This window comes from Agrobacterium sp. Azo12 (assembly GCF_029193765.2).
In the GTDB taxonomy this organism is placed as follows: domain Bacteria; phylum Pseudomonadota; class Alphaproteobacteria; order Rhizobiales; family Rhizobiaceae; genus Agrobacterium.
The window spans coordinates 173,015-230,685 of sequence record NZ_JARFYO020000001.1 but is presented as its reverse complement, the minus strand read 5'-3'; the positions used below and the strand labels follow the sequence as shown (position 1 = coordinate 230,685).

The 57,671-nt window shown below is 55.3% G+C and carries 41 protein-coding genes (1 of these 41 cut by a window edge); 17 read left to right on the top strand and 24 right to left on the bottom strand.

All coding sequences use genetic code 11. The annotated features are described in order from the left end of the window. Window positions 1-211: the beginning of a monofunctional biosynthetic peptidoglycan transglycosylase gene (gene mtgA / locus PYL13_RS00950; RefSeq protein WP_275643469.1), read on the bottom strand. 473 nt of this gene lie to the left of the window's left edge; only the first 211 of its 684 coding nucleotides appear in the window; its start codon is at window positions 209-211; its stop codon lies beyond the left edge, outside the window. 200 nt (window positions 212-411) lie between these two features. On the opposite strand from mtgA, the gene PYL13_RS00945 reads away from it, so the two are divergent. Further along, a complete protein-coding gene (locus PYL13_RS00945; protein ID WP_275643388.1) occupies window positions 412-1,326 on the top strand; it encodes a polyprenyl synthetase family protein in 915 nt (304 codons plus the stop codon). A gap of 1 nt (window position 1,327) precedes the next feature. Further along, the gene (gene hisC, locus PYL13_RS00940) at window positions 1,328-2,392 is read left to right on the top strand and encodes a histidinol-phosphate transaminase (RefSeq protein WP_275643387.1); all 1,065 of its coding nucleotides are present in this window, start codon (window positions 1,328-1,330) and stop codon (window positions 2,390-2,392) included. Window positions 2,393-2,446: 54 nt separating this feature from the next. Here the strand turns inward: hisC and PYL13_RS00935 are convergent, their stop codons facing one another. From PYL13_RS00935 to PYL13_RS00910, 6 genes are all read right to left on the bottom strand, one after another. Then, window positions 2,447-3,115: an OmpA family protein gene (locus PYL13_RS00935; protein WP_259149014.1), complete on the bottom strand. Its 669-nt coding sequence runs from the start codon at window positions 3,113-3,115 to the stop codon at window positions 2,447-2,449. A gap of 68 nt (window positions 3,116-3,183) precedes the next feature. Beyond that, window positions 3,184-4,434 (bottom strand): flavodoxin-dependent (E)-4-hydroxy-3-methylbut-2-enyl-diphosphate synthase, encoded by a 1,251-nt coding sequence (gene ispG / locus PYL13_RS00930; RefSeq protein ID WP_192490512.1) that lies wholly within the window; start codon window positions 4,432-4,434, stop codon window positions 3,184-3,186. A gap of 315 nt (window positions 4,435-4,749) precedes the next feature. Continuing rightward, on the bottom strand, window positions 4,750-5,940 hold the full coding sequence (locus PYL13_RS00925; protein WP_275643386.1) for an MFS transporter: 1,191 nt from the start codon (window positions 5,938-5,940) through the stop codon (window positions 4,750-4,752). 11 nt (window positions 5,941-5,951) lie between these two features. After that, a complete protein-coding gene (locus tag PYL13_RS00920) occupies window positions 5,952-6,758 on the bottom strand; it encodes a DeoR/GlpR family DNA-binding transcription regulator (protein WP_275643385.1) in 807 nt (268 codons plus the stop codon). A gap of 122 nt (window positions 6,759-6,880) precedes the next feature. Next, window positions 6,881-10,342: a pyruvate carboxylase gene (gene pyc / locus PYL13_RS00915; protein WP_275643384.1), complete on the bottom strand. Its 3,462-nt coding sequence runs from the start codon at window positions 10,340-10,342 to the stop codon at window positions 6,881-6,883. A 126-nt stretch (window positions 10,343-10,468) separates the two neighbouring features. After that, window positions 10,469-11,206: a helix-turn-helix transcriptional regulator gene (locus tag PYL13_RS00910; protein ID WP_275643383.1), complete on the bottom strand. Its 738-nt coding sequence runs from the start codon at window positions 11,204-11,206 to the stop codon at window positions 10,469-10,471. A 324-nt stretch (window positions 11,207-11,530) separates the two neighbouring features. On the opposite strand from PYL13_RS00910, the gene PYL13_RS00905 reads away from it, so the two are divergent. Further along, the gene (locus tag PYL13_RS00905) at window positions 11,531-13,291 is read left to right on the top strand and encodes a glucan ABC transporter ATP-binding protein/ permease (protein ID WP_275643382.1); all 1,761 of its coding nucleotides are present in this window, start codon (window positions 11,531-11,533) and stop codon (window positions 13,289-13,291) included. Window positions 13,292-13,540: 249 nt separating this feature from the next. Here the strand turns inward: PYL13_RS00905 and PYL13_RS00900 are convergent, their stop codons facing one another. Next, window positions 13,541-22,024: a GH36-type glycosyl hydrolase domain-containing protein gene (locus tag PYL13_RS00900; protein WP_275643381.1), complete on the bottom strand. Its 8,484-nt coding sequence runs from the start codon at window positions 22,022-22,024 to the stop codon at window positions 13,541-13,543. Between the two features lie 620 nt (window positions 22,025-22,644). On the opposite strand from PYL13_RS00900, the gene PYL13_RS00895 reads away from it, so the two are divergent. After that, complete coding sequence (locus PYL13_RS00895) at window positions 22,645-23,823, top strand: M20 aminoacylase family protein (protein ID WP_275643380.1); 1,179 nt, start codon at window positions 22,645-22,647, stop codon at window positions 23,821-23,823. 79 nt (window positions 23,824-23,902) lie between these two features. Here PYL13_RS00895 and PYL13_RS00890 read toward each other — a convergent pair whose 3' ends face one another. The 6 genes from PYL13_RS00890 to denD all read right to left on the bottom strand — a co-directional run bounded on the left by PYL13_RS00890 (window position 23,903) and on the right by denD (window position 30,558). Then, window positions 23,903-24,046 carry a hypothetical protein gene (locus PYL13_RS00890; protein WP_250984215.1) on the bottom strand — a complete coding sequence of 48 codons (144 nt, stop codon included), beginning with the start codon at window positions 24,044-24,046 and terminating at the stop codon, window positions 23,903-23,905. A gap of 227 nt (window positions 24,047-24,273) precedes the next feature. Then, window positions 24,274-25,248 (bottom strand): threonine ammonia-lyase, encoded by a 975-nt coding sequence (locus PYL13_RS00885; RefSeq protein ID WP_275643379.1) that lies wholly within the window; start codon window positions 25,246-25,248, stop codon window positions 24,274-24,276. A gap of 165 nt (window positions 25,249-25,413) precedes the next feature. After that, window positions 25,414-26,847, bottom strand: a complete 1,434-nt coding sequence (locus PYL13_RS00880; RefSeq protein ID WP_192490503.1) for an aldehyde dehydrogenase family protein — start codon at window positions 26,845-26,847, stop codon at window positions 25,414-25,416. 38 nt (window positions 26,848-26,885) lie between these two features. Further along, complete coding sequence (locus tag PYL13_RS00875; RefSeq protein WP_275643378.1) at window positions 26,886-28,670, bottom strand: IlvD/Edd family dehydratase; 1,785 nt, start codon at window positions 28,668-28,670, stop codon at window positions 26,886-26,888. A gap of 8 nt (window positions 28,671-28,678) precedes the next feature. Further along, entirely contained in the window at window positions 28,679-29,575 is an 897-nt protein-coding gene (locus PYL13_RS00870; protein ID WP_275643377.1) for an NAD(P)-dependent oxidoreductase, read from the bottom strand. Then, window positions 29,575-30,558: a D-erythronate dehydrogenase gene (denD, locus tag PYL13_RS00865; protein WP_275643376.1), complete on the bottom strand. Its 984-nt coding sequence runs from the start codon at window positions 30,556-30,558 to the stop codon at window positions 29,575-29,577. Before denD ends, PYL13_RS00870 begins: the two co-directional genes overlap by 1 nt. Window positions 30,559-30,766: 208 nt before the next feature. Here denD and PYL13_RS00860 point away from each other — a divergent pair, with 208 nt between their 5' ends. From PYL13_RS00860 to PYL13_RS00835, 6 genes are all read left to right on the top strand, one after another. Continuing rightward, on the top strand, window positions 30,767-32,209 hold the full coding sequence (locus PYL13_RS00860; RefSeq protein ID WP_275643375.1) for an FAD-binding oxidoreductase: 1,443 nt from the start codon (window positions 30,767-30,769) through the stop codon (window positions 32,207-32,209). Between the two features lie 130 nt (window positions 32,210-32,339). Beyond that, window positions 32,340-33,056 (top strand): FadR/GntR family transcriptional regulator, encoded by a 717-nt coding sequence (locus PYL13_RS00855; protein ID WP_192490498.1) that lies wholly within the window; start codon window positions 32,340-32,342, stop codon window positions 33,054-33,056. Window positions 33,057-33,314: 258 nt separating this feature from the next. Next, the gene (locus PYL13_RS00850) at window positions 33,315-34,475 is read left to right on the top strand and encodes a fumarylacetoacetate hydrolase family protein (RefSeq protein WP_275643374.1); all 1,161 of its coding nucleotides are present in this window, start codon (window positions 33,315-33,317) and stop codon (window positions 34,473-34,475) included. Window positions 34,476-34,591: 116 nt separating this feature from the next. Further along, window positions 34,592-35,122 carry a TRAP transporter small permease gene (locus tag PYL13_RS00845; protein ID WP_259149032.1) on the top strand — a complete coding sequence of 177 codons (531 nt, stop codon included), beginning with the start codon at window positions 34,592-34,594 and terminating at the stop codon, window positions 35,120-35,122. Between the two features lie 3 nt (window positions 35,123-35,125). Next, complete coding sequence (locus PYL13_RS00840; protein ID WP_259149033.1) at window positions 35,126-36,403, top strand: TRAP transporter large permease; 1,278 nt, start codon at window positions 35,126-35,128, stop codon at window positions 36,401-36,403. A gap of 42 nt (window positions 36,404-36,445) precedes the next feature. Beyond that, window positions 36,446-37,453, top strand: coding sequence for a TRAP transporter substrate-binding protein (locus PYL13_RS00835; protein ID WP_259149035.1), 1,008 nt, complete (start codon window positions 36,446-36,448; stop codon window positions 37,451-37,453). Window positions 37,454-37,523: 70 nt separating this feature from the next. Here the strand turns inward: PYL13_RS00835 and acs are convergent, their stop codons facing one another. After that, on the bottom strand, window positions 37,524-39,482 hold the full coding sequence (gene acs / locus PYL13_RS00830) for an acetate--CoA ligase (RefSeq protein ID WP_192490493.1): 1,959 nt from the start codon (window positions 39,480-39,482) through the stop codon (window positions 37,524-37,526). A gap of 229 nt (window positions 39,483-39,711) precedes the next feature. On the opposite strand from acs, the gene PYL13_RS00825 reads away from it, so the two are divergent. Then, window positions 39,712-40,416, top strand: a complete 705-nt coding sequence (locus tag PYL13_RS00825; RefSeq protein ID WP_275643373.1) for a DUF1013 domain-containing protein — start codon at window positions 39,712-39,714, stop codon at window positions 40,414-40,416. Between the two features lie 163 nt (window positions 40,417-40,579). Here PYL13_RS00825 and PYL13_RS00820 read toward each other — a convergent pair whose 3' ends face one another. The 3 genes from PYL13_RS00820 to tesB form a co-directional block, all read right to left on the bottom strand. Then, window positions 40,580-41,935 (bottom strand): ammonium transporter, encoded by a 1,356-nt coding sequence (locus PYL13_RS00820; protein WP_192490491.1) that lies wholly within the window; start codon window positions 41,933-41,935, stop codon window positions 40,580-40,582. 25 nt (window positions 41,936-41,960) lie between these two features. Further along, entirely contained in the window at window positions 41,961-42,311 is a 351-nt protein-coding gene (locus PYL13_RS00815) for a P-II family nitrogen regulator (RefSeq protein ID WP_192490490.1), read from the bottom strand. Between the two features lie 214 nt (window positions 42,312-42,525). After that, on the bottom strand, window positions 42,526-43,416 hold the full coding sequence (gene tesB / locus PYL13_RS00810) for an acyl-CoA thioesterase II (RefSeq protein WP_250984224.1): 891 nt from the start codon (window positions 43,414-43,416) through the stop codon (window positions 42,526-42,528). An 84-nt stretch (window positions 43,417-43,500) separates the two neighbouring features. On the opposite strand from tesB, the gene PYL13_RS00805 reads away from it, so the two are divergent. The 4 genes from PYL13_RS00805 to fdxA all read left to right on the top strand — a co-directional run bounded on the left by PYL13_RS00805 (window position 43,501) and on the right by fdxA (window position 49,399). Then, window positions 43,501-44,715 carry a ubiquinone biosynthesis hydroxylase gene (locus PYL13_RS00805; RefSeq protein WP_275643372.1) on the top strand — a complete coding sequence of 405 codons (1,215 nt, stop codon included), beginning with the start codon at window positions 43,501-43,503 and terminating at the stop codon, window positions 44,713-44,715. A gap of 743 nt (window positions 44,716-45,458) precedes the next feature. Further along, entirely contained in the window at window positions 45,459-48,485 is a 3,027-nt protein-coding gene (locus PYL13_RS00800; protein WP_275643468.1) for a helicase-related protein, read from the top strand. A 4-nt stretch (window positions 48,486-48,489) separates the two neighbouring features. Continuing rightward, complete coding sequence (locus PYL13_RS00795) at window positions 48,490-48,903, top strand: RNA-binding S4 domain-containing protein (RefSeq protein ID WP_250984226.1); 414 nt, start codon at window positions 48,490-48,492, stop codon at window positions 48,901-48,903. 157 nt (window positions 48,904-49,060) lie between these two features. After that, a complete protein-coding gene (gene fdxA / locus PYL13_RS00790) occupies window positions 49,061-49,399 on the top strand; it encodes a ferredoxin FdxA (protein ID WP_275643371.1) in 339 nt (112 codons plus the stop codon). Window positions 49,400-49,467: 68 nt separating this feature from the next. Here fdxA and holA read toward each other — a convergent pair whose 3' ends face one another. Genes holA through leuS form a run of 3 tightly spaced genes read right to left on the bottom strand, consistent with a single transcriptional unit; the run spans window position 49,468 to window position 53,686 of the window. Then, window positions 49,468-50,505, bottom strand: coding sequence for a DNA polymerase III subunit delta (holA, locus tag PYL13_RS00785; protein ID WP_275643370.1), 1,038 nt, complete (start codon window positions 50,503-50,505; stop codon window positions 49,468-49,470). Window positions 50,506-50,514: 9 nt separating this feature from the next. After that, window positions 50,515-51,066 (bottom strand): LPS assembly lipoprotein LptE, encoded by a 552-nt coding sequence (locus tag PYL13_RS00780; protein WP_250984228.1) that lies wholly within the window; start codon window positions 51,064-51,066, stop codon window positions 50,515-50,517. Next, a complete protein-coding gene (leuS, locus tag PYL13_RS00775) occupies window positions 51,056-53,686 on the bottom strand; it encodes a leucine--tRNA ligase (RefSeq protein ID WP_275643369.1) in 2,631 nt (876 codons plus the stop codon). The genes PYL13_RS00780 and leuS overlap by 11 nt, the downstream gene beginning before the upstream one ends. Window positions 53,687-53,874: 188 nt before the next feature. Here leuS and PYL13_RS00770 point away from each other — a divergent pair, with 188 nt between their 5' ends. Then, window positions 53,875-54,534, top strand: coding sequence for a YggS family pyridoxal phosphate-dependent enzyme (locus PYL13_RS00770; RefSeq protein ID WP_259149042.1), 660 nt, complete (start codon window positions 53,875-53,877; stop codon window positions 54,532-54,534). Between the two features lie 87 nt (window positions 54,535-54,621). Here PYL13_RS00770 and bfr read toward each other — a convergent pair whose 3' ends face one another. The 3 genes from bfr to PYL13_RS00755 form a co-directional block, all read right to left on the bottom strand. Further along, complete coding sequence (gene bfr, locus PYL13_RS00765; RefSeq protein ID WP_192490482.1) at window positions 54,622-55,107, bottom strand: bacterioferritin; 486 nt, start codon at window positions 55,105-55,107, stop codon at window positions 54,622-54,624. Further along, a complete protein-coding gene (locus tag PYL13_RS00760; RefSeq protein WP_192490481.1) occupies window positions 55,073-55,384 on the bottom strand; it encodes a (2Fe-2S)-binding protein in 312 nt (103 codons plus the stop codon). The genes bfr and PYL13_RS00760 overlap by 35 nt, the downstream gene beginning before the upstream one ends. A gap of 285 nt (window positions 55,385-55,669) precedes the next feature. Beyond that, complete coding sequence (locus tag PYL13_RS00755) at window positions 55,670-56,851, bottom strand: acetyl-CoA C-acetyltransferase (RefSeq protein ID WP_259149043.1); 1,182 nt, start codon at window positions 56,849-56,851, stop codon at window positions 55,670-55,672. Between the two features lie 223 nt (window positions 56,852-57,074). Between PYL13_RS00755 and phaR the strand changes: the two genes are divergently transcribed. After that, window positions 57,075-57,656 (top strand): polyhydroxyalkanoate synthesis repressor PhaR, encoded by a 582-nt coding sequence (phaR, locus tag PYL13_RS00750; RefSeq protein WP_192490479.1) that lies wholly within the window; start codon window positions 57,075-57,077, stop codon window positions 57,654-57,656. The last annotated feature ends 15 nt before the right edge of the window (window positions 57,657-57,671 follow it).

Below are 57,671 nucleotides of genomic sequence, written 5' to 3'. Positions count from 1 at the left end.
TCATGACGGACCGAACAACATTTGGTGAAATGTCATCGATCGATACCCATTGCCGGTCATAGCCCTGTAACGCCACCAGATCGGCAAGCATCAGCGTAGAGACGGGCCGCATGAATGGCAGTGCGTAGACCAGAATGAGAAAATAGGGCAGGGCAAGGAAGATTAAGATTGCCATGACCAGACGCTGCCAGAGGCTGCGTCCCTTCAGCATGGAGGTATCCTGCGCATCGTCATCCTGCGACAGTACAACATCATCATTCTGGTTTTCAGGTGCGACTGCCAATCTTTCAAACCTGTGCCTTTTTGTTTGCCGAACCGTTTCACATTGGCAAGATGCGATCAAGCCTTGCAGATGCTGCAAAAAGCCTGATTTTCATTGCCTGTGTTAACTTCTCATGGCAAAGAGCGCCCATGAAGCCAGAAACAACCTTATTCGAACGCGCATTGCGTGAAAACGCGCAGCAGGTGGAAAATCTGCTGGATAACGTTCTTTCCCCAGCCCATCGCAGCGATGAAATCACCAGACCGGATAACCTGCTGGAAGCGATGCGTTATGGCGTACTGAATGGTGGCAAACGTTTGCGGCCGTTTCTGGTGATCGAGAGCAGCAAAATGCTGGGTGGCAACGCGCTGGCGGCCTTGCGTGTCGGCTCGGCGCTGGAATGCCTGCATTGTTATTCTCTTGTCCATGACGACCTTCCGGCGATGGATGATGATGATCTGCGCCGCGGCCAGCCAACAGTGCATCGCAAGTTTGATGAGGCGACCGCCATTCTGGCTGGCGACAGCCTGCTGACAATCGCATTCGACATTATTGCAGCACCAGAAACTCCGCTGCCGGACGCTTCCAAAACGGCTCTTATCCTGGCGCTTGCACGAGCAGCCGGTATCGGTGGCATGGCCGGTGGGCAGGCGTTTGATCTGGCGGCTGAAAAACAGGCGCCGGACGAGCAGGGTATCATCACCCTGCAGGCCATGAAAACCGGAGCATTGTTGCGTTTTGCCTGTGAGGCCGGTGCGATCATTGCTGGCGCTGATGCCAAGACGCGTCAGCGGCTCAGAACCTTCGGCGAGCGCGTTGGACTTGCGTTCCAGTTGGCTGACGATCTTCTCGACCTGACGGCCGATGCCGCAACCATGGGCAAGGCAACTGGCAAGGACGCGGCACGTGGCAAGGGCACATTGGTTGCCTTGCGTGGGCAGGCGTGGGCTGAACAGCGTCTGGGTGAACTGGTTGAGGAGGCCTCGCAGCTTCTGGAGCCTTACGGCGAACGTGCCGATATTCTAACCGCCGCGGCGTGGTTTATTGCGGAAAGAAAGAGTTGAGATGAGCAAATTCTGGTCTCCTATTGTTGCATCGCTTCATCCGTATGTGGCGGGAGAGCAGCCAGTCATCGCCAATCTTGTCAAACTCAACACCAATGAAAACCCCTGGGGTCCTTCTCCGCGTGTCGTGGAAGCCATCAAGGATGCTGCGACGGATGATTTGCGGCTCTATCCTGATCCTTCAGCCAAAAAGCTGAGAGAGACGATTGCCGCCTATCATGGTGTGTCGCCGGATGAAGTTTTTGTCGGCAACGGCTCGGATGAGGTTCTGGCCTTTATCTTTGCAGGCCTTCTGAAACATGACAAGCCGCTGCTTTACCCTGACATCACCTACAGCTTTTATCCAACCTACAGCCGGTTTTTCGACGTTAAAACTACAACCGTGCCGCTGGACGACAACTTCCAGATCCGTCTGGAGGATTACGAAGGTGAATGTGGTGCGATCATTCTGCCAAACCCCAATGCGCCGACCGGTATCGGATTGCCGCTTGCCGATATCAAAAAACTGGTCAGCGCCCATGGCGATCAGGTGGTGGCGATTGACGAAGCCTATATTGATTTTGGCGGTGAAACGGCCGTTCCGCTTGTCCGCGACCATGACAATCTGATCGTCATCAGGACCTTTTCCAAGTCTCGTTCGCTGGCTGGGATGCGGGTCGGTTATGCAATTGCGCAGCGCCCGCTTATCGAAGCATTGGAACGCTTGAAAGATAGCTTCAATTCCTATCCGCTCGACCGGCTGGCGCAGGTCGCGGCTGTTGCCTCGATCGAGGACGATGTCTGGTTCATGGACCACCGCCAGAAGCTGATCGACAATCGCCAGAGGCTGGAACAGGCACTGCGTGAACGTGGCTTCGATATTTTGCCATCGCAGGCCAATTTCATCTTTGCCCGCAAACCTGGCTGGACCGGCAAGGATCTTTCCCTGGCATTGCGTGAGCGCGCCATTCTGGTGCGTCATTTCGACAAGCCGCGTATTTCGGATTTCCTGCGCATTTCCATTGGCACGGAAGAACAGTGCCAGTCACTAATCACTGCGCTGGATCAGGTTTTCGCATCTGCATGACATAAAAAACGCCGCATAAAGCGGCGTTTTTCAATTGGTGTCTGTGTTAATTTATCAGCTCTGGGTAAGCGGAGAGATCAGCACTTCAACGCGGCGGTTCTGCGCGCGGCCTTCCGGCGATGCATTCGATGCCACCGGCTGCGATGGGCCGTAACCCAGCGTCGAAATGCGGCGCTGGTCTACGCCACGGGCGCCGATGTAGTTGGCGACGGAGGCGGCACGGCGCTCAGACAGACCCTGGTTATGGGCAAGGCTACCGGTGGAATCGGTATGGCCATTGATATCGATCAGCGTGCGGTTGAACTTGTTCAGAACAATGGCGACCGAGTTCAGTGTGTCGTAGAACGGTGGGATCACCTGATCTTGATCGGTTGCGAAAGTGATGTTGGATGGCATATTGAGAACGATGCTGTCACCACGACGGGTCACTGAAACGCCGGTGCCCTGAAGCTGCTGACGCAGTTCTGCCTCCTGGTTGTCCATGTAGTTGCCGACCATACCGCCAGCCAGCGCGCCAATACCTGCGCCCAGCAGGATGGCATTACGGCCGGACTTGCCAGATCCGCCGCCCACAGCCAGACCGCCAAGCGCACCTGCAACAGCACCGATACCGGCGCCGCCTGCCATGTTGGACATCTTCTGTTCGCCAGTATAGGGGTCCGTCGTGGTGCAGGCTGAAAGGAATGTTGCGGCAAGCGCGAGGATTGCAAACTTTTTGATCATCGAATCATGGCTCCTTGATTGATGGACCTGAAATACCACGAATCCGGCAAAATCTCGGCGGGTGTTGATTATTCTGCTGCGTGTTTGTGTCCAAACCGCTTTTCAATGTAGTCGATGACCAGCGCTTCGAAATCTGCTGCAATATCTGGACCACGCAAGGTCAAGGCTTTCTGACCATCGATGAAGACCGGAGCGGCCGGAGTTTCACCTGTGCCAGGCAGGGAAATTCCGATATCAGCATGTTTGCTTTCGCCGGGGCCGTTTACGATGCAGCCCATGACGGCAACGTTGAGACCCTCGACGCCAGGATATTTTTCCTTCCAGATAGGCATGTTCTTGCGGATGTCGTTCTGGATGTTCTGCGCCAGTTCCTGGAACACCGTCGAGGTCGTGCGACCACAGCCGGGACACGCCGCAACAACAGGAATGAACTGACGGAAGCCCATGACCTGCAGAAGTTCCTGCGCAACCTGCACTTCACGGGTACGGTCGCCATTGGGTTCCGGCGTCAGAGAAACGCGGATCGTGTCACCAATGCCGTGTTGCAGCACATAACCCATGGCCGCAGACGACGCGACAATGCCCTTGGAGCCCATGCCCGCTTCGGTCAGGCCGAGATGCAGGGCGTGGTCAGAACGCTCTGACAGCATGGAATAGACAGCAATCAGGTCCTGCACTTGGCTGACCTTGGCCGACAGGATGATGCGGTTGCGTGGCAGGCCAATATCTTCGGCCAGCTCAGCGGAAATCAATGCCGATTGAACGATAGCTTCGCGGGTGACCTGACGGGCAGACAGAGGAAAACCTTCAGCCTGGTTCTTGTCCATCAATGTGGTCAGCAGTTCCTGATCGAGAGACCCCCAGTTGACGCCGATTCGAACCGGCTTGTCATAACGGATCGCCATTTCGACGATATCGCCGAACTGCTTGTCCTTTTTGTCTTTGAAGCCGACATTGCCGGGATTGATGCGGTATTTTGCCAGGGCCTCCGCACAGGCGGGATGATCCGCCAGCAGTTTGTGGCCAATGTAATGGAAGTCGCCAACCAGCGGTACATCAAGACCAAGGCGCAACAGCCGGTCGCGTACTTTCGGTACAGCGGCAGCGCTTTCATCACGGTCAACGGTGATGCGAACGATTTCAGAGCCAGCGCGATAAAGCGCGGCAACCTGCGCAACAGTTGCGTCAATGTCGGCCGTGTCGGTGTTGGTCATCGACTGCACAACAACAGGCGCTCCGCCACCGACGATGACGCCCCCCACATCGACGGCAACCGAGGCACGGCGTGGCTTGGGATCAAAATCAGTGGGTGATGACATCGTTATCTCTACGCTTGCGACAAATGCGCCTATTCAGGTGGATCAAGGCGCGTGCCTTGTCAATATTATACCTATCACGTTTTGCTTTGACTGACATCACAAGCCGCCAGGAAGTGCTGATTTGTCGCCTTATTTCAGGCGCTTTGATGATCATTGTCAGGAATTATCATCAATCACAAAAAATGAAATACATAAAGGCTGCAGATTTTCCTGCGATGCAATCTTTGATTGAGGTCATGATAACAAAGGCGTCTTAAACGATGTCGATATGTCCGCCAGTTGATGTGGCGGACATTTTTCTGCGGTTGAAACCGGTCAGTGGCCGCTGGCACCATCTGCGTGGCGGGCCAGCCTCGAGAGAAGCAGGACGATAACGTGCAGTACCGGCAGGCCGATGAATACTGTTCCAAGCCCGATATGCTCGGCTATGAAGCCGATCGCAGATGGGGCAACCAGAATACCGGAATACCCCATGGTTGTTACAACCGAGAGGCCAATGCCCGGTGCGAGGCCCGGCATGTTGCCAGCCGCCGAGAAGGCAATTGGCACCATGTTGGAAATACCGATACCGGCGATAGCAAAGCCGGCGATAGCGACAACCGGGTTGGTGGCGATGCCGGCAATCAACAGGCCGATAATCGAGATCACCGAGCACACACGCAAGGTGTTTACGGCACCAAACCGGTCACGCACCAGATCGCCTGCGAAACGCATGATGGCCATTGTCATAGAGAATGCGGCGAAGGCAAAACCCGAGGCGGTGACCGAAGCGCCAAGTTCATTGCGCAGATAAAGTGCACCCCAGTCAAGGATCGCGCCTTCCGGCACCATGGAAAACAGCGCCATGATACCAATGATCCAAGGTAGTGGTGTCATCGGCAGGCGAAGCTTTTCGTGGTATTGTTCAGGATGCGGAGGATCGGCAAGAACACGTGGCCATGCGATTGTCAGCAGGATTGCGGCGACCACCGTCAGGGTTATAGCATGGCCATAAACGCCGATCTGTTTGATGAGCAAGCCGCCAAGACCAGCACCGAGCAAGCCGCCAAGGCTCCAGAAGGCATGGCAAGACGACATGATCGAGCGGCGCATGCTGCGCTCTGTTGCGACAGCGTTGGCATTCATCGCCACGTCCATGGCACCTGTAAGACCACCGAACAATACCACTGCAGCCACACCGCTCCAGATGTTGTTGGTGAGAGTGATCAGCAGAAGGGTCGGCAGAAACGCAACGGCGGCTGTCAGTGACACTTTTCTGGAGCCGTAACGGGCGATTTTTGCGCCTGCCACTGGCATCATCAGCAGTGATCCGACGCCGAACATCAAGATGACAAGACCGAGCTGGCTTTCACTCAAGGAAAGCCGGTGGGCAAATTCCGGGATCATTGGTGCCCAGGAACCCATCATGAAACCGTTCATCAGGAACAGCAGAGAAATGGCCAGTCGGGTTCTCGTCATATAGGGCGTGCGGACGGGCAAGGTGGTGTTCATGGCAGAGCCAGACATTGGAGTTATCCTCAGGAATTGGGGATTACGGGTTGTAATGAAGCGGATGCGGCCATGTGAATTTCAATGCCGCGAGCGATCAACGCATCGCTGAAGACCGGATTTGCCTGATGTTCGAGAATGAGCGACAGCGGATCACCGAGATCACACACATTGAAGGCGGCCTTGTGGCCAAGTTTTTCACGGGTAATGGCGGCCAATATTTTTGCACTTGCCTGGCATGCCAGGCGCTTGAAAACCGCATCCTCGTAAATGTCTGCAGCAAGGCCATGTTCCAGAGTCATGCCGCAGGCGCCGAGAATACACAGATCAGGACGTACCTGTTCCAGCTGCCGCAGGGCCGTGGCGTCAATGGAGGCGCCGACATTAGCGTCGACTTTGCCGCCAATCACAATAAGATCAACACCAGATTTACTTGCAAGTTCTGCGGCAATGATGGGTGTGTTGGTAATCGCCGTCAGACGCAAATCCTGCGGTATCTGACGTGCGACCGCGAGATTTGTCGAGCCGGCATCGATAAAAACAACCATTCCCTCGCTGAGCAGAGAGACGACCTTTTGTGCGAGAAGCGCTTTGCGATCGGTTTTTTCGGTCAGCCGCGTCTGTAGTGGCGTTGTGATGCCTGTTGTCTTTAATGCACCACCATAAACGCGTTCACATTCACCGCGGGCGGCCATCTCGCGCAGGTCACGGCGGATGGTATCCTCCGACGTGCTGAAGATCTGGGCGAGTTCCTGCGCAATGACACGACCCTTCGTCTCGAGTTCCGAGAGAATGAAGGCCTGTCTTTCGCTTACAAAATGCTCTGTTTTGGACATTGACTATCAATCGTGAATAAACGTGCAAAAACACGCATAAATCGGTTGAGTTAAAACAGCAAGAACAAAAATGCCCGCCTTTCAGCGGGCATGATGTTGAAGGGCCATGAGTGGCAATTCTGTTACTCGCCGTAGATGACCAGCAGGTCCTTGGCGTCGATCTGATCGCCTGCGCGCACCAGAACTTCAGCGATTGTGCCGTCCTTTTCTGCGTGCAGTGCTGTTTCCATCTTCATGGCTTCGATCGACAGCAATACATCACCTGCCTTGATCGTCTGGCCTTGGTTGACGAAGACGCGAGAGATGACGCCTGGCATTGGTGCGCCGAGATGTGCGCCATTGGCTGGCTCAGCCTTGCGACGAACAGCAGAGCCGGATGCGCCATGGGCACGATCTGGCACCTTGATGCGGCGTGGCTGACCGTTGATTTCGAAGAACACGGTGACCATGCCCTTGTCGTCGGTGCCGCTCATCGCCTGATTGACGATGACCAGTGTCTTGCCGCGTTCGATATCGGCAAACAGTTCCTCGCCATCTGCCATGCCGTAGAAATAGGCGTGGGTGGGAAGAACTGACACAGGCCCATATTGCTCGGATGCCAAAGCAAAGTCCGTAAACACCTTCGGATACATCAGATAGGATGCGAATTCGAAGTCATTGACGGTACGACCGATCTTCGCGTCGATGGTTTTGCGTTCTGCATCCAGATCAGCATCTTCCAGCAGTGAACCGGGACGTACTGTGTAGGGCTTGTCGCCCTTCAGAGCCTTCTTCTGCAGGCCTTCCGGCCAGCCGGCTGGTGATTGTCCGAGATCGCCCTTCAGCATGGAGACAACAGATTCAGGGAACGCGATATCCTTGTCAGGGTTTTCGACATCCGCAACCGTTAGATCCTGGCTGACCATCATCAAGGCCATATCACCAACAACCTTGGACGAAGGCGTTACCTTGACGATGTCACCGAACATGCGGTTGGCGTCAGCATAAGCCTGCGCCACTTCGTGCCAACGGCTTTCAAGGCCAAGCGAACGGGCCTGTTCCTTGAGGTTTGTGAACTGTCCACCGGGCATTTCATGCAAGTAAACTTCTGAAGCTGGTCCCTTAAGGTCGCTTTCAAAGGCTGCGTACTGCCCGCGTACCGCTTCCCAATAGAAGGAAATACGTCTGATCCATTCCGGATCAAGGCCAGTATCACGCTCGGTGCCGGAGAGGGCTTCGACAATCGAGCCCAGGCAAGGCTGGGATGTATTGCCGGAAAGCGCATCCATGGCTGCATCCACCGCGTCCACGCCTGCATCGACGGCGGCAAGAACGGTCGCAGCCGAAATGCCTGACGTGTCATGGGTGTGGAAGTGAATTGGCAGGGATGTCGCTTCACGCAGCGCGGTAAACAGAACCTTTGCGGCTGCTGGCTTCAGCAGGCCGGCCATGTCCTTGACGGCGATAATATGGGCGCCAGCCTTTTCGAGTTCGCCTGCAAGGTTGGTATAATATTTCAGGTCATATTTCGGGCGCGCCGAATTCAGAATATCGCCCGTGTAGCAGATGGTTGCTTCACACAGCTTGTTTTCTTCGGCTATGGCATCCATCGAGACGCGCATGTTCTCAACCCAGTTGAGGCAGTCGAACACACGGAACAGGTCTACGCCACCCTTGGCAGCCTGACGCACGAAATATTTGACGACATTGTCCGGGTAATTCTTGTAACCAACGCCATTGGCACCGCGCAGCAGCATTTGAAGCAAGAGGTTCGGTGCGCCCTCACGGATCAGCGACAGGCGTTCCCAAGGATCTTCCGTCAGGAAGCGCATCGATACGTCAAATGTCGCGCCGCCCCAGCATTCCAGAGACAGCAGTTGCGGCAGTGCCTTGGCGTAAACATTGGCAACGCTGGCAATGTCATGGGTGCGCACACGGGTGGCCAGCAGCGACTGGTGGCCATCGCGCATGGTGGTGTCAGTGACGAGAACGCGCTTTTCATTGCGCATCCACTCGGCAAAACCTTTCGGCCCTAGCTTGTCCAGCAGTTGCTTCGTGCCGTCGGGAATGGCCTTGTCGATGTAAGGTACAATCGGCTTGGCAGCTTTGTCCGATGGTGTGGCGCGACCCTTGGTTTCCGGGTGGCCGTTGACGGTCACATCAGCCAGATAGGTCAACAGTTTGGTGGCACGGTCCTGCCGTTTGACCTGTTGGAACAGCTCTGGTGTCGAGTCGATGAAACGTGTCGTGTAGGTGTTGTTGCGGAACTTTTCATGGCCGATGATGGCTTCAAGGAAGGTCAGGTTGGTTGCAACGCCGCGAATACGGAACTCGCGCAGCGCGCGGTCCATGCGGCTGATGGCTTCCTGTGGTGTTCCGCCTGATGCTGTTACCTTGACCAGCAGCGGGTCGTAATAACGGGTGATGATAGCGCCGGTGTAAGCCGTGCCGCCATCCAGACGAATGCCGAAGCCGGCTGCCGAACGATAGGCGGTGATACGGCCGTAGTCAGGAATGAAGTTGTGTTCCGGATCTTCGGTGGTGATACGGCACTGCAGTGCGTGACCATTGAGACGAATGTCAGCCTGCTTTGGTACGCCGGATTCGGGCGTGCCGATCGCTTCACCTTCGAGAATATGAATCTGCGCCTTGACGATATCGATACCGGTCACAACTTCGGTAACCGTGTGTTCCACCTGAATGCGCGGGTTAACTTCGATGAAGTAGAATTTTCCGGTGTCGGAATCCATCAGGTACTCGACGGTGCCCGCGCCGATGTAATTGGTGGCAGCGGCAATTTTCAGCGAGTAATTGGCCAGTTCCTGACGTTGTTCTTCCGAAAGGTAAGGGGCAGGCGCGCGTTCGACGACCTTTTGGTTACGGCGCTGAATGGAACAATCACGCTCAAATAGATGCACGACATTGCCGTGCGTATCGCCAAGCACCTGGCTTTCAACGTGGCGTGCACGCTCGACCAGCTTCTCCAGATAAACTTCATCCTTGCCAAAGGCAGCCTTGGCTTCGCGCTTGGCTTCCATAACCTCACGCGCCAGATCTTCCTTTTTGCGGATGGCGCGCATGCCGCGTCCGCCCCCGCCCCAAGAGGCTTTCAGCATTACCGGATAACCGATCTGTTCGGCCATACGCTCGACCTCGGCCATGTCTTCAGGCAGCGGGTCGGTTGCCGGTACGACGGGTACGCCAACAGAAATTGCCAGATTACGGGCTGCTACCTTGTTGCCAAGCTGGCGCATCGTGTCGGCGGTAGGACCGATAAAAATGATACCTGCAACGTTACAGGCCTCTACAAACTCTGGACTTTCGGACAGGAGGCCATAGCCTGGATGGATGGCATCGGCGCCGGAAAGTTTGGCAACGCGAATAATTTCCTCAATCGACAGGTAGCTTTCGATTGGTCCCATGTCCTTGGCCAGATGGGGGCCGCGACCAACCTGATAGCTTTCATCCGCCTTGAACCTGTGCAGCGAAAGTTTGTCTTCCTCAGCCCAGATCGCCACCGTTTTTATTCCCAGCTCGTTGGCTGCACGGAATACACGGATCGCTATCTCGGATCGGTTCGCTACAAGAATTTTCGATATCTTCAAGACGGTCTCCCAAAATCGTCGCGGATGCATATATGTTGCAGCGCGAAATTAAGCAGCAAAACCCTGTCTTGGGAAGGGCTATTCAGCGCCAAAGCGTTCGCTCGACAGAAGACCAATCGGTTGAGATCAGGAAATAAGTCCGTAGCGGAATGCCAGAGCGATGGCATGTTGGCGATTGCGGGCATGGAGCTTCCGCTGAATGCCGTTGATATACCAGTCGACCGTATGGCTGGAGATTGACAGCTCTTTGCCCATTTCTGGGGACGTCATGCCCTTTGACAGCAAAATCAGAATATCCATCTCTCTCTGGGTGAGACGAATTTCCGGTGGCAGCGGCATGTCCAGCTTTGCAGCATCGTCCTGTGAGAGTTCCAGAAGGCGCCAGAAGGTGGCGCGGGCAGCGGCATCAAAAAGTGCCAATTCCGAAGGCGCCATGTCGCCCGGTTCGCCTGCAATCCAGACGCTGCCCAACAAGCCGCCACGGCCGTGGATCGGGAAGACATATCCGTCTGTCATGCCGTAACGGGCACTATCTTGAAACAATCTGGCAATACGCTTGCGATATGCGGTTGGCTTGAACGGGCCAACGCTATTCTGCCATCTGAACGGACGATGGGAAGAGGCCAGCATTTTGCGTGTCGGATCGATCAGCGGGTATTTGCGGCTGTGATAATAATCGCGCCAGCCCTCCGGCAATTTTTCGCCGAGAGGAGTGCCAAGATCGTCCACATCGTCCTGCGAACGCTTGAAAAATATGAAAAACTTGAAGTTATACTGTTCCAGAAGGCGTCCGAAACCAGTCAGAAGTTCTTCTCTCGTGTCGGCTTCCGAGCAGATGAAAAGAAACTCATTTATATGACGCATGACGATGCACGTCCCGAAATTGGCATAAATCCTACATAACTATGGACCCGAACCGTTTTTTGGTGACGTCATGTTACGCAGGTTAGACCGCGGTCAGGTTTCACCCCATTTGGTTATCAATACCTAAAACACAACGGCTAAATCTTGCCATGCTCTCCAGGAAATACAAACCATTGAACCATCAAATGCTATGAGTTGTGCGGTTTATTTGATAGTTCAGCACAGGGACTTTTTTTGAACTTCGCGTGCGATTTGCGCGTGCACCCGAAGGCGAAAAATGAATACCGGAGTTTGAAGCCGGCTTCATGAGGATTGGATACGAAATTGACACTGTTTCAGGTTTACGCAAGAGCCCTTCGTTATCTCGCAGAAAACCGTTTGCGCGTCGGGATCGTTGTGATCGCCAACGTCATCCTGGCGGCAATCAGCATTGCCGAGCCTATTCTGTTCGGTCGCATTATTGATGCGATTTCGAGCGGCAGTGATGCAACCGGCATCCTGATGATCTGGGCGGCCTTTGGTGTTTTCAACACCATTGCCTATGTGCTTGTGGCGCGTGAGGCCGATCGGCTGGCGCATGGACGGCGCGCTACCCTGCTGACAGAAGCCTTCGGGCGCATCATTTCCATGCCGCTTTCCTGGCATCAGCAACGTGGTACTTCCAATGCGCTGCATACGCTCCTGCGCGCCAGTGAAACCCTGTTTGGCCTGTGGCTGGAATTCATGCGCACGCACCTGGCAACGGCCGTTGCCCTTCTGCTGCTTATCCCGACAGCCATTTCCATGGATCTGCGTCTTAGCTTCGTGCTGATTGCGCTGGGTGTGGTTTACTGGATCATCGGCAGAATGGTCATGCAGCGGACGAAGAATGGTCAGGCTGCTGTGGAAAAACACTACCACACGGTTTTTTCGCATGTCAGCGATTCGATCAGCAACGTCTCCGTGCTGCACAGCTATAACCGGATTGAAGCAGAGACAAAGGCACTGAAGGGCTTTACCGAGCGCCTGTTGAGCGCACAGTATCCTGTTCTAGACTGGTGGGCGCTGGCTAGTGCGTTGAACCGCACGGCATCCACCGTATCGATGATGATCATCCTGATTATCGGCACACTTCTGGTTCGCAGCGGCGAACTGCGCGTTGGCGATGTCATTGCCTTTATCGGTTTTGCCAACCTGCTGATTGGTCGTCTTGATCAAATGCGTGCCTTTGCGACACAGATTTTCGAAGCCCGCTCCAAGCTCGAAGACTTCTTCACGCTGGAGGACAGCGTAAAGGACCGTGAAGAACCACTGGATGCCAAGGATCTTGGCCATGCGGCAGGCACGGTGGAATTCCGCGATGTGTCCTTTGATTTTGTCAATACCACGCAGGGCGTTCGCAACGTCTCCTTCATTGCGCAAGCGGGGCAGACAATTGCCATTGTCGGGCCAACCGGTGCCGGTAAAACCACGCTCATCAACCTGTTGCAGCGTGTATATGATCCCGGTCAGGGCAAAATCCTCATCGATAATATCGACATCTCGACGGTGACGCGCAAATCCTTGCGCAACAACATTGCCACTGTTTTCCAGGATGCCGGTCTTCTCAACCGCAGTATCCGTGACAATATTGGTCTTGGCCGCATGGATGCAACGGATGCCGAGATTGCTGAAGCGGCGACAGCGGCTGCGGCGACCGATTTTATCGTTGGTCGTTCGGAGGGATATGACACCCATGTTGGTGAGCGCGGTAACCGTCTGTCGGGTGGTGAACGCCAACGTGTTGCGATCGCACGTGCCATCTTGAAGAATGCGCCTATTCTGGTTCTTGACGAGGCGACCAGTGCGCTAGACGTTGAAACAGAAGCGCGCGTCAAGGCGGCGGTCGATACGCTGCGCAAGAACCGCACCACCTTCATTATTGCCCACCGTCTTTCGACCGTGCGGGACGCTGACCTCGTGCTGTTCCTAGATCACGGACGCATCATTGAAATGGGTACGTTTGATGAGCTGAGTGCCCGTGACGGCCGCTTTGCATCGCTTCTGCGCACCAGTGGCATCTTGTCGGAAGAGGGCAATCGCCAAACGGCTCCTGCCTTGACCTGATGGGTTGAACCTCAGTCATCTGTCGATTGTCATTAATCTGAAAACCTCCGTTTGCGAACGGAGGTTTTTTTGTGCCGTCCATCGTAGGCTGTCTGGTCGGCCAGAACCTCCGTATTGCTGGCTGGTATTGAGCGCCCCTCATTTGAAATACGCAGACTGCAGACAAAAAAGAACCGCCACCCTTGCAGGTGGCGGTTATCGTCTGAGGTTCGTCCTCATCCCGAACCGGTGTCGGTTCGGGGAAGAGACTTAGCCGAGCTTGATTGTACGCTTTGCGGCGTCCAGTGGCTTGCCATCCACCGAGACAGTCACAGTATCGCCGGAGCGCTTAACCGTGATTTTGCGGACCTTGCCATCGACGTTGATGTCGGCAGAGAAGCCATCCCATTCCTGCGGAATAGCAGGATTGATGTGAAGCTCGCCATTTTCACGTTTCAGGCCAAGAATGCTCTCGACGGCTGCGCGGTAGAGCCAACCGGCAGAGCCAGTGTACCAGCTCCAGCCACCACGACCGGCAAGAGCGCCTTCGCCGTACACGTCAGCTGCTACGACATAAGGCTCAACGCGATAGTGTTCCGCCGAGGTGGCATCGGTCGCATGGTTGACCGGATTCAGCAGCGAGAAGCATTTCCATGCATCCTGCGTGCGACCAAGTTTGGCCAGCGCCATCACAACCCAGGTGGCTGCGTGGGTATACTGGCCACCATTCTCACGCACACCGGCCGGATAGGCCTTGATATAACCGGGATCCTGATCGGTTTTGGAAAGCGGTGGTGTGAACAGGCGAATGATGCCTTTTTCACTATCCACCAGCTGCTCAAGCACGGCATTCATGGCTTGCTGCGAACGGGCATCTTCACCTTCACCGGACAGAACACTCCAGCTCTGTCCAAGAGAATCGATACGGCATTCGTCGCTTTCAGAGGAGCCGAGTGGCGTACCGTCGTCGTAATATCCACGACGGTAGTAGCTACCGTCCCAACCGGCTGTTTCGAGTGCTGAACGCAGTCGATCGCGATGGGTTTTCCACGCTTTGGCGCGTTTATGGTCGCCGCGCTGTTCGGCAACACCGATGAAGTCACGCAACGTACCGGCCAGGAACCAGCCAAGCCACACGCTGGTGCCGCGTCCGCTGGTGCCAACACGGTTCATGCCATCGTTCCAGTCGCCGCCCAAAATGAGTGGCAGACCGTTTTCGCCGGTGCGGGCAATTGCCAGATCAAGCGCCAGCGCCGCGTGTTCATAGAGGCTTACCGTTTCGCTCGAAACTTCAGGCTCAAAGAATGCGTCGTGCTGACCCGGCAGAAGCTGCTGGCCTTTCAAGAACGGGATCTGTTCCTCAAGGATAGCGGTGTCGCCCGTTGCCGCCAGATACTGATTGATGGCGAAGCCAAGCCAGACAACGTCGTCCGAGATCAGTGTCCGTACACCCGCGCCGCTGTTTGGCAGCCACCAGTGTTGAACGTCGCCTTCCGCGAACTGGCGGCCAGCTGCACGAATGATCTGGCCTCTGGCCAGTTCCGGCTGCTGGATGAGGAAGGCAAGTGTATCCTGCAGCTGGTCACGGAAACCAAATGCGCCGCTCGACTGGTAAAAGGCGGTGCGTGCCATCAGACGGCAAGACAGGGCCTGATAGGGCAGCCAGCGATTGACCATGTGGTTAAACGCCTTGTCTGGCGTTTCAACCTGCAGGCGGCCGGTAAAGTCATTCCAGAAATCGCGGTTTGCTTTGACGGTTGCGTCAAAATCCGTCGCGCGAATATCCTTGACCAGTGCCTTGGCAGCGTCAGCACTGTCGGCGTCGCCAAGATAGAACAGGACACTCTTTTCTTCGCCCGGCGCCAGTGTCAGATCCTGGCTCAGTGCTGCGCACGGATCACCGTCCTGCTCGATGCTGCCGGACAGGCTTGCACCTGTTGCCGCACTCTTTGGTTTGACAACACTGCCATGGCGACCGATGAACTCGCGTCTGCTGGTCGAGTAGCCGGCTTTGCTGCTGTCTGACGCAAAGACGGCGAAGTTGCCGCTATAGTCAATGCTGTAGGCATTGGTTGCCAGCAGTGCACCGGTTTCTTCGTCATGCGAACTGAGGATGAACGGTGCGGTTTTCTGGCGATTATTGCCAAGCACCCATTCAACATAACCATAGGTCCGCAGGCGGCGGGTTTCGCAGCTGGTGTTCTTGATGGTCAAGCGTGACAGCTTGACCGGATGATTGCGGTCTACCGTCTGCGTCAGGCCAAGCGCCAGACCATTGTCTTCAACCGTGAAGCTTGAAACGCCAAAGCCGTGGCGGGCTTCAAAGACAAGCTCCGGATTGCGTGACAGCGTGGCGAGCGGGCTGTGCAGTTTGCCACTGTCCAGATCAGTCACATAAAATGCTTCGCCAGGACGGTTGCTGACCGGATCATTCGACCATGGTGTCAGCTGATAGTCGCGCGAATTGCGGCTCCAGCTAAATCCTGCGCCTTCCGCTGAAATGTGGAAACCGAAGTTTTCATTGGAGATCACATTGATCCACGGCTGCGGCGTCGACTGACCGCCGCGCAGACGCACGATGTATTCGTCACCAACCTTGTTGAAGCCGCCAAAGCCGTTCCAGAAATCCAGATCGCCCGCGTTGTCCACGGCTTGGGCTGCCGGGAACTGCTCGGCGGGCAGTGGAACAATACTGTCGCTGCCATCTGGTGTGCGGTGCGCTGCAAATAGCGACACTGCACGGTTGACCTGATCGACAATCTTGCCATTGCGGGCGTGCAGGACAACGCGTGACGCAGCCAGCAAGGCTGCCCATGTTTCCTCATCCGTCAAATCCTTGCGGACGGAGAAGACATGCGGTTTGCCGCCATCTGCCGGGTTGATACGGCGCTGTCCTTCGGAAATGACATCCAGCGCGTGCTGCATGTCCTGCGCGTAAGAGGTGGCGCGTTCATTAACGATTACCAGATCGAACAGTACACCGCGCGAACGTAGATATTCATGGGCACTGAGCGCCTCACGCGCAATTTCCATGTCCATGTCGTCATTGATGCGCAGGCTGAAGATCGGATAATCGCCCGAAATGGACAATGGCCAGAGCTTGCGTTGTGATGCGAGCGTGTTTTGGACAGTCGCCGCATCGATGCGCATGTGCATGTCCGGATAGACCAGATAACGGCCGAGATGCTGGAAAGCGGCAGCCTGCTGCGAGGTAACGCCAACGTGGCGCATCTGCACCTGGGTTCTTGTCCAGGCATGAACAAGCTCGTGGGCAAACGCATCCGGGTGACGGTAGCGGTCAATCGCCTTATCGACTTCTTCGCGGCTTGGTCCAGCAATCGTCCAGAAGATGATGCTGACTTTCTTGCCGGCCGGAACGCGGACAACACGGCGCAGAGACAGGATTGGATCGAGCGTAACGCCGTCCGAACCTGAAAGGCTTGCGCCGGAATCAAAGGCTGCTGCTTCCGCAAGCGTGCGGCCGCGGCCGATGAAGCGTCTGCGATCGGTTTCGAATTCTGTCGGACGCGATGTACCGGTGGTGTCGGCTGTCAGGTGCGCGATAACGGTGCCCGGTTCATTCGGGGTGCGTTTATTTCGCCATGCCCGAATGACGTCGCCACGACGGCCGATTTCGGTTTGCAGGAACATGCGTGAGAAGACAGGGTGTGCGTTGTCATCGTCTTCTGCACCAATGACCGGCTCCATATAGGACGTCACTTCGATGTAACGGTCTTCCGAACCAACGTTCAGCAATGTTACACGACGCCCTTCGGCATCATGCTCGGTGGCGACAATGCATTCGACGGTGCTGGTCAGGTCGCCTGTGGTCTTATGGAACTCGGCCTTGTCATCGCTGAACACGACCTTTGTCTTTTCTCCCTCGGCTACTCTTGGTTCCGTGGTTGCGCTCCACCATTCACCTGTCGTCGTGTCGCGTAGGAAGATGAAGGTGCCCCAACGGTCTTCGGTCGGATCTGCTTTCCAGCGGGATATGCCAAGGCCGTTCCAGCGGGAGTAACCCGAACCGGTGGCGGTTAGCATGGTCGAATAGTGACCGTTAGACAGGAACACGACTTCGCGGTCCTTGATGGCCGGGTCTGTCACGGTGCGCACTTCCGAGCGCAACAGATCTGCCTGTTCCTTGCCGGGTGTTTCCGGCTCGTATTTGGCGCTCATGACCGGTATTTCGCGCGGTGCCTTTTCCTGCAACAGCAGTTCCGCGGCTTCGATAACCGGATCGGAATGGAAAAGTTCACGCAGACGGCCGTCGAACACCACGTTGGCAATGGCTGCAATCGACATGCCGTGGTGGTGGGCATAGTAGTTGTAAACCACGGCGCATGTCTTGCCATCCGGCACGCGGGTTGGCGTGAAGTCCACGGCGTCGTGGAAACCATATTGGCCAAGTGCGCCGAGTTTACGCAGCTTCTCGAGGTTTTCGAGGGCTGCTTCCGGATTGTACTGGCTGGCGAGGATCGACGCATAAGGTGCGATCACTGCGTTCTGGCCAAGGCCACGTTTGAGACCGAGGCTCGGCACACCAAAGTTAGTGTACTGGTAGTTCATCTGGTGGTCGCGGGCGTTAAAGGCCGCTTCAGAAATGCCCCACGGCGTGCCGAGGCGACGACCGTGGTTCATCTGTTCAACAACCACAAGATTGTTGGTCTGGTTGAGAATACCACCCTGACGCTCCTGCATGACCAGTGGCGGCATCAGATATTCGAACATGGAGCCGGACCATGATACCAGCGCACCCTGCGCACCAACCGGCACGACCTGGCGGCCAAGACGATACCAGTGTTCGGTTGGCAGATCGCCCTTGGCAATGGCGAAAAGGCTGGTCAGACGGCACTCGGATGCCAGAAGGTCGTAGCAGGCTTCGTCCAATTCCTTGCTATCTGCGCGGTAACCAATTGAAAGTAGACGACGATCCTTGCGATAAAGGAAGGTAAAGTCCATCGAGAAGGCGAGGGAGCGCGCGCGGTCACGCAGAGCGGCGAGTCGCTGACGCACCGGTTCAATATTGGTCAGGTCGAAAGCGCTGTCAGAGATATGTGCTTCACAGACATTGACCAGAAGTGCCGCCCAATGGGTGACTTCGGCGCTCTGTGTGGAATCGACCTCGTGATCAAGGTTGAAAGCGAGTTTCTGGATGTCACGTGCCAGCACAGCAAGATTGATGACGCGGATCGATGCAAACTCGTGTTCGCGCTTGACCGATGCTAAGGCATTGGCAAAGCCGGTGATGCGCTCTTCGAGACGACGGTGCAGCGGTCGCAGGTTCTTGCGATCGTCCGGCAGGGACTTGAGGCATTCCTGAAGAATACCGGCGACGTCGCCAATACCATTGAGGTTGCCCTGAAGGTGAGCGGATGGCGCTTCACACCATTCACGGCACGCAGACGACACCGCAATCAAATGACCCGCAAGGTTACCGCTGTCCACCGCCGAAATATAGTGCGGGCCAAGAGGCGCCAGCGTATCGGTGTGGTACCAGTTGAGCAGGTGGCCGCGGTATTTCTCCATGCTCTCGACGGTGGTGATGGTTTTTTCCATCCGGTCGATGGTGTCTGCAAAGCTGATCCAACCGAAATGGCGGGCCGAAATCACCGACAGCAGATAAACGCCGATATTGGTCGGAGACGTTCTCTCGGCAACAAGCGGCTGCGGTGTTTCCTGGAAGTTGTCCGGCGGCAGGTGGTTCTGCTCGGGCGTGACAAACTCTTCGTAATAACGCCATGTCCGACGCGCGATCTTGCGCAATTCGTCAGAGACGTGATCGGCCACAAACAGACGGTCTTCGGTTTCAGCCGACTGGCTGACATACCAGGCGACGACTGGAGACAATACCCACAGCACAGCAAATGGAATCCCGACCAGGAAGGCATTGTCGCCTGGAAGTGCCGCAAACAGCAGACCCAAAAGCGCGATAACCGGTGCATGCCACATGGTGCGGTAATAGTCGGTAATACTGCCCTGCGCGCTGGATTGCACGCTTGCCGCCGTTTTCCATTCCAGCATCAGCTTGTGGCTGACAAACAGGCGGTAAAGCGAGCGACCAATCGCGTCGGTCATCATGCAGGCAGAATCAGCAATAAACACGATACGCAGAGCAACCTGCGCATTTGTGGCGCGAATTTCAGACCAAAGCGTGTGGAAATGCGCGCGTGGAATGATGTCGGTGCTTGGCGGAACAATGCCCGAAAGAATGGACAGGGTCGGAGCCACAAACAGCGAGAAGATCAGCAGGATCTGCCAGATCAGCGCGCCGAGCGGGTCCATGAAGTACCAGCCGAGAACAGATGCGAAGAACCATGCGATCGGCGTCAGCGAGCGACGGAGGTTGTCGATCATCTTCCAGCGGCCAATGGCTGTCACACCACGCTTGGCTTCCAGAATGTAAGGCAGCAGCTGCCAGTCGCCACGTGCCCAGCGATGCTGGCGTGATACTTCCACTTCGTAACGGGTCGGGAAATCTTCGACCAGCTCAACGTCGGTGATCAGGGCGCAGCGCGCAAACGAACCTTCGAGAAGGTCGTGGCTGAGAACGGCGTTTTCATCCACCTGACCCTTAAGGGCGGTTTCAAACGCGTCAATGTCGTAAAGGCCCTTGCCGGTAAAGGTGCCTTCGGCGGTCAAGTCCTGATAGACGTCCGACACGGTAAAGACGTAAGGGTCGATACCTCGGTTGATCGAATAGACGCGCTGGAACACCGAAGCGTCTTTGCCCGTGGTCAGGGATGGCGTTACACGCGGCTGCAGAAGGCCGTAACCGTAGATGACACGTCCGGTTTCTGGATCGTGAACCGGGCGGTTGATCGGGTGGTGCATCTTGCCGACAAGCTTGGTAACTGCTTCACGCATCAGGCGTGTGTCGGCATCAAGCGTCATAACGTAACGGACATCGAGCGGTACATTTTCGAGACCTGCGATAAAGCTGGTGTCCTTGTCGCCGCGCAGAAGCAGATTCAGTTCGTGCAGTTTGCCGCGCTTGCGCTCCCAGCCCATCCACACGCCTTCGGACGGATTGTAGAGACGACGGCGGTGGAAAATGTGGAAACGCTGGCCGTCACTGTATGGGTAACGCGTATTGAGACGCGCTATTTCCTTGCGGGCATAATCCAGAACTTCCTGGTCGCCGGCCATTTCCTCGGTCTTGGCGTCACGCCAGTCGCTGATCAGCGCAAAGGAAATCGCGCCATGCGGATTGGCGAGGTAATGGACCTCGAGGTTACGCACGAGTTCATCGACGCTATCGCGGTTGGTAATCAGACAGGGAACCGCAACAAGCGTGCGGGCATCCTGCGGGATGCCTTCCTTGAACTCGTATCCGACAAGCCGGAACGGCTTGACGAACAGCGTGACCAAGGTGTTGAACAGGCCCGTTGCACCTTCGGATGCAGGCAGAGAAAACATCAGCAGGAAGGCAAGAATGACGTACCATTCCATGCCGGCGCGACCCAGCAGCCAACCGGCTACGGTCATGGCAAGCACTGTCAGCAGAACAACTGGAACCGCAACTGCCATCCAATGGAATTTGCGCACCGAACGAACGACATGCTGGGCAATCAGCGGGCGATAGCCAATCGCTTCCTCCAACTCCTTGCGGCGGCGTCCGACCAGGAATGTGCCGACGTTAGGAACATGCGGATGGTGTTCATTGGCCTGTTCTGCTGCGGTGACCATGTCGACCGCCAGCTGTGCCACTTCCACTTCTGTCTTACCGGAACGGCGCGCCAGCAGCTCGATCGTGTTGCGGTAGGTGTTGCGCGAACCGAAATCCAGAACGCTGTAATCGGTGTGCTCACGCAGCACCTTGTCGATATGGCTGACCTCTTCAAACCATACAGACCATTCGGTATCGTCGATTTCACGCAGGCTCTTGACGATGTTGCCCATCGTCACGTTGCCAGAGGCGAGGCGGTTATGCTCCGCCATCATCACTTCTTCGGCGTCTGTACCGGCGCTGATCAGGCGCTCTTCCAGCCAGGAGACGGCGAAACCTGAGCTCTGCGAACCGTTGCGTAGGCGATACAGGAACTGCGTCGCGAAGGTGCGATCTTCAGCGAAATTGTCGATGCGTTTGAGAACCTCGACGGATGCTTCCGGGTCATTCAGGCGAATGATCTCGTCGGCAACCTCATTGGCCTTCTGGCGCATACGACGCGAGCGGTCGACGCGAAACGCGATGCGGCGCAGGTTTTCGATAAGCACAAAACGCAGGATGGACGGAAGCGCCCAAAGCTCGCCGATCTGCAGGGTATTTGTGGTCTGGTAACCTTCAATCAGTGCCGTCAGGCTTTCACGGGAAACCGTGCTGTGCGTGTGGGCAACATAAAGCCATGCCAGCGCCATGACGCGCGGGATAGTGACATCACCGATCTGCATGGTTGGAAGCTGGCGATAGAAGCGTCGCGGGAAATCGCGCCGAACTTCCTGAATGGCTTCCTCGATGACGTAGTGATTGTCCAGCAACCATTCGGCCGCCGGCGTGATCGTTGCGCCATTTTCTACATCGGCCGCTGTTGCGCGATAGACGCGTAAAATCTCCTTTTCATTCTCCCGGTGGCGGGCGAAGAAATCGAAGCTCATGAACCCAGGGAGGTCACTTGCACCGTCCCGCGACAGAGAGGCGCCATATGCATTCAGCTCCTCCATAGCAAGATAGTCAGAGCGGATCGAATCGTTGTGATCGATCTGCTTGCTCTCGGCTTCACGGGCGGCGGCTTTCGGCGTGATATGGAAGGACATCGGCTCGTAATTCTGTGTGATGAAAGATTTAATTGTTTACCCGCTTCGCAACATCAAAAAGGACTTTCGGCGTTGCGGGCAGGCCAGTCTATAGTCTGAACGAAAATATGGATTTTTTGTTCAGACAGTCATTAATTCACTACAACTCTGCTTTCCCATGATAGTGGCATTTTTGGGTCGCAGTGTCGGAAATCGTTGAATATCAGTCGTTTGAGGCAAGCGCATTCTTCAGGACAAACTGCCCCAGCAATCGCGTGCGATCTGGCGAACTCCCCCCAAGCCAACATGGTTTTCCGGTTTTACCTTCGTGATCATCATTTCACTCGTAAGAACGTTTAACCGCCTGTAGCAAAAGACCAAACCGGACCATTTACAGTTCCATGCCACCTGTTGCGTTTGGATGCAAGAGTTGAATCATTTCAATGGCCTTGGCCCCTTTGCGCGACAAAACGTAGTCGGGGCCGCAAAGTCATTTTTGCCCCGCTGCTTTGGTGAAATTCACGGACCATGTGGAGGCCTTACAAGCCTGTCCGGATGCTGCTAAAGCTTCATCTTTCAGTGTGTCGGATCTCGATTGTCCAAGCACATGTTCGTATGACTGAATAAACCGGAAGCTGATCATGACGCGCCAATTCTCCGTTTCACAAAAATTTGCAAACCACATGCCCGACGTGGTTGCCACGCGACAGCATTTGCACCGGTTTCCTGAAATCGGGCTTTCGGAATTCAAGACCTCGGATTTTGTCGCGGAACAGCTGGTGGCTCTGGGCTATGAGGTAACGCGCGGTCTGGCCGGTACAGGTGTTGTCGCCACTCTTCGCAATGGCAGTTCCACGCGTTCTGTCGGTATCCGGGCGGATATTGACGCGCTGCCGATTCATGAGGAAACCGGTGCCGCGTATAAGAGCGAGCATCCCGGCGTGATGCATGCCTGCGGACACGATGGTCATACGGCAATGTTGCTGGGCGCGGCCAAGATCATTGCCGAGCGCCGCAATTTCGACGGCGTCGTGCACCTGATTTTCCAGCCCGCCGAGGAAAATTTCGGTGGGGCCCGCATTATGATTGAGGACGGCCTGTTCGAAAAATTCCCCTGTGATGCGGTATTTGGCCTGCACAATGATCCCGGCCAGCCTTTTGGCAAGTTTATCCTCCGTGACGGACCGCTGCTGGCGGCCGTCGATGAATGCACCATCACCGTAAAGGGTTATGGAGGGCATGGAGCCGAGCCCCAGGATGCTTCAGATCCGATCGTGGCGGGTGCAAGCATCATCATGGCGTTACAGACCATCGTGTCGCGCAACATTCACCCGCAGCTGTCGGCCGTCGTGACGGTTGGGGCGTTCCATGCCGGTGTTGCAAGTAACGTCATTCCCGAGACATCGCAGATGTCGCTGACCATTCGTTCCTTCGATCCCGGAGTGCGTGATGAGCTGGAAAAGCGCATTCGTCAGATCGCGGAAGGACAGGCCGCAAGCTACGGCATGAGTGTCGATATCGACTATCAGCGTGGTTATAACGCCACAATCAATCACAAGGTTGAAACGGATTATATCTTTGATCTTGCTCGACATTTTGCCGGAGATGACAATGTAGCCGAGATGCAGCGCCCCTCGATGGGGGCTGAAGATTTTGCCTATATGCTGGAAAAGCGGCCCGGTGCATATTTCTTCCTGGGCAGTGCGCGCACGGAAAACGATCCGCCGCTTCACCATCCCAAATATGACTTCAATGATGACATTCTGCCGATCGGCACGGCGTTCTGGGCAGAACTGGTCGAGGATTACCTCAAGGCGTGAAAGCGATCTCCCGGACAATAAAAAGGCCAGTTTAACAACCGGCCTTTTCTTAAAATATGGGAGGATTTTTAAAAAAATATTAGGCAAACAGTCCGCAGACCACAGCTGCGACAAACAGGAAGCTTGCGCCGACAAGTGCACTGTTCAGCGTGCTGCTCCACGTGCTCCGGGGTGTAGACGATGTCGAAAAAGTTTTGACTTTCTCTGCCTTCATATAGGTCATCGCGGTTTCCTCCATTGCGGCTTTGCCGACTGTTAACAAAGATTAATCTTATCTCTACCAATTGTGTAGAGATAAATTTTCAACCATGCGGCCCCTTCGGAAAAATACTGATGTTTTTGGCCTCGATCGAGCAAAGCCTGTCCTCATCTCCGTCTAAAGAACGCCGCTTGGCCCAGTCGGTTCCGTCGCTGGCTCATTTGGCATAAAGTTTAAGGCTGCCCGATCCATCAGGCGTACCGGGAGAGTGCGCCGCGCATGACGTCCGGCTCGACATTGCCGCCTGACGCGACAACAATAACTTCGTCACCAGAAAGTGCATCGCCGCGAAAAAGTGCGGCGGCAAGTGCTACGGAACCACCGGGCTCCAGCACGATTTTGAGACGTGTGAATGCCAAGACCATGGCTTGCAAAGCTTCTTCTTCAGTAACCACGATTCCCTCACCACACAGGGCTTTCATGATTGGAAAAGTGATGTTGCCCGGTTGCGGTGTGATGATGGCGTCGCACGGTGACCCGGCCAATCTGGCATTTCTTTCGATCTTACCGCTTTTCAGAGAGCGGGTTGTGTCATCGAAGTCTTCGGGTTCGCAGGGGCGGGCGGTCAGGCCCGGTGCCTTGGCCTCCAATGCAAGTGCGATGCCGGAGGTCAGTCCACCGCCACCGCAAGGGATCAGGACGTCAGCTTTTTGAATGCCCAGTTCTGCCGCCTGTTCTGCGATTTCTAGACCAACGGTACCTTGGCCCGCAATGACCTGAGGTTCATCGAAGGGTTTGATCAACGTCAGTTGGCGCTCGCTGGCCAGACGGGCGCCAAGCGCATCACGATCATCCTTGGCACGGTCAAAAAGCACCACCTCTGCGCCAAATGCCTTGGTGTTATCTATTTTGATCTTCGGAGCATCTTCCGGCATGATGATGACGGAGGGTACACCATGCAGCGCTGCGGCATGAGCAACGCCCTGCGCGTGATTACCAGAGGAAAAGGCAATAACGCCGCGACTTCGAACATCTGGATCCAATGCTGAAACGGCGGACCATCCTCCGCGGAATTTGAAAGAGCCGGTTCGCTGCAAGCACTCAGCTTTCACAAGGATTTTTCGCCCGGCAATCTCATCCAGAAAGTGAGAGGACAGCAATGGTGTGCGGCGCGCCTGATCGCCAATACGCTGACGTGCGGCTTCAATCATTGCAATACTGGTCATGCGGGATATCCTTTCAGGCGGGGATGGGGCACGGGGTAGGTCGGCAAAACCATAAGACGGTTTTGCGGCCAGTCAAACCGCAAAAGGATGACGCGTTTCAGGTGGCCAAACGAAAATCCCCGGCGCTTGGCCGGGGATCGTCTTGTCTCATAATTCGTTGGCGGATCAGGCCAGAGTGTAAGCTGTCTTCACAGTGGTGAAGAATTCTGAAGCGTACTTGCCCTGTTCGCGAGGACCAAAGGACGATGCCTTGCGTCCACCAAACGGAACGTGGAAGTCCACGCCTGCGGTTGGCAGGTTGACCATGACCATACCAGCTTCAGCATTGCGCTTGAAGTGGGTGGCGTGCTTCAGGCTGGTGGTGGCGATACCGGATGCCAAACCAAACGGCGTGTCGTTGGCAACAGCCAGCGCTTCGTCGTAGTTCTTGACGCGGATAACAGCAGCAACCGGTCCGAAGATTTCTTCCTGCGAAATACGCATGTCGTTGGTCGCTTCGGTAAACAGAGCAGGCTGCAGGAAGAAGCCGGGGGTGTCGCGCTTGAGCACTTCGCCACCGAAGGCCAGCTTCGCGCCTTCCTTCTTGCCGATTTCAATGTAATCGGTGTCCTGCTTGAGCTGCTTTTCATCAACAACCGGACCAACATGGGTGTCCTTGTCGAGCGCGTTGCCAACGTTGATCTTGGCAAGACGTTCGGTCAGGGCGGCCACGAACTTGTCGTGGATGCCTTCGGTCACGATGATGCGCGAAGATGCCGTGCAACGTTGTCCGGTGGAGTAGAAGCCGGAGTTTGCAGCAGCTTCAACGGCAACGCCGAGATCAGCGTCGTCGAGAACGACGAACGGGTTCTTGCCACCCATTTCAAGCTGGAATTTACGGTTGAACGGCAGTGAAGACGCTGCAACGCGCTGGCCAGTGCCTGTCGAACCGGTGAAGGTGATGCCGGCAAGGTCCTTGCTGTCAAGCATGGCCTGACCAACGACCGAGCCACGGCCCATAACGAGGTTCAGAACGCCCTTTGGCAGGCCTGCGCGGTGCAGGATGTCAACGATGGCCCATGCGCAACCTGGAACCAGATCGGCAGGCTTGAAGACGATGGTGTTGCCGTAGCACAGTGCAGGTGCGATCTTCCACGCTGGAATAGCGATCGGGAAGTTCCATGGCGTGATGATGCCAATAACGCCGAGCGGTTCGCGGGTGATTTCAACACCGATGTTTGGACGGGCAGACGGCAGAACCTCACCGGCCAGACGCAGTGCTTCGCCAGCAAAGAAATCAAAGATCTGCGCAGCGCGGATGGTTTCGCCGATACCTTCAGCCAGAACCTTGCCTTCTTCACGGGCCAGAAGCGCGCCGAGTTCTTCCTTGCGAGCAAGGATTTCGTCCGCAGTCTTCTTCAGAATGCTGTGACGCTCCAGAATGCCGGAACGCGACCATGCAGGGAATGCTGCCTTGGCGGCTGCGATAGCAGACTGGGCATCTTCAGAAGAAGCCTGCGCGTAAAGGCCAACAACTTCGTTGGTGTCAGATGGATTGATGTTCTGCGAACTGTTGGTTCCAGTCCACTCACCGGCAATAAGATTTTGATAGATGGTCATTTAAAAACATGCTCCCTGTTCATGCTCGGACCTTGCGGTCAATGATTGTGCCGCGGCATTTTCTCGGCGATCCGGCGAAAATCTGCTGCACCTTCCAAAATTGCACCATCCGAAAGCTGGGTAACCGACTTTCGATAGATGCGCTGCCACGGCGTGGCATCTGCCGGAACCGGAGGGATACCATCAGCCTTGCGGCGGGCAATCTCCTCGTCCGGGACGAGCATATTGCATTCTCCGACGTTAAAGTCGATGCGGATAATGTCTCCGGAACGCAACCAGGCCAATCCGCCACCTGCCGCACTTTCAGGTGATGCATTGAGAATGGAAGGGCTGTCGGCCGTGCCGGACTGGCGTCCGTCGCCAATGGTCGGCAGGCTGGTAATACCACGCTTCAACAGTGCATCCGGTGGCTGCATGTTGACCACTTCGGCAGAGCCCGGCCAACCGAGCGGACCAGCGCCACGAATAACCAGGATCGTACGCTCATCGATATCCAGCGAAGGATCGTTGATGCGGGCGTGATAATCCTCAGAGCCGTCGAATACCACGCATTTGCCCTGGAACACACCTTCATTACCCGGTTCGCTCAGATAACGTTGGCGGAACTCGTCGGAGATAACGCTGGTTTTCATGATGGCGAAATTGAACAGATTGCCCTTCAGAACAAGGAAACCTGCACGCTCTTTTAACGGCGCATCATAGGGCAGAATAACGTCACGGTCGGTGGCTTCGCGGCCTGACAGGTTTTCCGCCATCGTCTTGCCGGTAACGGTGCGACAGCTGCCATCCAGTTTTCCGGCTTGCAGCAGTTCCCACATGATCGCCGGCGTGCCGCCTGCGCGGTGGTATTTTTCACCCAGCCATTTGCCGGCCGGCTGTACGTTGGCCAGCAGTGGAATGTCGTAACCGTGAACCTGCCAGTCCTCTTCCTTCAACTCGACACCGGCATGCTGCGCCATGGCAGCAAGGTGCGGCTGGGCATTGGTGGAACCACCAATGGCGGAGTTGACGCGAACGGCATTGAGGAAGGATTCGCGGGTCAGGATGTCCGATGGCTTGATGTCTTCGATGACCAGTTCCACGGCGCGTCTGCCGGTACGGTAAGCCATCTGGCCCCGCTCGCGGTAGGCGGCAGGAATGGCTCCGCAGCCGGTTAGCGACATGCCGAGCGCTTCAGCCATGGCGTTCATGGTCGATGCTGTACCCATGGTGTTGCAGTGGCCGACCGATGGTGCCGATTCGAGTGCTGCCTCGAGGAATTCTTCGCGGGTGATTTCACCTGCACCGTATTTGCGGCGCATACGCCAGATCACCGTGCCGGAGCCAACCAGATCACCGTCGTGATATCCGTCAAGCATTGGGCCGCCGGATAGAACAATGGCCGGAATGTCGACCGTGCTGGCTGCCATCAGCGCAGATGGCGTAGTCTTGTCGCAGCCGGTGGTCAGAACGACGCCATCGAGCGGGTAACCGTAGAGAATTTCGACCAGACCAAGATAGGCAAGGTTGCGGTCGAGGGCTGCTGTCGGGCGTTTGCAGTTCTCGAAGATCGGATGGGTGGGGAATTCGATCGGAATACCACCGGCATCACGAATGCCGTCGCGCACGCGCTTGACCAACTCAACATGGACCCGGTTGCATGGGGTCAGGTCGCTGCCGCTCTGGGCAATGCCGATGACGGGCTTGCCGGAACGAAGTTCTTCCGGCGTCACGCCGTAGTTCATGAAGCGCTCGAGATAGAGCGCTGCCATGTCGATGTGATCGGGGTTGTCAAACCAGTCCTGCGAACGCAAGCGGCGTTTTCCGGTAATCTCTTGGGCCATGGCGCAGCTCAGTCCTTCTGACGGTTGTTCAGTTTTTCAAGGTGGATCAGCAGACCGCTATGATCGATATCGGCGCCGCCGTCATTAACGAAGTCGGCAAATTCCTGCCTAACCTGTGCCGTCAGCGGCAAATCAAGCGACAGTTGTTCCGCCATGGCCATGACGCCATTGAGGTCCTTGAGCTGGAATTTGGAAGGACCGCCGGGCACGAAATTACGCTTCACCATGCGCTCGCCATGCAGTTCCAGAATGCGGCTTTCGGCAAAACCGCCACGGATAGCATTGCGGAAACCTTCGCGGGATGCGCCACCGGCTTCCACCAGCATCATGGCTTCCGCCACAGCGCCAATCGTTACGGCAACAATCTGCTGGTTGGCGAGTTTGCAAAGTTGGCCTGCACCGGAAGGACCAACATAAGTCACGCGGCCCATGGCAGCAAAAACATCTGCCAGGCTGGCAACGATTTTCTCGTCGCCGCCGGCCATGATGGCCAGCGTTCCAGCGGTCGCGCCGGGAACGCCACCGGATACCGGAGCGTCGACGTGAGCCAATCCGATCTCCGCGAGTTTGCCGGCATGTTCGCGGGCAATCGGTGGAGCGATCGAACTGCTGTCGATAATGACCGCGCCTTTTTTTAGAGCGTTGGCAACGCCCTTCTCAAACAGCACTTCACCAACGGCCTGGCCGTCGCTCAGCATGGTGACGACAATATCCGCGCCCGTGGCAGCCTCTGCCGGGGAGGGAGCCAATACTGCACCGTGAGTGACAAGTGCCTCAGCCTTTTCAACGCTGCGGTTCCAGACACGCACGGTAAACCCGTTCTTCAACAGGTTGTGAGCCATCGGCCCGCCCATAAGGCCGGTGCCGATAAACGCGATTGTTGCTTTCCCTCCCACGTTGCCCATCAGATGTTTCCACCGAGTTCGTCGTCGATGTGGGCGCGAATGATCTCTTCGAAGGAGTTTTCAGCGGTGAAGCCGAGTTCGCGTGCGCGCTTTGCTTCAAAGCCGGGTGCCCAGCCGTCGCACATGCGCATGATCATTTCGTTCGGTTCGCGACGGATGAGGCCAACAGCCTTTTCACCGGCAACCTTGCGCAGTGCTTCGATCTGTTCGCCAACGGTGGCGCTGAGGCCCGGCATGGAGATGTTGCGGCGTGGACCAACCTTTGCAACGTCGATAGTCGCGCCATGGATGAGGAAGCCGACGGCAGAGCGCGGCGAAGCGTGCCAGTGACGAACGCTTTCTGGAACTGGCAAGACTGCTTCCTGACCAACCAGTGGCTCGCGCAGGATGTTGGAAAAGAAACCCGATGCTGCGGCGTTTGGCTTGCCGGGACGAATGCAGATGGTTGGCAGACGAATGCCGATACCTTCAAAGAAACCGCGACGGCTGTAATCGGACAGCAGAAGTTCGCAAATTGCCTTTTGGGTGCCGTAGCTTGTCAGCGGTGTGGTGTGGAATTCGTCAGGGATCGGATAAGGCAGTGGTGCGCCAAATACCGCAATCGAAGACGTGAAGACAACGCGTGGCTTGTAGCCATCCTTGCCGTTGGCAATGCGAATGGCATCAAAGAGATAACGGGTGCCATCAAGGTTGATGCGGTAACCCTTGTCGAAGTCCAGCTCTGCTTCGCCCGATACGATGGCGGCGAGGTGGAAAATCACGTCCGGGCGGCTTTCAACCAGCTTTTCAGCTTCGCCTGACGCCGAGAGATCGGCGGCGCGGGTTTCAACAGCACCGGTAAAGCCTGCTGGCTTCTCAGGCTGAATGACGTCGAGCAGAGTGAACTTTTCGATGGTCTTGCCATCCAGAGCGCCATCACGAACAAGGCGTTCAGTGAGTTTGCGGCCAACCATGCCTGCCGCGCCGATAATTGCAATATGCATTAATGCCTCCCTTTGCGTGTTCCAGCCTTAACCTAATCCCTGGCTTGAAACACTTTGATTGCTGTATCGTGAGAAAATATCTTGTAGGGTTGTCTGATAACCTTATATGGTCGGTTTGAAAATAGTATTTTTCACGCACAGCCAAAAACGACACGGCGATCGCCGCATCTGATGCGTGGGCAGGAACAGTCATTATAGAGGGTATAACATGGCCGATGCGGTTAGCGGGACTGAAAGCCTGCGCGAGAAGCTCAAGGCGGTGCTGGGCGAAGGTTTGCTTTTGACGGCGCAGGAAGACATGCAGCGTTATTGCAGCGATTGGCATGGCGACGTGAAAAGCTCTGCGGTTGCCGTGATCAGGCCCCGTTCGACGGAAGACGTATCGGCAGCCGTTCGCGCTTGTGCCGAGCTAGGTCTGGCGATCATCCCGCAGGGCGGTAATACAGGTCTGGTTCTCGGTGGCACGCCTGATGATCCTGCCCGCCAGGTCGTTATCAGCCTTGAACGTATGAATGCTATTCGCGCCATTGATGCGGATGATTTTTCGGCTGTCGTTGAAGCCGGCTGCATCCTATCTGAATTCAAGGATGCCGTTGCCGAACAAGGCATGTTCTTCCCGCTGTCGCTTGGTGCGCAGGGCAGTTGCCGTATGGGCGGCAATGTCTCCACCAATGCCGGCGGTATCAACGTCCTGCGTTACGGTATGACACGTGAACTGGTGCTTGGTCTTGAGGTTGTGCTGCCGGACGGAACGATCTGGAACGGCCTTTCGACCCTGCGCAAGGACAACCGTGGTGTTGACCTCAAGCAACTGTTCATCGGTGCAGAAGGTACGCTTGGCATTATCACTGCGGTTTCGGTCAAGCTTTATCCGAACCCGGAACATGTCGAGACAGCTCTTCTTGGCCTCAACTCGCTGGATGATGCCATCAAGCTTTACCGTCGTGCGCGCCGCGAATGCTGTGACCTGATGTCGGCCTTCGAGTTCATGCCGCCTGTTGCCTTCACACTGGCAATCGAAGCCATTCCGGATCTCAAAATGCCGATCGCGGGCGACTATCCAGCCTATGTGCTGATGGAAATTTCCGGTTCCGGTCTGGTGGATACGGCTGACTTGATGGGCCGTTTCCTGGAAGGTGTGATGGAAGATGGTCTGGTGCTGGACGGCGTTATCGCGTCGTCGCGTGCACAGGCGCAGTCGCTGTGGCTGTTCCGCGAAGGCATGAATGAAGGTCAGGCGCTGCGCGGTGCGCATATGCGTACCGATATCTCGGTGCCGCTTTCCAAGCTCGCTGAATTTGTCGCTGAGGCAGAAGCCGAACTGCACGCAAAGCTGCCGGAATGCCTTGCTGTATCTTACGGCCATGTCGGTGACGGCAACGTTCACCTCAACGTTCTGCCGCCGGATGGCTCCAGCCGCGAAGAGCGCGATGCCTACATCTACAAGTCGAAGGTGCTGGTGAACGAGGTTCTTGACCGTTACGTCGGCAGCATCAGTGCCGAGCATGGCATCGGTCGCTTGAAGCGCAGCGATTTTGAGGCACGTCTGCCTGAAGTTCAGCGAAACATGATCATGAACTTGAAAAAGGCGTTCGATCCGGAGTTTCGTATGAATCCCGGTTGCCAGATCACCCTGCAAGCGCATAGCTAATGCTCGGAGGAATTCGAGAGCGGCTCTCACGGGCCGCTCTTGAGCAAATATGACGGCAGGCTCGGCTTGCCTTTCCGTTCAATCGTCGACCCTCGCAAAGGGTACGAAGCTGTAAGGGCTGGGAGGCCGCATGTCGCTCGAATTCAACCAGATTCATCGCAATGAACATTTGCCCGGCAGAATTGCCGCCGAAATCACGCGCGAGATCACCGAATCAAAATTGGGGCCGGGCGACAGATTGCCGACCGAGCACATTCTGGCGAAGACCTTTGGTGTCAGCCGTTCAGTGATCCGTGAAGCAATTGCCCAGCTGCGTAATGAAGGCTTTGTCGAGACCCGTCAGGGTGTCGGTGCCTTCGTGACCGATCCACGGCAAAGGCTTTCGGTGCGCATTGAGCAATCCGCGCTTAATGATCCCGAAAACTTCCGTGATCTGATGCAGCTTCGCATGTCGCTGGAAATCGATGCGGCCGGACTTGCAGCCCTTCATCATAAGCCCGAACATCTGGAAAAATTCGACAAGGCTATCTACGGCATGCGCAATGCCATTGAGTGGTCGAAGGACGGCGTTGAAGCCGACCTCGACTTTCACCGCGCCATGGCCGAAGCGACGGGTAATGAATATTTCCTGATTTTTCTGGGCTTTATCGCGCAGCGTATCAGCCTGGCGATCAACACCGCATTTTCACGCGCCGTCTATGGAGAAATCCTTGAGGTCACTATCAATGAGCATGTGATTTTGCGCGAAGCTATTGCATCGCGAAATGTCGTGATGGCACGTGATGCGATGCGTAAACATATCATGGGTGCTGCCAAGCGGCTAAACATCGATCTCGACGTGTTCTGACAGTTGAATTTTTTCAATATCTTGTCAGACCGGTTTGACTTTTGGGCGTGATAATCGTCAGAAACTGTCGACAGCTTTTGTTGCAAGTGCAATAACGCGACGCACAATAAAAATTAAGGCTTACGACATTTTCTGGGCGATGCGCTGGACTCGGCTCAAAAGTCATACTATGAAGATCGTCAAAGCTTGTCAGACATCCAGACAATACGACTGCTTGGAGTGCAGCCGCTGGAATTGCCTGGGTGGGAGGAGAACAATATGACTGACCGTTTGTCGATCACGACAGATATGATTTTGCCTGAAGATGCTGCAACTGCCGTACTGGTTGGTCGCGTCTGGTCCAAGGCTGCCAATGGCCCTTGCCCTGTCGTTCTGAAAGACGGCACCCTTTACGATATTACCAAAATCGCGCCTGTCATGTCCGAGGTTCTCGAAAAGAAGAATCTTGTCGAATTGCTGGCAGATGTCTCCGCCTTCCCGGCGTTGGGCGATTTACAATCTTTCCTCGATGGCGTTTCCGGTGAGCTTCTTGCTCCAAACGACCTTCAGGCCGTCAAGGCAGCTGGCGTTACCTTCGCCGACAGCATGCTGGAACGTGTCATCGAAGAGCAGGCCAAGGGTGATCCGCTGCGTGCGCAGGAAATCCGTGGCCGTCTGGCACCTGTGCTGGGTGACAATCTCAAGGGTCTCGAAGCTGGTTCTCCCAAGGCCGCCGAGGTGAAGGCCCTTCTCCAGGATATGGGTCTGTGGTCGCAGTATCTCGAGGTCGGTATCGGCCCGGACGCTGAAATCTTCTCCAAGGCTCAGCCCATGTCCTCCGTTGGCTGCGGTGCACTGATCGGTGTGCATCCGAAGTCGCAGTGGAATAATCCCGAGCCGGAAGTGGTTTTGGCGGTCACGTCCGACGGTAGTATCGTCGGTGTTGCTTTGGGTAATGACGTCAACTTGCGTGACTTTGAAGGCCGTTCAGCCCTTCTGCTCAGCAAGGCGAAAGACAACAACGCTTCCTGCTCGATTGGTCCGTTTATCCGACTGTTTGACGGCAAGTTTACGCTTGAAGATGTCAAGAAGTCGCAGATTTCTCTGGTTGTTGAAGGCGAAGACGGCTTCACCATGACGGGCGTCAGCCCGATGGAAGCCATCAGCCGCACACCTGAAAATCTGGTATCGCAGCTTCTCAACCGTGATCACCAGTATCCTGATGGCGCGGTCTTCTTCCTCGGCACCATGTTTGCTCCAGTCAAGGATCGTCATGGCCCAGGCCTCGGCTTTACCCATGCAAAGGGTGACCGGGTGGAAATCTCCAGCCCGAAGCTTGGCAAGCTCATCAACCGGGTTGCCTCGACTTCCGATTGCCCTGAATGGACATTCGGCACCGTGGCGTTGATGCGCAATCTGGCCGGGCGTGGCCTTCTTTAAGGACTTCGGGTGTTCCAGCGAACACCCGTTTTTCTCATTCTCAGTTTAGTAGCAGTGCGTTTTTGAAAGCATCCTGGACCTTTCGACGTCTGCTCATGTTTTCTCAGGGAGGGAAAATGCAAAAGGCGATCAACCTTTTTTACCGGCTTCTCGAGATCATTCTGGTTGCTCTGCTTGCTGGCATGGCGATCATGGTTTTTGTGAATGTCGTCATGCGTTACACCATGAACTCCGGTATCAACATATCGGAAGAAATGTCGCGCTACTTCTTCGTCTGGCTGACCTTCATCGGTGCCGTTTTGACCTTCCGTGAAAATAGTCACATGGGTATCGAAACGTTGGTCATGTTCCTTTCGCGCGGCAAGCGCGTGTTCTGCATGATTTTGTCGAACCTCGTCATTCTTGGCTGTTCTGCGATCTTCTTCTGGGGCACCTGGAAGCAGTCAGGCATCAACGCCAGTATGCATGCGCCGGTCACCGGCCTGTCGATGATCTGGGTTTATGGCGTCGGCCTGTTCACAGGAGCAGGTCTCTTCCTGATTGCTCTCGAGCGATTGTTCCGGTTGCTGACCGGTCGGGTCACCGAAGAAGAAATCGCCGCTTTTGCAGGTGAAAACCTGACAATCGAACAGCTTTCGGAGCGCTGATACATGACACTTCTCGTTTTTGTTGGCTCCCTGCTCGGAGCCATGGCGATCGGGGTTCCGGTTGCATTCTCTTTGATGTTCTGCGGTGTTGTGCTCATGGCCTATATGGGCATGTTCAACACGCAGATTATTGCCCAGAACATGATTCAGGGTGCAGATACATTTACTCTGCTTGCCATTCCGTTCTTCATTCTCGCTGGTGAGTTGATGAACTCCGGTGGTCTGTCGCGCCGTATCATCGATTTCGCAATTGCACTTGTCGGTCACATTCGTGGCGGTCTTGGTATCGTGGCCATTGTTGCTGCAGTTATCATGGCGAGTATTTCTGGATCGGCTGCTGCTGATACCGCAGCTCTGGCTGCTATCCTCATTCCGATGATGGCGAAGGCAGGTTATAACGTTCCCCGTTCTGCTGGCCTGATTGCCGCTGGTGGTATCATCGCGCCGGTTATCCCGCCCTCCATGGCATTTATCGTCTTTGGTGTTGCTGCCAACGTTTCGATCACCCAGTTGTTCATGGCTGGCATCGTTCCTGGTATTTTGATGGGGTTGTCGCTGGTTGGTACATGGTTGTTCGTGGTTCGTAAGGATAATATTCAGCCTTTGCCGAAAACCAGCGGAAAAGAGCGTCTTCAGGCGACGTTTAGAGCCGGTTGGGCTCTCGGTATGCCAGTCATCATTCTCGGTGGTATCAAGGCTGGTATCATGACGCCAACCGAAGCTGCGGTTGTCGCCGCTGCGTACGCCTTGTTTGTCGGCGTCTTCATTTACCGAGAACTGAAGCCTTCCGACCTCGGCCATGTTTTCTTGCGCGCTGCAAAAAGCACGTCGATCATCATGTTCCTGGTTTGCGCCGCTCTTGTTTCCGCATGGCTGATCACTGCTGCGAATATCCCGAACGAAATCGTCGGTTTCATTGAGCCGCTGATCGACCGTCCGATGCTATTGATGTTTGCCATCATGGTGCTCGTTCTGATCGTCGGGACTGCCCTCGATTTGACGCCAACGATTCTGATCCTGACACCTGTCTTGATGCCAATCATCATGAAGGCGGGTATCAATCCGGTGTACTTCGGTGTGTTGTTTATCATGAACACATGTATTGGCCTTATCACGCCACCAGTCGGCGTCGTTCTGAACGTCGTCAGTGGCATCGGTCGTGTTCCACTCGGTAAGGTAACGGTCGGTGTTGTGCCGTTCCTCCTTGCCCAGATCGCGGTCCTGTTCCTTCTGGTTCTGTTCCCCGATATCGTATTGGTGCCGTTGAAATACCTTCGCTAATCGTCAACCTGCTTTCTCGCTAACCGTCCAAGGGAGGATATTATGAGAAAACTTCTTCTGACCACCACCGCATTTGCTTTCGCAGTTGGCGCTGCAGCGCCAGCGTTCGCGGAATTCAATGATCGCAACATCCGCGTTTCGAACGGCATCAACCAGGACCACCCTGTTGGTAACGGTATCGAAGCCATGCAGGCTTGCCTTAACGACAAGACCGGCAGCAAGCTGAAGTTGACTGCATTCTGGGGTGGCGCTCTCGGCGGCGACTTGCAAGCTACGCAAGCACTGCGTTCCGGCGTTCAGGAAGCCGTTGTAACGTCTTCGTCTCCACTTGTTGGCCTTATTCCGGCTCTCGGCGTATTCGACCTGCCATTCCTCGTTGGCAATACGAAGGAAGCTGACGCCCTGATGGACGGCGAATTCGGCGACATGCTGAACAAGAAGCTGGAAGAGCAGGGCCTCGTAAACCTTGCTTACTGGGAAAACGGTTTCCGTAACCTGTCCAACTCCAAGCAGGCCGTTAACAAGTGGGAAGACTTCTCGGGCATGAAAGTGCGCGTGATGCAGAACAACATCTTCCTTGACACGTTCCAGAACCTTGGCGCCAACGCGACACCAATGGCTTTTGGTGAAGTGTTTTCCGCTCTGGAAACACACGCTATCGACGCGCAGGAAAACCCCTACGTGACTATCGATACGTCGAAGTTCTACGAAGTTCAGAAGTTTGTTACAGAAACGAACCACGCTTACACGCCGTTCCTGTTCCTCTTCTCCAAGCCAATCTTCGACAGCTACACAGCTGAAGAACAGGCAGCTCTTCGCGAGTGCGCCATCGTTGGCCGTGACGTAGAACGTAAGGTTATCCGCGAACTGAACCAGAAATCTCTGGAGAAGATCAAGGAAGCAGGCCTGCAGGTAAACACGCTTTCGCCAGAAGAGCAGGCCCGTATTCGTGAGAAGTCGGCTGTTGTTTATGAAAAGCACAAGGCAGCCATCGGTGCAGACGTTGTCGACGCCGCTTTGGCCGAACTGAAGAAAATTCGCGGCGAATAAGCCGGTCATTTTCGACTAAAAAACCCGGCTACTTTTCGGTAGCCGGGTTTTTTGTTGCTTTGTTTTTTGCTTATGCCGCCACTGCCTTGTTCTGACGGTTGGCGATGAGATCTTCAACGACAGCCGGATCGGCAAGGGTCGATGTATCTCCCAGAGACCCGAAGTCATCCTCGGCAATCTTGCGCAGAATGCGGCGCATGATCTTGCCGGAACGGGTTTTCGGCAGGCCTGGAGAAAACTGGATCTTGTCTGGGGTGGCAACCGGGCCGATTTCATTACGGACATGCTTGACCAGTTCCGCGCGCAATGCGTCGTCGCCGACCTGCCCTGCCATCAGCGTCACATAGCAATAGATGCCCTGTCCTTTGATGGAATGCGGATAACCGACCACCGCTGCTTCCGACACTTGATGGTGCGAGACCAGCGCAGATTCGACCTCCGCCGTGCCGAGACGGTGGCCAGAGACGTTCAACACGTCATCGACACGTCCGGTTATCCAGTAATAACCATCTTCGTCACGTCGGCAGCCATCGCCGGTGAAATACTTGCCCTTGTAGGTGGAGAAGTAGGTTTCCACGAAACGGTTATGGTCGCCGTAAACCGTTCGTGCCTGCCCTGGCCAGCTGTCTGTGATGCACAGATTGCCGTCGGCCGGCCCTTCGAGCACATTGCCTTCCGCATCCACCAACTGTGGCTGGACACCGAAGAACGGACGGGTTGCCGATCCGGGCTTAAGATCCGTCGCACCCGGCAGTGGTGAAATCAGAATACCCCCGGTTTCAGTCTGCCACCATGTGTCGACAATCGGGCTCTGGTCCTCACCAACCACGTGGTAATACCATTCCCATGCCTCTGGGTTGATCGGTTCTCCGACCGAGCCGAGCAGCCGCAGGCTGGAGCGGGAGGAACGTTTGACGAAGTGATCGCCAGCGCCCATCAACGAACGAAGTGCGGTTGGTGCGGTGTAGAAAATATTGACTTTGTGTTTGTCGATGACTTCCCAGAAACGACCCTGATCCGGGAAGTTCGGCACGCCTTCAAACATCAGCGTAGTCGCGCAATTGGCGAGTGGTCCGTAGACAATATAGGAGTGGCCTGTCACCCAGCCGACGTCAGCCGTACACCAGTAGATATCGCCGTCCTTGTAATCGAACACATATTCATGCGTCATCGACGTGTAGACAAGATAACCGCCCGTGGTGTGCAGCACGCCCTTCGGCTTGCCGGTGGAGCCCGACGTGTAAAGAATGAATAGCGGGTCTTCCGCCCGCATCTTGACCGGTTCGCAATGCGGCTTCACGCTTGCAATTTCCTGATGGTACCAGAAGTCGCGACCAGGTGCCCAACCGGTCTTGCCGCCGGTACGGCGCACAACCAGCACTTTATTGACCATGACATATTGCTTGGCAGCAATGTCGATCGCGGTGTCGGTGTTTTCCTTCAGTGGAATAGGTTTGCCGCCACGAACACCTTCGTCGCAAGTGATAACAAAAGTCGATTCGCAGTCAACGATACGGCCGGCGAGTGCTTCGGGAGAAAAGCCGCCAAACACCACGGAGTGAATTGCGCCGATACGGGCACAGGCCAGCATCGCGTATGCCGCTTCCGGGATCATCGGCATGTAGATGGTAACGCGGTCACCCTTTTTGACACCATGCTTCTTGAGAACGTTGGCCAGACGGCACACCTGTTCGTACAGCTGGTTATAGGTGATCTTCTTGTCGATATAGGGGTTGTCACCTTCCCAGATGATGGCGGTGCGTTCGCCATGCGTCTTCAGGTGGCGGTCGATACAGTTATAGGAAACGTTGGTCAGACCGTCCTCGTACCATTTGATCGGTACCTTGCCTTTAAATGAGGTGTTTTTGACCTTTGTATATGGCTTGAACCAGTCGATGCGGCGGCCGTGTTTGTCCCAGAACTTTTCCGGGTCTTCTACGCTTTCCTGATACCACTTCTGGTAACGGTCATTATCAATCAGTGTTCGGGTTTTCGCCGTTTTCAACACTGGATAGACTTTGGCTGACATGAACTCCTCCTAAAAGCATTACGTCAATTTCGGTTCGGAGACTCCCACCTCCGATATGTGTTCAATTCATAACACTTCGCACTCGCACGGCAATTAGACAAAGGTCATTTGTATCCCAAAGAATTGCAATTTCGATACAATACGTTTATAGAGCAGACATATCCCGGAAATTGGTGGTTAATATCCACGGACCGCGACACCGGAGCGGACGGACAGAAGGACTGTATCTATGGCTCAAACACTGCTTATGCCAAAGGCAACCGCCGTATGGCTGGTTGACAACACTGCACTGTCGTTCGAACAGATCGCGACATTCTGCAAGTTGCATCCGCTTGAGGTGAAAGCGATTGCCGACGGCGAAGCGGCACAAGGCATCAAGGGCCTCGACCCTATTGCTACAGGTCAGTTGTCGCGTGATGAAATTGTTCGTGGCGAAGGCAACCCGAACCATAAGCTGAAGCTTTCCGAGCCTAAGGTTCGTGTACCGGAATCCAAGCGTCGTGGCCCACGTTACACACCAGTTTCCAAGCGTCAGGACCGCCCGAACGCTATTTTGTGGCTGGTGCGTAACCACGCAGAACTGAAAGACGCGCAGATTTCGCGTCTCGTCGGTACAACCAAGTCGACGATTGAACAGATTCGTGATCGTACGCACTGGAACTCTGCGAACCTCACACCAATGGACCCGGTGACGCTCGGCCTCTGCAGCCAGATCGATCTGGACCTGGAAGTAGAACGCGCATCGCGCGGTCGTCCGCTGCCGACAGCTGAAGAGCTGGATGCAACGCTGCAGCCAGCTGCCCAGACCGAAGGTCTGGATTTCAACTACCAGCGCGAAGAAGAAAAAGAAATCGACGCTGACGCCGTATTTGCGAAACTGGCATCCCTCAAGTCTTCCAAGAACGACGATGATGAAGAGGATGATCGTTTCTGATCATCTGCCGTTACAAAGCGGAATTGTTAAAACCCCGGTCATGAGCCGGGGTTTTTCTTTGGTCATCTGTGCGGTGCAAATCTCGGCATAAAAAAAACCGCCCCGGAGGGCGGTTTGAACGTTTCGAGATGCGAGGCCGTAACCTCGCACCGGGTTATGTATCTTAGTTGTGGTAAGCAGCTTCGCCGTGCGATGCGAGGTCAAGACCTTCGCGTTCTGCTTCAACCGGTACACGCAGACCAACAATGAGATCAACGAGCTTGTAGAGGACGAAGGAGCCGATGCCGCACCATACGATGGTGAGGATAACAGACTTGATCTGTACCCAGACCTGAGCGCCCATCGTCACGCCTTCTGCGTAGCCTACGCCACCCAGAGAAGTGCTTGCGAAGATGCCGGTGCCGATAGCGCCTACGATACCACCAACGCCGTGTACGCCGAATACGTCAGCCGTATCGTCGTAACCGAACTTGTTCTTCACGACGGACACGAAGAAGTAGCAGAATGCCGAGGCAATTGCGCCGAGGAAGATCGCGCCGATTGGGCCAACCGCGCCAGCGGCCGGAGTAACGGCAACGAGGCCAGCGATAACACCGGAAGCAGCGCCGAGCATCGAAGCTTTGCCACGGGCGAAGCTTTCAATCACGCACCATGCAACGATTGCACCTGCTGTTGCAGTGAGCGTGTTGATCATGGCGAGACCTGCAACGCCGTTGGCAGCAGCGGCGGAACCGGCGTTAAAGCCGAACCAGCCAACCCACAGCATCGACGCGCCGACCATGGTTAGGGTCATTGAGTGAGGAGCCATCATGTCCTTGCCGAAGCCTGTACGCTTGCCGACCAGGATTGCGCCGATAAGACCAGCAACACCAGCATTGATGTGAACAACCGTACCACCTGCGAAGTCAAGTGCACCCCAGTCCCACATCAGGGCGCCGTCGCCCGACCAGACCATGTGAGCAACCGGGAAGTACACGAAGGTAACCCACAGAATGCAGAACAGGATCACGGCAGAGAACTTGATACGCTCTGCAAATGCACCAACGATCAGCGCTGGCGTGATGCAAGCGAAGGTCAGCTGGAACGAGATGAAGACGTATTCCGGAATGCTGCCGCTGACGCTTTCAGAGGTAACGCCGGACAGGAATAGCTTTTCGAAGCCGCCGATGAAGGTGTTGAGACCACCACCGTTGGAGAAGGCAAGACTGTAACCGTAGAATACCCAGACGATCATGATTGCTGCGGAAACCACGAGGCACTGCATGAGTACTGACAGCATGTTCTTGGAGCGGACGAGGCCGCCGTAGAACAGAGCGAGGCCCGGCAGGATCATGAAGAGCACCAGAACGGTCGACGTAAGCATCCATGCGGTGTCGCCGGAGTCGATTGTCGGTGCAGCGGCTGCTGCTTCAGCGGCAGGAGCGGCTGCTTCCTGCGCGAAAGCGAAGGCAGGGGCCAAAAGGGCCGCCGTGCCGGCGCCCAGCCGACCGAGAGAGGTAGAAATTCTTGAAAACGACATTGTATAAAACTCCCTGATCAGCCGATTACAACGCTTCAGTGTTGGTTTCGCCGGTGCGGATGCGAACTGCCTGCTCGATCGAGTAGACAAAAATCTTGCCGTCACCGATCTGGCCGGTCTTGGCGGCGGATGCGATGGCCTCGACAGCCTTTTCAACCACATCCGAAGGAACGGCGATTTCAATTTTCAGCTTCGGAAGGAAGCTCACGGCGTATTCCGTGCCACGGTAGATTTCCGTGTGTCCCTTCTGGCGACCGTAACCCTTGACCTCGGTTACGGTCAGGCCCTGGATACCGACAGCGGTGAGTGCTTCGCGCACTTCGTCCAGCTTGAACGGCTTGATAATGGCCATCACAATTTTCATCAGGTTTCCCATCCTTTGTTTTTCCTCGGCACGGAGCCGACTCTCCTTGCCGCTGGCGGCGCACTGAACAGCGACTGCAGCTATACATTCAAGGCGCGTGCCAGTTTTGAGGACGGGGAATAAGTTATTGAAAAGTAAAAGCTATATTCTTGCAGTCTGTTTTGGAGGCATTTGTTTGCACAATAATCGCGCAATAATTATGCAGTTTGAAATTTAAGCGCAAAATTTAATCATTTGCTCTTTTCCGAATCAAACCTTCCTGTGTAACCGATGCAATCAGCACACCATCTCGCGTCATGATACTGCCGCGGGTAAGACCTCTCGCTCCGGATGCACTTGGGCTGTCCTGCGAATAAAGCAGCCAATCATCCAGCTTGCATGGACGGTGGAACCACATGGCGTGGTCAAGGCTGGCAACCTGGATACTGGGATCAAAAATCGTTGTGCCATGCGCATAAAGCGAGGTGTCGAGCAGCGTCATATCCGAAAGGTAGGCGAGAATTGCTGCCTGGAAACAGCGGTCATCGGGCACGTCGCCAACGGCGCGCACCCAGACATCCTGATTGGGCGCCAGCTTCTCGTTGGAGATGTAATGGGCCAGCGATACCGGCTTTATCTCGATAGGCCGTTTGTTCTGCCAGTATTTGCGGATCATCGGCGGCGCTTTTGCCAAGAAGGCTTCCTGCAATTGGGTTTCGCTGAGCAGCGATTCAGGTGCTGGAACCTTCGGTGCTGGCATTTGATGGTCGTAACCTTCTTCCTCGATCTGGAACGAAGCCGACATCGAGAAGATCGGTTCGCCGTGCTGGATGGCGACGACACGGCGGGTATTGAAGCTGGAGCCGTTCCGGATGCGTTCAACCTGATAGATAATCGGCACCGAGGGATCACCGGGTCGCATGAAATAGGCATGCAGTGAATGGATGAACCGATCTGCATCGACGGTGCGATGTGCAGCCACCAGAGCTTGAGCGATGACCTGTCCGCCGAAAACCCGTTGCCAGCCAATTTGCGGGCTTGTGCCACGAAACAGGTTCTCCTCGAGCTTTTCCAGATCGAGTGTATCAACCAGTTTGTGCATGGCGGATTTTTCCGTCGGATCGGAATCAATCGTCATTCAGCTTTGCTCCTGCTGTAGGAAGATGGATTTCCATGGTCTATAGTGCCGGGGCAATATTCTCAAGAATGCAGGAGTTTGATTATGCTGGATGTGGTGATTGCCGGGGGCGGATATGTCGGACTTGCCGTTGCTGTCGCCATCAAGCAGGCGGCTCCACATATGCAGGTCGAGATCGTCGAGGCGGCACCGCAGGATGTGTGGAAAAAGGATATGCGTGCCTCGGCGATTATTTCAGCGGCAACCCGTATGCTCGACGTGTTCGGCATCTGGAGCGAGATCGAGCCGGAGGCTGAGCCTATCCGCAAGATGATCGTGACGGACTCCAAGACGACAGATCCGGTTCGCCCGGTATTCCTGACCTTTGATGGCGAAGTAGAAGAGGGACGCCCCTTCGCGCATATGATTCCCAATGTTGCGATCGTCGGCGCCTTGAGAGGCCTTTGTGATCGTCTCGGTATTACCATTCGCCACGGTCTCACAGTGTCCGGTTTTGTTACCGGTGCCCAGAGCACCAGCATCAGCCTGTCCGATGGCAATGTTCTCGAGGCCAGACTGTTGGTCGCCTGTGACGGCGTTCGATCCTCTCTGCGCGATATGGCCGGTATCAAGACGGTTCGCTGGGACTATGATCAATCCGGCATCGTCACGACGGTAGAACATGAGCGCCCACATAATGGTGTGGCTGAAGAGCACTTCCTGCCATCCGGACCATTTGCTGTACTGCCGCTCAAGGGCAATCGCTCATCGCTGGTGTGGACTGAACGTCGCGCCGATGCCGACAAGTTGGTGGCATCCGATGACTTCCTGTTTGATGAAGAACTTGAGCGCCGCTTTGGCCACAAGCTTGGTTCTGTCCGTGCGGTTGGTCCTCGGCGGGCGTTTCCGCTTGGCCTGACACTTGCGAGGGCTTTCGTCGCACCACGCTTTGCGCTGGCGGGCGATGCTGCCCACGGCATTCATCCAATCTCAGGCCAAGGCCTGAACCTTGGTTATAAGGATGTAGCAGCGCTGGCCGAAACGATCGTTGAAGCAGATCGGCTGGGCCTCGACATCGGCTCGCTGAATGTTCTGGAGCGTTATCAGGCATGGCGCCGGTTCGATACGCTACGCATGGGCATAACGACAGATGTGCTCAACCGCCTTTTCTCGAATGACAGCACGCCAATCCGCGTTGTGCGTGATCTGGGCCTGGGGCTTGTCGACCGACTGCCAGCTTTGAAGTCTTATTTCATCGATCAAGCCGCGGGTCTGGCGGGTGAAAGCAGTCCGAAACTTCTGGCAGGACAGCCGCTTTAAGGGCGTTTCCTTCGCCCAAAAAGGGATGATGTTTGATGTCAAAGACGGCTCGGTTGGGCCGTCTTTTTGCATTTGGACATCACTTGGGTGTCGTCTCGAAAACCCCTCGGGTTTTACGACTGCCCGCTACCCTGCAAATGTTAACGCTGCGATGAAATTGCGCGTCAGCAGTTTGCGTTATCCACATAATCGTATGGTTAACAAACTATTATTCCACAATATATGGTGGAGAACAAACCGGGAAAGTGTCGATGTCTGTGATTCGTCAGCGATTCGTTCTCCATTTACTCCAAAGGTTAATGCGTCAACATCATTTTTTCAGAAGAGTTCGAGAATTATCGTTATTTTTCAGATGTTTATATGTGGTTCATTCAAATTTTAACAATCTATTCACAAAGGTAAATGAAAGCTCGCTCAAATGCATCGCGTGCTCTTAACCGGATTCAGCATGTCGTGTAGGTCGACGATTTAGAAACCATATGTTGCGGTGAACAAACCCTGAATCTCATGGAGTCAGCGATTCGTCGCTGATTCGTTCGCACGCTGTTCCAAATGTTAATTCCGGCATTGTTTTCCCGGATTCGAAAACCGTCACAGACATGGAAAAATGCGCTTTGCTGCAAACATTCCTTGCCTTTGTCGCTGCTCATCGCCATGTGTTAAGTCCATGCTTCTGGCGGATTGTCGTCCGGTGAAGCGACAGGCATGACCATCGCACGGACAGTACGTTGAATTTTCAACCAATGATCTTGAGCGGGCGCGGCGTAACCGCCGTACTCGGACCTACCAATACCGGCAAAACGCACTATGCGATTGAGCGCATGGTTGCGCATGGCAGCGGTATCATTGGTCTGCCTTTGCGTCTGCTCGCACGTGAGGTTTACACGCGTCTGGTCGAGAAGGTTGGCGTAGCCAATGTCGCGCTGGTGACAGGCGAAGAGAAGATTTCTCCGCCCAAGGCACGTTTTTCCGTCTGCACGGTTGAGGCCATGCCACGCGAAACCAATGCGTCTTTTGTGGCCATCGACGAAGTCCAGCTGGCTGGCGATCTGGAACGCGGGCATATTTTTACCGACCGCCTGCTGCATCTGCGCGGACGGGAGGAAACACTTTTCCTCGGTGCCGGTACCATGCGGCCCATTTTACAAAAGCTGCTTCCCGGTATCACCATCGTTGAGCGTCCGCGTCTGTCGCAACTTTTTTATGCCGGGCAGAAAAAAATCACCCGTCTGCCGCAACGCTCCGCGATTGTCGCGTTTTCGGCGGATGAAGTTTATGCGATTGCCGAGCTGATAAAACGTCAGCGTGGTGGTGCTGCCGTGGTTATGGGCGCTCTGTCTCCGCGCACCCGTAATGCGCAGGTCGGCTTATACCAGGCGGGTGATGTGGAATATCTCGTTGCGACCGATGCCATTGGCATGGGCCTCAATCTGGATGTCGACCACGTTGCTTTCGCTCAGGACCGCAAGTTCGACGGTTATCAGTTCCGCAATCTGAACCCCGGAGAGCTGGGGCAGATCGCCGGTCGTGCTGGCCGTCATCTGCGTGATGGCACTTTTGGTGTCACCGGTCGCGTCGAACCGTTCGATGAAGAGTTGGTGGAACGCATTGAAGCGCATGAATTCGATGCGGTGAAGGTTTTGCAGTGGCGCAGCAAGGCGCTTGACTATTCCTCGATTGGAAATCTGCGCTCAAGCCTTGAAGTGGCACCTGCTCTTCAAGGCTTGTCGCGTGCTTTGCCTGCTGTGGACCAGCAGGCGCTTGATTATCTTGCCCGTTATCCGGAAATCATTGATCTCACCACTACCCCGGAGAGAGTGGAACGGCTATGGGAAGCATGTGCACTGCCTGACTACCGGCGAATCACACCTGCCCAGCATGCCGATCTGATTTCGACACTCTATTTCGATCTCGTTCGTCGCGGCACGGTGAATGAAGATTTCATGGCCGAGCAGGTGCGCAGGGCTGACCGAACTGATGGCGAAATAGATACGCTGTCGGCACGGATTGCGCAGATACGAACATGGACGTATGTATCCAACCGTCCCGGATGGCTTGCCGATCCGACACACTGGCAAGAAAAGACGCGGGAAATCGAGGATCGATTGTCCGATGCGCTACATGAAAGGTTGACGAAACGCTTTGTAGATCGCAGGACATCTGTGCTCATGAAGCGCCTGAGAGAGAATGCGATGCTTGAAGCTGAAATCAGTGTGAATGGTGATGTCTTCGTTGAAGGACATCACGTCGGTCAATTGGCGGGATTCCGGTTTACGCCAATAAGCGGAACCGAAGGTCCAGATGCCAAGGCCGTGCAGTCGGCTGCGCAGAAGGCGCTTGCCCTCGAATATGAGGCGCGTGCTGCCCGTCTGCATGCCAGCGGCAATAATGATCTGGCGCTTGGCTCGGATGGTGCGGTGCGTTGGCTCGGTGAGCCTGTTGCCCGACTTGCCGCCGGCGACAATATCATGAAGCCACGTGTCATTATGCTGGCTGATGAACAGTTGAACGGAAATGCGCGTGAACACGCCGTTGCCCGTATCGAACGTTTCGTCAATCACCAGATTGCGACGATCCTCAAGCCGCTGGATGATATTTCCCGCGCTGAAGATTTGCAGGGACTGGCGAAGGGGCTGGCTTTCCAGCTCGTCGAAAACCTTGGTGTGCTGTTCCGTCGCGACGTGGCCGAAGAGGTCAAGTCGCTCGATCAGGACGCGCGCGCATCCATGCGCCGTTACGGCGTGCGTTTTGGCGCTTACCACATTTTCCTGCCTGCGCTTTTGAAGCCAGCACCAGCCGAACTTGTGACCCTGCTTTGGGCGCTCAAGAACGACGGTCTTGGCAATGCCGGTTATGGCGATCTTATCCCGGTTCTGGCTGCTGGTCGTACGTCTGTCGTCACTGACCCGAGCTTCGACCGCATGTTCTATAAGCTGGCCGGTTTCCGTTTCCTCGGAAAGCGCGCCGTTCGTATCGACATTCTGGAGCGTCTGGCGGATATCATCCGTCCGCTGCTGCAGTGGAAGCCCGGCGCGCAGCCGCGTCCTGAGGGCGCATATGACGGCCGTCGTTTCACCACGACTACGGGTATGCTCTCCATCCTCGGCGCTACGCTGGACGACATGGAAGAAATTCTCAAGGGTCTTGGTTATCGTGCAGATCAGGTAAGCGCTGAAGATGCAGCGACCTTCCTGGCAGGCCAGAGTGGTCAGGCTGCTGCTTCCGCTGAAGCGCCAGTTGGCGAAGAGGCTGGTGACGAGCATGACGCTGATGCGGCTGAACACGAGGTTTCTGCCGAAGAAACCAAGGCTGTAGCGGAAGAGGCGGTTGCATCTGCTGAAGCGCCTCAGTCTTCCGAAGCGTCTGCTGAAACAGCCGAACCAAAGCCGGTTCTGTTGTGGCGTCCAGGTGGACGTAATGAAAACCAGCGTAACGACAACCGCCGTCAAGGTCACGGGCAGTCCCGTGGCCAGGGTGAACGTCGCAACGAAGGTGGCGAAGGTCGTGACCGCAATCGTGCCGCTGCCGGCCGTGATGGTAATCGCGAAAACAATCGTGACGGTGAACGCAAGCGTGATGGTGGTCAAAGACCAGATCGTGGCAACCGCAACGACCGTGGCGAGCGCAAGGACAAGCACGATCGCAATGACCGTGGCGGAAAGCCGCAGTCGCAGCGTTTCGAATCCAAGCCACCGCGCAAGGAGAAGCCGTTGGATCCGGATTCACCTTTTGCGAAGCTCGCAGCGCTCAAGGAACAGATGAAGAAATAAGCTCATGGACGAAGAACAGTCAGGTCAGCACGCGCGCCAGCGCATCGACAAATGGCTGTTCTTCGCTCGCATGGCGAAATCCCGTTCAATCGCGCAAAGCCATGTCCAGTCCGGCCATGTGCGTGTCAACGGAACAGTCATCCGGCAGGCAAGCCATATGGTGAAGCCGGGTGACAAGCTGGAAATCAGCTTCGACCGAATGGATCGTATTCTTGTCGTGAAGTCGGCTGGTGACAGACGCGGACCTTATGAGGAAGCCAAACTCCTCTATGATGACCAGACGCCACCGCGTGAAAAGACGACGCGGTTGACCCTGCTTGAGCAGGCGGTACGGCAGCCGGGAGCAGGGCGCCCGACCAAAAAAGAGCGTCGTGAACTGGATAAGTTCATCAATACTGCCAACGACGTTTCCGACTAGAATATATGACTAAATCACACATGTTTTGTGAAATAATTATTCTTGCCTTCACTGTGTAAAGGCATTACGTCACTGGCAAAAATACCAATACCGCAAGTCCGGGCTGCGGATTTTTGCCAAAGCCTTCATTCCCGGAACGTGTATTCTGGAGTTCTTCATGACATATGTCGTGACCGACAATTGCATTCGCTGCAAATATACTGACTGCGTTGAAGTCTGCCCTGTGGACTGCTTCTACGAGGGTGAGAACTTCCTCGCCATCAATCCCGATGAATGCATCGACTGTGGCGTATGCGAACCGGAATGTCCCGCCGAAGCCATCAAGCCGGACACCGAGCCAGGTCTTGATGAGTGGCTGAAGCTGAACGCCGAATATTCGCAGATCTGGCCTAACATCACCATCAAACGTGACGCGATGCCTGAAGCCAAGGAATTGGATGGCGTCTCAGGTAAGCTGGCGCTGTATTTCTCTGCCGAACCCGGTAGCGGCGACTGATACGGTTTTGATAAGCTTGGAAATGGAAAAGCCCTTGTTGCTGCTGCACAAGGGCTTTTGTGTATCTGTTACCCGCTGCGGCCGGATTGCAGCGTGGTAGACAACAGCGTCAGGAGAGCCACGCTGTCCTCCAGGCTTTGACGCTGGCGGCTCTGCAGGATCGCGGCCTGCAACCGGTTCATCTCACGCGCAATCGCCGCTGGCTGCCATGTACGCAGCGCACGCTCGATGATCGGCTTGCGGCGGAAATGGATATGCCGGCCAAGTGTCTGCATGACCTGGCCTGCCTGCAGTTTTTTTTCGTCCATTTCCGCGCGCATCTGGTCCAGAAGCTGGAATTGGCGAAGGCAGCCTTGCAACACCAGAAAGATTGGCGTTTTGGACGATACGATTTTTTGCGTCGCATGGAAAAATGCGTTGCGGTCACCCTTCAGGATGGCGTCTACCGCATCGTCTGCGGATATCGCGCTGGCATCACCAATAATGGCCAGCACGTCCTCTTCCTCGATAACGCTTTTTCCACGGCAGTAGAGGCCCAGCTTGCGGATTTCGTTGCGCGAGGCAATGCGATCACCCCCCAGCGATTCTATCAGCCTCTGGCGGGCTGCAGGCGCTATTCTCAACTCATCCTGAGCCAGTTCATGATCAATCAGGGCGTTGAGCGCTCGGGCATCGTCGGCATAGCAGGGAATGATGGCGATATCTCTGGATGCCTCAGCGATCTTGCGAAGGCCGGTCCCTTTTTTCAGATCTCCGGCTTCGATGATCAGGAATGCAGATTGCGGAGGGGTCTCGTTGAGAACCTGCAATGCGTCGACCAAAGCTTTTTCGTTTGCCGCACCCTTGACCCATACCAGCTTTTCGCCACCGAACAGTCCGATAGCGTTGACTTCATCCAGCAAGCGGCCAGGATCGCCCTGCAAATCGCCGACGTTCAGTTTGAGTGAGGAGAAAGCGTCGCTGGCATCAATGCCTGTCTTGGACGCGATTAGCGATGCACGCTCCGATACGAGGCCGCGATCGGGACCGTAGACGACAAACATGCGAAACCGCTCCACCGGTTTTTCGGCGAAGCGGTCAAATTCATGGGACTTTATTTCCGCCATGCTGGCGTCTCAACGGCTCAGTGCAGAGGCGATGTCCGTACGGATCACTTCCGCGACTTCACGCACGGCACGGTCCTGTGCATCACGGATCGCACGCATATTGGCGAATTGCTGCTGCGGAAGGTCAACCATCGAGGTCACCGTCCGTGTGGCGGAGCGAATGACCTTCTGGTCGGAAATGCGAACCAGAACATATTGTGCTGATACGTCGACACGGCCTGGATAATGACCTTCAAACGTATTGTCCGGCAGGTTCAGATAGAGGTCATTGTCGTTTACTTCTGTCGAGGTCGACGATGACGACACAACGAGCTTCACCTCATATTCCGGCTTCACAGGTTCACCTGCGCCACCAGCGGACTTGAAGATCAGTTCGTTGCGCAGAGCCTGCGCAATGCGGCCGGTCACCGGTGCGTACTGCACCGATGCCAGCTTTTCAGTGGTTCCTGATTCCTTGGAATACAGCGGGCGCACCTGACAGCCGGCGAGAGCACCGGACAAAACAATTGCGCAAACCACGAACGCGATGCGGCTCCATCCGGAAGAGACGTTAGACGACAATGTTCACAATCCTTTGAGGAACCACAATGATCTTTTTCGGCGCGTTACCTGCCAATGCCGTGACAACGGCATCGAGCGCAAGCACGGCAGCTTTGACGGCATCTTGATCCGCATCGCGCGCGATTGTCAATTCTGCACGTTTCTTGCCGTTTATCTGTACTGGCATAACGACTTCATTTTCCTCAACCAGCTTTGCAATGAATGCTGGCCAAGGGGTTTGAGCAACGAGTCCGTTATTGCCAATTACAGTCCAGCACTCTTCCGCCAGGTGCGGCGTCATCGGTGCGATCATGCGAATAAGGATTTCAGCGGCATCACGTGCTGCTGCCTTGTCCGCATCGGATTTGCCACCGGCCGCGATATCGGCAAACGGGCCGGCAATGGTGTTGACCAATTCGTAGATGCGGGCAATTGCCTTGTTGAATGCCAGCTTGTCCAGGTCTTCCTGCACTGCCTTCAGCGTCTTGTGCGCGGCCTTGGACACTGCAAGAAGCGGGCCCTCGGTTGCCGGAGCCGCCTTGACAGTCTTCAGTTCGTCGGCAGCCTCGCCAATGATGCGCCAGACGCGCTGCACGAAGCGGTGTGCGCCTTCAACACCAGATTCTGACCAGATCACGTCACGATCAGGTGGTGAATCGGATAGTACGAAGAAACGCGCCGTGTCGGCACCGTAGGACGCGATGATATCATCGGGATCAACGACGTTTTTCTTCGACTTCGACATCTTTTCGATGGAGCCGATTTTGACCTCTTCGCCGTTCGACAGCAGGAAAGCACGACGTGTGCCGTCGGCCTCGTCAATCCGCAGGTCAGCAGGCGGCACCCATTCGCGGCTCATACCTTCGCCACGGCTATAGGTTTCGTGCACGACCATACCTTGTGTGAACAGGCCCTTGAAGGGCTCCTTCACATCCACATGTCCTGTGTCCCGCATGGCGCGCGTAAAGAAACGCGAATAGAGCAGGTGAAGGATCGCGTGTTCGATACCGCCAATATACTGATCGACTGGCAGCCAGTGGTTGGCGACCCTCGGATCTGTCGGCTTGTCTTCCCATGGCGCCGTAAAGCGGGTGAAGTACCAGCTGGAATCGACGAATGTATCCATTGTGTCGGTTTCACGACGTGCATCCTTACCGCATTGCGGGCAGGAAACGTGGCGCCATGTGGGATGGCGGTCCAGCGGGTTGCCAGGGACGTCAAACGTTACATCGTCAGGCAGCTTGACCGGCAGGTCCTTCTTCGGAACCGGCACGACGCCGCAGACTTCGCAGTGAATGACCGGAATCGGGCAGCCCCAATAACGCTGGCGTGAAATACCCCAGTCACGCAGGCGGAAGTTCACCTTGCGCTCGGCTTGTGGCTCATTGCCCAGCGTCTGTGCCGACAGCTTGGAAACAACGGCTTCAAAGGCGTCGGTGGTTGTCATGCCGTCGAGGAAGCGTGAGTTGATCATCACGCCGTCATCGACATAGGCCGTGTCGCCAACCGCAAATGTCTGCGCATCTTCGCCTTCCGGCATAACGACAGCCACAACCGGCAGATCGTATTTGCGTGCGAAATCAAGGTCACGTTGGTCGCCGGACGGGCAACCGAAAATCGCGCCGGTGCCGTAATCCATCAACACGAAGTTGGCGATGTAAACGGGCAGTTCCCAGGATGCGTCCAGTGGGTGAACGACCTTGACGCCGGTATCCATGCCCTTCTTTTCAGCGGTTTCCAGTGCTGCCAGCGATGTGCCCTGACGGCGGCATTCTTCGCAGAATGCAGCAATCTCTGGGTTGTTGGCAGACAATGCGCGGGCCAGCGGATGGTCGGCAGAGATGGCCAGGAACGATGCGCCAAACAGCGTGTCAGGGCGTGTGGTGTAGACGGTAACGTCAGAGAAACCCTGTGGCGCGGTTGCAGCCACGGTTTCCCAACGCAGCGAGAGGCCTTCGGACTTGCCGATCCAGTTCTTCTGCATCAGACGTACTTTTTCTGGCCACTGGTCGAGCGTGTCCAGCGCTTCCAGAAGATCTTCCGCAAAGTCGGTGATCTTGAAGAACCACTGAGTCAGCTCGCGCTGTTCAACCAGAGCGCCGGAGCGCCAGCCACGACCGTCGATAACCTGCTCATTGGCAAGAACGGTGTGGTCGACCGGGTCCCAGTTGACCTTTGACTGCTTGCGATGAACCAGGCCCTTTTGCATGAAGTCGATAAAGAGCGCCTGCTGGCGATGGTAATATTCCACGTCGCATGTCGCGAACTCACGGCTCCAATCCAGGGACAGACCCATGGACTTCAGCTGGTTACGCATGGTTGCGATGTTCTGATAGGTCCAGTCCTTCGGGTGAACCTTGTTCTGCATGGCGGCGTTTTCAGCAGGCATGCCGAATGCGTCCCAACCCATTGGATGCAAAACATTATAACCGCGGGCACGCTTGTAGCGCGCGACGACATCACCCATGGCGTAGTTGCGTACGTGGCCCATGTGGATGCGGCCCGACGGATAGGGAAACATCTCAAGAACGTAGTACTTCTCGCGCGGGTCGGCGTTATCGGTTTCGAAGACCTTGTCTTCGTTCCACTTCTGCTGCCAGCGTGGCTCGGCATCGCGAGGATTGTAACGTTCGGTGGCCATTCTCAAAATCCGGTATCCATGGGAAAATTGCGCTGACCTTCACCATGAAACAGCCGGTGCGTCAAGTTTGGTGGCATCACAGGGCGTTCAAACTTTGCAATTGGCACACAAAGGGCACAAAGCGGCTTGGCTTTCGATAGTGTGGCGTCTAGGTAATTGCTGGTATTATCAGGAATGAAAGCGGCATCATGGAAATCGAAGCACGCCTCGCAGAGGTCAATAACCGCATAACAACAACGGCCAAGAAATCCGGTCGCAAGGCTGGCGATGTCGCACTTGTTGCGGTTTCGAAAACGTTCGATGCCGATGATATCAGGCCGGTGATTGCGTGCGGGCAGCGGATTTTCGGTGAAAACCGCGTCCAGGAAGCGCAGGGCAAGTGGCCTGATCTGAAGCAGGAAACCGCTGATATTGAACTGCGGCTGATCGGACCTCTTCAATCCAACAAGGCGGCCGATGCCGTGGCGCTATTTGACGTGATCGAAAGCGTTGACCGGGAAAAGATTGCCCGGGCACTGGCGGACGAATGCCAGAAGCAGGGCCGTACACTTCGCTTCTATGTGCAGGTCAATACCGGGCTGGAGCCGCAGAAGGCGGGCATTGATCCGCGGGAAACCGTTGCATTTGTAGCTTTATGCCGCGATGAGCTGAAACTTCCCGTCGAAGGGCTGATGTGTATTCCTCCAGCCGATGAGAACCCAGGTCCACATTTTGCGCTGCTGGCCAAAATTGCCAAGGAGTGTGGCTTGAACAAGCTTTCCATGGGCATGTCCGGGGATTTTGAAACGGCGATCGAATTCGGCGCAACCAGTGTGCGGGTCGGGTCGGCCATCTTCGGATCGCGCTGAATATCGTTTTAAAGACCCGTAAAATGAAAAGCCCCGGCAAAACCGGGGCTTTCGTTTGCAAGGCACAAGCCTTGCGTATCCTGTCGCTTATTCAGCGGCGTCGGCGGAATCAGCGTTGAGCTGACCGTATTTTTCTTCGCCAATCTTGCCGAGAAGCTCAAGTTGGGTTTCGAGGAAGTCGATGTGACCTTCTTCATCGATCAGCAGTTCTTCGAACAGCTTCATCGATACGTAGTCACCGACCTCATAACAGATGTCACGCGACTTCTTGTAGGATGTGCGTGCGTCGTATTCGCCAGCCAGATCAGCTTCCAGCACTTCCTTGACGTTCTGGCCAATGCGTAGCGGTGCAACGGTCTGCAGGTTCGGATGACCTTCAAGGAAGATGATGCGGTTGATGATCTTGTCGGCGTGCTGCATCTCTTCGATGGATTCAGCGCGCTCCTTCTTTGCGAGCTTGGTGTAGCCCCAGTCGTCAAGAAGGCGATAGTGCAGCCAGTACTGGTTTACTGCACCGAGTTCGAGGAACAGTGCCTCGTTAAGCCGCTCGATGACTTTTTTGTCGCCTTTCAATGTCCGCTCTCCTGTTTTCATCATGGAACTGTCTCAGGCGGGACATGAAATCAAAAACTTCGGCTTCCGTCGAGTGGTGACGGGCGTGGTATTCTTCGGTTGTCTTGATGATAAGGTCTACGACGGTCGGAAAACAGCCGCAGCAGCGACCCCGTTTTTCCATCGCGTGGTACACTTTTGCAGGAACGATGAGCTGCCAACAGTCTTCGTCCAGGAGCTCGTTAATGACGTCCCGGATGTCGTGGTCAGTGATGTAATTGCAGCTACAAACCAGCATGGTGAAGTTAGACCGTACTACGCAACATATTGTTTTTGCACTTAAAGCAAAACAGGATGCTAATTGTCAAGAAAAAGCATCGCCAAATTGTTTTCCGAATAAATTAGATTCATTCTAAACTTGATGGAATTTATCGTATTTTCATTTACTTAGTGAATTCAGCGAGCGTAAAAATTTTAGTATTCTTATTTTCAATTCTCTAATAACTGCGACAAAATGCCGCAGTTATGAATGCGCGATGTTTGTAATTCCACAGGCGATAAAACGAAAGGTTGTAGTCGTTACTCACACTGCCTCAACACACATGGCGATACCCATGCCGCCACCAATACAAAGGGTAGCCATTCCCTTGCTGACGTTACGGCGCTTCATCTCAAACAGCAGCGTATTGAGAACACGGGCACCGGAGGCCCCGATTGGGTGGCCAATCGCAATAGCGCCGCCGTTGACATTGACGATGGCCGGATCGAGTTCCAGATCCCTTACAACTGCGCAAGATTGGGCGGCAAATGCTTCATTCGCTTCTACTAGTCCCAAGTCTGACGTCGACCATCCCGCCTTTGCAAGCGCCTTGCGAGAGGCAGGGATCGGCCCTGTTCCCATGATGCTCGGATCCACACCGGCGGTTGCCCATGAAACAATACGTGCCAGAGGCAGGATATCACGTTGCCGCGCTGCATTTTCCGTCATCAGCAGGACGGCTGCTGCGCCATCGTTAAGCCCTGATGCGTTCCCGGCGGTGACCGTACCGTCTTTGTCGAAGGCTGGTTTCAGTTTCTCAAGCAGTTCGATGGTGGAGCCCGCCCTGATATATTCGTCCTTGTCGACGATGATCTCGGCCTTGCGGCTCTGGATGGTGAAGGGCACGATCTCGTCGTCAAAACGGCCGGCCGCCTGAGCGGCCTCTGCCTTGTTCTGCGATGCCACAGCAAAGCTGTCTTGAACCTCGCGTGACAAATCCCACTGGCGGGCAATATTTTCAGCGGTGATGCCCATGTGGTAACCGTGGAAGGCGTCGATCAGGCCGTCCTTCAGCATGGTATCAACCATCTTGAAGTCACCCATTTTTACGCCACCGCGCAAATGCGCGCAGTGTGGCGCCATCGACATCGATTCCTGACCACCAGCCACGATGATCTCGGCGTCACCGGCAACAATCTGCTGCATGCCAAGTGCGACCGCGCGCAGTCCGGAGCCACATAGCTGGTTGATGCCAAAGGCGGTCGCCTCCTGCGGAATACCCGCGCTCATGGCGGCCTGACGTGCAGGGTTCTGGCCGGCGCCGGCGGTGAGTATCTGGCCAAGAATGACTTCGTCGACTTCGGATGCTTCGACATTTGCCCGTTGCAGAACGGCCTTTATGACCGCTGCGCCCAGTTCATGGGCTGGTGTGTTGGCAAAACTGCCATTGAATGAGCCAACCGCAGTGCGCGCAGCGCTGGCGATGACGATGGACGGGGAAGTCATGCTCTGTCTCCTCTTGAGAGGGCGGCAGACTGTCAAAGCATATCAGCCAAGTCAAATGTTGTTCACGCAGGCTTTGAGAAGCAATCGGCATGACTGCACTGCACATTATGCTATTGCGACGCACAATTCTGTTGTCATAGCGTCACATTTGCGCTTACACTTGCCGACGGGAGAGCATGAAACACCATAGATTTATAATTTGCTATATCGTGAGGAGGCGAGAATGGCGAAGCGCATCAGTGATGAGATAATCATCAAGAAATACGCCAACCGGCGTTTATACAATACCGGCACCAGCACCTATGTCACGCTTGACGATCTGGCCCAGATGGTCCGGCGGGAAGAGCAGTTCAAGGTTCTTGATGCCCGGACATCTCAAGACATTACCCACACCGTTCTGACGCAGATCATTTTCGAGCAGGAAGCGAAAACCGAAAATTCGCTGCTGCCCGTATCGTTCCTGCGCAAGCTGATTTCCTATTACGGCGATCAGATGCAGACACTCGTTCCGGCATTCCTTGACCAGTCACTCCGGTCTTTTTCGGAGCAGCAGGTACAGATTCGCGATCAGGTGAACCGCACTTTCGGTAACACGCCGCTTGCCAAGGATATTCCGGTTCCGGCCGTGGATGAACAGGTGCGTCGCAATACAGAAAATTTTCGACAGAACCTTCAGGCTTTTTCACCATTCCTGGCAACCAAACCAGCCAGCGATCGTGAACCAAGACTTGGTGCATCGGAAATCGATGATCTGAAGGCACAGTTGAAAGTCATCCAGCACCGTCTGGATCGCCTCGACCACTGAATGAGCGGCGATATG

Excerpts from the sequence above, each read along its gene's own strand:
- holA (WP_275643370.1), bottom strand. The coding sequence starts at position 50,505 with ATGGCGGAAATAAAGTCCCATGAATTTGACCGCTTCGCCGAAAAACCG.
- PYL13_RS00815 (WP_192490490.1), bottom strand. The coding sequence starts at position 42,311 with ATGGGAAACCTGATGAAAATTGTGATGGCCATTATCAAGCCGTTCAAG.
- PYL13_RS00770 (WP_259149042.1), top strand. The coding sequence starts at position 53,875 with ATGGAAATCGAAGCACGCCTCGCAGAGGTCAATAACCGCATAACAACA.
- PYL13_RS00850 (WP_275643374.1), top strand. The coding sequence starts at position 33,315 with ATGACTGACCGTTTGTCGATCACGACAGATATGATTTTGCCTGAAGAT.
- denD (WP_275643376.1), bottom strand. The coding sequence starts at position 30,558 with ATGCATATTGCAATTATCGGCGCGGCAGGCATGGTTGGCCGCAAACTC.
- leuS (WP_275643369.1), bottom strand. The coding sequence starts at position 53,686 with ATGGCCACCGAACGTTACAATCCTCGCGATGCCGAGCCACGCTGGCAG.
- PYL13_RS00935 (WP_259149014.1), bottom strand. The coding sequence starts at position 3,115 with ATGATCAAAAAGTTTGCAATCCTCGCGCTTGCCGCAACATTCCTTTCA.
- PYL13_RS00910 (WP_275643383.1), bottom strand. The coding sequence starts at position 11,206 with ATGCGTCATATAAATGAGTTTCTTTTCATCTGCTCGGAAGCCGACACG.
- PYL13_RS00795 (WP_250984226.1), top strand. The coding sequence starts at position 48,490 with ATGGACGAAGAACAGTCAGGTCAGCACGCGCGCCAGCGCATCGACAAA.
- PYL13_RS00855 (WP_192490498.1), top strand. The coding sequence starts at position 32,340 with ATGTCGCTCGAATTCAACCAGATTCATCGCAATGAACATTTGCCCGGC.
- PYL13_RS00805 (WP_275643372.1), top strand. The coding sequence starts at position 43,501 with ATGCTGGATGTGGTGATTGCCGGGGGCGGATATGTCGGACTTGCCGTT.
- PYL13_RS00845 (WP_259149032.1), top strand. The coding sequence starts at position 34,592 with ATGCAAAAGGCGATCAACCTTTTTTACCGGCTTCTCGAGATCATTCTG.
- hisC (WP_275643387.1), top strand. The coding sequence starts at position 1,328 with ATGAGCAAATTCTGGTCTCCTATTGTTGCATCGCTTCATCCGTATGTG.
- tesB (WP_250984224.1), bottom strand. The coding sequence starts at position 43,416 with ATGACGATTGATTCCGATCCGACGGAAAAATCCGCCATGCACAAACTG.
- PYL13_RS00860 (WP_275643375.1), top strand. The coding sequence starts at position 30,767 with ATGGCCGATGCGGTTAGCGGGACTGAAAGCCTGCGCGAGAAGCTCAAG.
- PYL13_RS00820 (WP_192490491.1), bottom strand. The coding sequence starts at position 41,935 with ATGTCGTTTTCAAGAATTTCTACCTCTCTCGGTCGGCTGGGCGCCGGC.
- PYL13_RS00800 (WP_275643468.1), top strand. The coding sequence starts at position 45,459 with ATGATCTTGAGCGGGCGCGGCGTAACCGCCGTACTCGGACCTACCAAT.
- PYL13_RS00870 (WP_275643377.1), bottom strand. The coding sequence starts at position 29,575 with ATGGGCAACGTGGGAGGGAAAGCAACAATCGCGTTTATCGGCACCGGC.
- PYL13_RS00755 (WP_259149043.1), bottom strand. The coding sequence starts at position 56,851 with ATGACTTCCCCGTCCATCGTCATCGCCAGCGCTGCGCGCACTGCGGTT.
- PYL13_RS00925 (WP_275643386.1), bottom strand. The coding sequence starts at position 5,940 with ATGTCTGGCTCTGCCATGAACACCACCTTGCCCGTCCGCACGCCCTAT.
- PYL13_RS00890 (WP_250984215.1), bottom strand. The coding sequence starts at position 24,046 with ATGACCTATATGAAGGCAGAGAAAGTCAAAACTTTTTCGACATCGTCT.
- acs (WP_192490493.1), bottom strand. The coding sequence starts at position 39,482 with ATGTCAGCCAAAGTCTATCCAGTGTTGAAAACGGCGAAAACCCGAACA.
- PYL13_RS00900 (WP_275643381.1), bottom strand. The coding sequence starts at position 22,024 with ATGTCCTTCCATATCACGCCGAAAGCCGCCGCCCGTGAAGCCGAGAGC.
- PYL13_RS00875 (WP_275643378.1), bottom strand. The coding sequence starts at position 28,670 with ATGGCCCAAGAGATTACCGGAAAACGCCGCTTGCGTTCGCAGGACTGG.
- PYL13_RS00920 (WP_275643385.1), bottom strand. The coding sequence starts at position 6,758 with ATGTCCAAAACAGAGCATTTTGTAAGCGAAAGACAGGCCTTCATTCTC.
- PYL13_RS00825 (WP_275643373.1), top strand. The coding sequence starts at position 39,712 with ATGGCTCAAACACTGCTTATGCCAAAGGCAACCGCCGTATGGCTGGTT.
- PYL13_RS00895 (WP_275643380.1), top strand. The coding sequence starts at position 22,645 with ATGACGCGCCAATTCTCCGTTTCACAAAAATTTGCAAACCACATGCCC.
- PYL13_RS00835 (WP_259149035.1), top strand. The coding sequence starts at position 36,446 with ATGAGAAAACTTCTTCTGACCACCACCGCATTTGCTTTCGCAGTTGGC.
- PYL13_RS00760 (WP_192490481.1), bottom strand. The coding sequence starts at position 55,384 with ATGCTGGTTTGTAGCTGCAATTACATCACTGACCACGACATCCGGGAC.
- fdxA (WP_275643371.1), top strand. The coding sequence starts at position 49,061 with ATGACATATGTCGTGACCGACAATTGCATTCGCTGCAAATATACTGAC.
- PYL13_RS00885 (WP_275643379.1), bottom strand. The coding sequence starts at position 25,248 with ATGACCAGTATTGCAATGATTGAAGCCGCACGTCAGCGTATTGGCGAT.
- ispG (WP_192490512.1), bottom strand. The coding sequence starts at position 4,434 with ATGTCATCACCCACTGATTTTGATCCCAAGCCACGCCGTGCCTCGGTT.
- PYL13_RS00880 (WP_192490503.1), bottom strand. The coding sequence starts at position 26,847 with ATGACCATCTATCAAAATCTTATTGCCGGTGAGTGGACTGGAACCAAC.
- phaR (WP_192490479.1), top strand. The coding sequence starts at position 57,075 with ATGGCGAAGCGCATCAGTGATGAGATAATCATCAAGAAATACGCCAAC.
- PYL13_RS00945 (WP_275643388.1), top strand. The coding sequence starts at position 412 with ATGAAGCCAGAAACAACCTTATTCGAACGCGCATTGCGTGAAAACGCG.
- PYL13_RS00840 (WP_259149033.1), top strand. The coding sequence starts at position 35,126 with ATGACACTTCTCGTTTTTGTTGGCTCCCTGCTCGGAGCCATGGCGATC.